Origin of the sequence: Actinacidiphila oryziradicis (assembly GCF_005047355.1) — a bacterium.
Lineage (GTDB): Bacteria > Actinomycetota > Actinomycetes > Streptomycetales > Streptomycetaceae > Actinacidiphila > Actinacidiphila oryziradicis.
In genome coordinates, this window is record NZ_SUMC01000054.1 from 1 (window position 1) to 57028 (window position 57028).

A 57028-nucleotide genomic window follows, 5' to 3' on the forward strand; every position below is an offset into this window, starting at 1 on the left:
CTGGCCGAGGCGCTGCGTCCCTGGCGCGGGAAGTTCCCCAGCGTCGAGGTGACCGAGCAGGCCGTGATCGGCGTGGCCGCCCAACACCTGGTGGAGGCCGCGTCCGATGCCTCGCTGGTAGTCGTCGGTCGCCGCAACCGTCGGGCACCGGTCGGCATGCACATCGGACCCGTCACCCATGCGGTACTGCACCATGCCGCAGCCCCCGTCGCCGTCGTCCCGCACGACTGAAACCCGCACCGAACCCGTACCGGCACCCCGTTAAGGAGACCCCCACCATGAAAGGAGCAGTCGCCGGGGAACCGCCCGGCATGGTCGCCGCCCAGGCCGTCCTCACCAGCCGGGGCGGCAAGACCAGCCATTCGGCCGTCGTCGCCCGGGGCATGGGCAAGGTGTGCGTTTGCGGCGCCGTGGAGCTCACCGTCGACGTGCCGGCCCGGCACTGCACCACCCTCCGTGTGCACCGTGATGTCATCGAGGCTCCGGCGCGGAAGGCGCTCCTGGACACGGCGAGCACCGCGGACCTGCTGGTCCTGGGCGCCCGGCGGACGAACGGCAGGTTCGGCCTCCAGCTCGGCCGGGTGAACCACGCCCTGCTGCACCACGCGCCCTGCCCCGTGGCCATAGTGCCGCAACCGGCATGACCAGGGCCGGAGCCGGCGCGCTCCGCCCCGCGGTCGGCGGCCGTGCCACCCAGCGCGCGGGAGAGCCTTTCGTCGTTGATTTTGCCGGACGGGGATCGGTCAGACGGACTGGCGCGTCTTCCCGCGCCACGGCATGGCCGAGCCGATGCCGGGCAGATCCCGGCCGGAGAGCAGGCTGTTCCAGTACAGCCACTGGAACGCCCGCTTGCCGAAGTGATTGAGGCGGGACTCCCTGAGCAGCGGCAGGCCCACGGGTCCGGGGTAGCGGCCGTGGAGCGGCTCGGTGTCGTAGTTGAAGTCGATGAGCAGTGCTTTGCCGAAGCCGGTCTCGATGAAGCAGCTGGTGTGCCCGTCGAAGGAGGCGTCCAGCGGGGCATCCGCGAGGTACCGGCGGATGTTGTTGACCAGCACCTCACCCTCGAAGTGGGCGACCGATCCGGCCTTGGACGCGGGCAATGCGGTGGCGTCGCCGATGGCGAACACATTGGGCCGGGCTCTGGACTGGAGGGTGTGCTGGTCGACGGGGACGAAGCCGAGGTCGTCGCCCAGGCCTGGGGAGCGGCCGATGTACGGGGCGCCGCCGTGCAGCGGGACGACCACGGCAGGTCGAAGGGCACCTCGCGGCCGTCGTACGCGACGAGCCTGCCGCCCTTGCCGTCGACGGTGCCAGTGCTGAACTCGGTCACCAGTTTGATGCCCTTCTCGTTCAGTAGGCGGCTCAGGGCCCGGGAGGCGGCGGGCTGGGTGAAGGCGCCGTCCAGCGGAGTGACGTAAACCAGTTCGACCCGGTCCCGGATGCCGCGTCGGCGGAAGTACCAGTCGGCGAGGAAACAGAACTCCAGGGGCGCGACCGGGCATGTGACGGGCATGTCGGCGACATTGACCACCAGGCGGCCGCCTTGGAAGCGTCGCAGCGCCCGGCGCAGGGCGGTGGCGCCAGGCAGGTCGTAGAAGGTGAAGACCTTCTCGCCCCATCCCGGGCCGGTCAGGCCCTCGGTCTCCTCCGGCAGCAGCGCCGCGCCGGAGGCCACCACCAGCACCTCGTAGTCGAGGGCGGTCCCGTCAGCCAGGTGCACCTCCTGCGCGTCGAGGTCGACCGCGGTGACCTCCGCGCGGCGGAAGCCGATCCCGTCACGGAGCTGGAGATGGCGGGGACGGACGATGTCGTCCGGGTCGGCGAGGCCGAAGGGGACGAAGAGCAGCCCGGGCTGGTAGACGTGGTCGTCGTCCTTGTCGACCACGATGATCCGGAATTCGCTCTCGTCATACTGACGCCGCAGCCGATTGGCCGTCAGCGTGCCACCGGTACCACTTCCCAGAATCACGATTCGCCTGTCCATGCCCCCACTGTCCGCCGGGCGCCGACCGGGTCGCAGGGGCCAACGGTCCCTGCTCTCCCGGCCGTTCGGGCCATTTTCCATAGGCAGTACGGGATCAGCGGACCTGGATCCGCCGTCCGGTGACCCGTTCCGGGGCGATACGCACCACAGCTCGCGGTCGCCGCCCGCCCATGGCCCGGTGCGGGCCTCGTCAGCGAGGTGCTGGACGGCGGCGGGGTCGGTGACGTGCTCCGCGCGGCCGACGACGAGCACGCTCCAGCCCTGGCTCAGCGCTTCGTCGATGTGGTCCACCTCGAAGGCCGCCTCGGTGCCGGCGGCCAGGGCCGGCGTTGCACCGGGCACCGTCCGGAAGACGACCGCCCCGTCCACGACCGCGTAGTTGACCGGGACGATGGCCGGGCCCTCGGGCGTGGACACCGCGACGCGTCCCACGCCGCGGGTGGACAGCCGGGCCCCGCACTCCTCGGGATCCAGCTCCAGCAGCTCGGAGTGGTAGGCAGCCCGCACCGCTGCCGACCTTGACAACCTCGCCGACGGCCTCGTGGCCGAGGACGGTGCCGGGAGCGACTTCCGGCACATCGCCCTTGAGGATGTGCAGGTCGGTGCCGCAGATCGTGGTGGTGTCGACGCGGACGACCGCATCCGCGGCATCCTCGATGCCGGGGTCGCGGACGTCCTCCCAGGCGGACTGCCCGGGACCGTGGAAGACGAATGCCACGCTAGGGATGCGCCCGGTCGCGCCGTTAGGGCCGACGAGCCCCGAAGCGGGACCATCAGCCCTGTCGGCGCACTGACCGGCGGTGGCGGACAACCGCGCTAAGCGACGAACGTCCGTACGGTGGTCTTCAGGTCGGTCAGTCCCTTCTTCGCGTCCGCGAAGAACATGCCGGTCTTGGGATCGGTGTAGAGCTCGTTGTCGATGCCGGCGTAGCCGTGGCCCATGGAGCGCTTGATCACCACGATGCTCTTGGCCCGGTCGACGTCGAGGATCGGCATGCCCGAGATCGCGTTGCCGGGACGGCGGGCGGCCGGGTTGGTGACGTCGTTGGCGCCGATCACCAGCGCGACGTCGGCCTGCGGGAACTCCGGGTTGACGTCCTCCATCTCCTTGAGCTGCGGGTAGCTGCGCCCGCTGCTCCTCACCGGTCAACTCTCTCGCATAGCCGCCCGCACCAGCACCCGACTCCACCGCGGGCAGGTCCAGGAAGCGGGCGCCGAGCGACTCGACCTCGCCCTTGGACTGCGGGCGCACGTCGTACCCGGTGACCACCGCGCCCAGGCGGCGTGCGGTGGCGATGGCCTGCAGCCCGGCCACCCCGGCGCCCAGGACCAGGACCGCGGCGGGCTTGGAGGTGCCCGCGGCGGTGGTCAGCATCGGGAAGTACCGGTCGTACGAGTAGGCTGCGAGCAGCACCGCCTTGTACTCGGCGACGTTGGCCTGCGAGGTCAGCGCGTCCATGGACTGGGCGCGGCTGAGCGTGCGGGGCAGCAGATCCAGGCTCACCGCCGTGACGCCCCGGGCGGCCCAGTCCCGTACGGGACCGGGGTGTCCCAGCGGCGCGAGCAGGCCGATCAGCGTCTGCCCGGAGCGCAGCATGCCCGAGGTCTCCTCGTCGGGCGGTTCCACGCACAGGACGACGTCGGCGCGCCGGAACAGTTCCTCGGCCGGGACGACGGCCGCGCCCGCCGCTGTGTAGTCGGCGTCGGTGAACCAGGCCCCGGCCCCTGCTCCGGCCTCGACGAGTACGTCGACTCCGGCCGGACGCAGGCGGGTTACGGCTTCGGGGACGAGGGCGACGCGGCGTTCGCCGGGTGCTCGCTCCCGTATGACCCCTACGGTGATGGTTCCCATGATCGGCTGCCTTCCGCTTTCCGTGAGCGCGTGAGTGTCAGAACTCGAACACGAGCCGGGCCTCGGCTTGGCCGCCCAGCACCTCGTCGATGCAGTCGTTGACCTGGTCCAGGCGGCGCGTTTCGGCGATCACCCGGGTGCGGCCGGCGGCGTGCAGGGCGAACACCTCGGCCAGGTCCTGGCGGGTGCCGACGATGGAGCCGATGACCGAGATCCCGCCCAGTACCGTCTCGAAGATCGGCACCTTGATCGCGGCGTCGTCGCCGGGCAGGGCAACGCAGACCAGCCGGCCGCCGCGCCGCAGTGACGTGTACGCCTGCTCGAACACCTCCGGTGAGGCGGCCAGCACCACGGCCACGTCCGCGCCGCCCAGCGCCTGGATCTCGGCGACCGGGTCGTGGGTGCGGGCGTTGACTATGTGGTCCGCGCCCAGCTGATGGGCCAGGCCCAGCTTGTCCGGCTCGACGTCGACAGCGGTGACGAAGGCGCCCACCAGACGCGCGTACTGCACCGCCAGGTGGCCGAGCCCCCCGATACCGAAGACGGCGACCCGCTCGGCCGGCACCACTCGGGCGACCTTGATCGCCTTGTACGTGGTCACCCCCGCGCAGGTCAGCGGCGCCGCGTCCAGCGATGACACGCCGTCCGGCACCTCGACGCAGGACTGCCCGCCGTTCCGGGAGGTGCGTACTTCACGATCGTCCCCTTCTCTGATCCACTTCTGGTCCACTCGTCCACGGAATTCGTGGTGGTATCCGGAACGCTAGAAACGGTGACGCTGCAACACCGCTGCGACCGGGGTGGCCTGCGACGTCGCCGACAGCTCGGCGTCCAGCGCCCGCGCGCGGGCCGCCGCCGCGGCCCGCTGCGGTGAGCCGCCCGGCAGCCGGTCGGCCAGGGCCTGCCACGCGGGGACGTCCTCGGCCCCCCACGCCGCGTCCACCCAATGACGCAGCAGCACCGGGTCGCCGCTCGCCAACACAGCTCCGCGCAGCTGCTGTTCCAGGGCCCGCCGGTGCTCCACCACCGCCGGAGCCTGCGAGCAGGGCAGCAGCGGACCGGTGTAAAGCGCCAGCGCCTCGGCCACCCTGCCCTCGGCGAGCAGGTCACGTACGGTGCCGAAGTCCGACCGCACCGGCCGCAGCAGCGCGTACGGCCGCGAGCCGAGCAGGGCCGCGAGCACCGCCCGCAGCCGGGTCATCTCCACCCGTACGGTGGAGGGGTGCAGCTCCTGCTCGGACAGGTCCACGGCCAGCCGGTCACCGGTCGTCCCGCAGGCCGCCAGTGCCAGCGCCACGACGATCTCGCTGTGCCGGGGGCTCAGCCGGTACACCTGACCGTGCGCCTCCAGCACCGCACTGTTCCGGCTCAGTGCGGTCAGCCGTACGGGATCCTCCTGTCCGCCTCGCGTCCGCACCAGCAATGCCCGCCCGGACCGAGGCGTTCGACAGTGACCGGCCGGCCGTCCCACAGCATCCCAGGACCCGGCGCCAGACCGAGGCCGAGCAGGTCCTCGGCGGCATAATCGGGTGTCGCGTGCAGCACCCGGCCGTCCGCGGCCAGCAGAGCAGCCGACGTCCCCGGGTCCAGTAGGCGGTCCAGGTAAACGCGCAGCGCCTGCCCGTCGGCCGCCTCGGACCGCCGGGCGAACTCCGCCTCGGCCGCCCGCGCCGCCGCCCGCACCGCAGCCAGCGCCAGAGGCCGCTGATCAGATCGCGTACCGGCGCACGACCAGGGCTGCACAACCGTGCTGTAGTGCTCGGCGCCGAGGATCTGCACGGGGTGGCCGACGGCGAGCGCGGTACCGGGGGCGTTCGTCCCGGCCTGCGCCTCCGTCCACACCGCGCCCTCAACAAAGCGCATCCGTTCGGCTCGGTCCAGCGCCGCGGTGTCCCCCTCGACCCACAGCAGCGTCCCGTCGGCGTCGCCGACCGCGAAGATGTGTCTGTCGTCTGTCGCGCCGTCCCCCAGCAGCTCTCGCAGCAGCGGCAGCAGGGCCGCCAGCGGATGGCCGCACCGGTACTCCGCCAACTCTTCGCGGGCCATCCGGACCGGCGGCAGTCGACTGCCGTCCGGGCTCACCCCGGTCGTGGCGGAGCGCCGCCACGAATCGGCCACCAGCCGCCGTACCTCCGACGGCGTCCCCTGCGACGACATCACGAACCGCTCGTGCGCCCCGCGCAACCGCCGCTCGTCATCCTCCGACGCCACGGACACGCAGCCCCGGAGCACCTGTGCGCTCACCCGGCACCGCCGCACGGAAAGGCCGACCGAGCCCGGCTCTCGGCAGCCGTCCTGACCGTTCGCAGGGTCTCGCGCAGCACCAGACCGGCGCCGGCTGAGGTCAGGGCCCAGTAGCGGGCGAAGCGCTCCGTGGTCTCCGCATCGGTGCACGCAGTGCGGGCCTCGTAGGTCAGCAGGCTCCGGTGCTCCCCGTACGGGTGGACCACGAAGGCGGCCGCGATCTTGGCCCAGCCCGGTTCGGCGAAGGCCGGGAAGTCCCCGGGCGTGACGGACAGCCACTCGATCGTTGGCTTCCAGACCTTACCGATGGCGCCGACGGCCAGTTCCCGTCCGGGGTCCTCGCCGAGCCCGACCCACGGCTGCTCGTCCTTGGCCGCGGAGTCGAAGAGGTCGGCCACTCGCATCGTCGGCGGTGGCAGTGGCATACGGTGTCGCGCCCGGTCCGCCAAACCGCGGGCCCACATGAGCGCGTCGAACAGCGGCGAATGGACGCTGAGCAGATCGAGTTCGCGCGCCGCCCCGTACACCGCCCCCGGATCGGCGGCGACGGCGACGCTCTCCAATCGCGTGAAGCGGAACACCGGCAGCATGCTGTCCAGCAGCAGCGGCACGGCGGCTATAGCTGATGTGGTCATGGAACCTCCCGGTGGCCTCACCCACATCGTGGGCTCGCAGCAGCCCCGGCGCCCGGGGCCGAACGGCCCTCGCGAGGGGGCCGCCTTGTACCCTCCTGCGCTCGCAGCCGCGCCGCCCGCGTTCGCGCGACCGCCCGCCGACCGGAAACGGTGCCGTCAGCCCCGTCCGGTCCATCGACGCGGGCCGCAGCCCGGCCATCACGGTGACCAGGCCCGCGACGATCACAACGCCGGATGCCGGCCACGGGTGAGACCACGAAACCCCGAGTCGTCGGCGGGCGTAGCCACGGGGCCGCTCCGCGAGGGGTGCCCATGGCCAGCAGGCGCTGGCCTCCACGCTGATGATGGACGGGACCAACGTCGTCGGACTGCTCAACGAACTGGAGGCCGAGCAGCTGATCGAGCGGCGACGCTCCCCCCAGGACCGCCGCCGCCACGTCGTGGAGCTCACCGCGAACGGCCTCGAATTGCTCGGTAAGGCCGAGCGCGCGCTCGCCGCGGCCGAGAACGAAGTACTTGCCGCACTCGACGAGACACAGCGCGATGCCCTGTACAACCTGCTCCAGCAGGCGGCGAACGGTGAGGCAAGCGCAAGCTGCACCGAGGCCTGGGCGACCAACAGGTCGGCACTGTAAATCGTTGGATGCAACTCCCGCCCATGGCAGATGCGTCGCGATGACCAGCGACAACGGGAGCAAGTGCGAGACCGTCGAGTTGCGGTGATCGGCCGGGCCGCAGCCGGCCAAATCCGTGGACGATCAGCCGATCGACGACTCAGACGTCCGTTGCTGTCGGAATCCCGCGCCGGTACTCAGGGTGTGCGCGATGCGACAGCCAGTGCTCGCGCATAGGGCAGGGCCAACAACAACTGCACACAGTTCTTCCCGCCGTCACTTAGTCGGAGCCAGGATGCCCGCAGCCCTCACCGAATTGCCCTGGACGACATCCCATGATCAAAGCGGGCGAACGCGACTCCCCGGGGCCCTGCCCGGACCCCTCCCCGATCAGTTCGGTGTCACATCGTCTCGTCCATAGCGGTCACCGCCCGAGTCTCTCAAAGGCCCCGTGGCTTCGTCGGCCCTGCCGGGAGTCACGCGGCCTCGGTGCGGGTGCGGCCTGTGCCAGGGGTGTCGTCGCCGGTGGCGGCCGGTGAGGCGGTCGGCTCTTGAGGCGTACGGGTCAGGACGAGGGCTGCGGCCGCGGCAGCGATGACGGAAGCGGCCAGGATGCCGATCTTGGCATGGTCGGTCAGGCCCGCTTCTGTGTAGGCGAGTTCGGTAACGAACAGCGCCACGGTGAAGCCGAGGGCGCCCAGCAGGCCGAGCCCGGCCACATGCCGGCTGGTCACTCCTGATGGGAGGTGGCCGAGGCCGGTCCGCGTGACCAGGGTGATGGTGCCTGTGATGCCCGCGAACTTGCCGAACAGCAGTCCGGCCAGGATCGCCCAGGTGACCCGATCGGCGAACGCGGCCGTAGCGGAATCGGCGGACAGGGGGACCCCGGCATTGGCCAGCGCAAAGACAGGCACCGCGAGGAACGCGCTGACCGGCGCCAGCCTTCGCAGCAGGACCGCGAGGACATCCCGGCCGCCGGTGGATCCGGCCGGGGTGAGCAGGGCGAGGGCGACCCCGGCGAGGGTGGCGTGCGCCCCGGACTGCAGCGTGGCGTACCAGACGGCCGCGCCGACCGGCAGGTACGGCCAGATCGCACTCACCCCGAGCCGTCGCAGCACCACCACCAGCAGGCAGCCGCCCACGGCCGCGGCCAGCCAGGGCCAGGACAGGGCGCCGCTGTAGCCGGCGGCGATCACCAGCACCGCCAGGACGTCATCGACGGTGGCGATGGCCAGCAGCAGCAGCCGCACGCCGGGCGGCACCCGGCGGGCCACCAGCGCCAGCACGCCGACCGCGAACGCCGGGTCGGTGGCCATCGGCACCCCCCAGCCGCGCGCGGCGGGTGTGCCGAAGGTGACCATGAGGAACACGACGGCGGGCACCAGCGCGCCGCCGACCGCGGCCAGCACCGGCAGTGCCGCAGCCCGGGGGTGGGCCAGTTCCCCGTCGACCAGTTCCTGTTTGAGCTCCAGACCGATGACGAAGAAGAACACGGTCATCAGGGCGTCGTTGACCCAGTGCCGCAGATCCAGGTGCATCCCCGCCGACGCGGGGCCCACGGCCGTGTCCCACAGCGTCGTGTACGCGTCGGCGGCCGGGCTGTTGATCCACACCAGCGCCGCGACGGTCGCGGCGACCAGAGCTACTCCTGGTGCGGGGTCCGATGCCAGAAACCGCCTCACGGTCGATCCTGGCCGGACACGCATCTCACCACAAGCTCTCTTCCATCGGTCACAGTGCTGCCGTGCACACTTTTTCGGAAGCCTATCGATGCGCCTAGCTGGGCGATCGCCCAGGCTGGGACGGCCTCGGGAGCTCCGGAGGCCGCGGGGAGGATGGCCGGACGCCTCGGTAGAATGGTGAGCGTGGCCCGGCTGGGCCGCGCGGCGGTGGGGCTCGCCGCACCCGAACCGTGGCTTTAACAGCCGCCAACAGGCAGCCGTCAGTGACGGGTCAGTTGCCGCGGGGGCGTACATGATCACGGCCACCCCAGAAAGGCAGATCGCGGCACCGATGATGTCGAAGCGGTCGGGGCGGTAGCCGTCGGCGACCATGCCCCAGGCGATAAATCCACGATCATGATCAATACACGTAGCACCGTGAACATACCCGGTGCATCCTGGGAGTGGGGCGTCTCCCGCGCCGCGAGCCCCAGGTGTGTCTCGCCCTGTCGAAGGGAGGAGGAGCGATGACCTCACCGGCCGGCTGGGGCCGCCTGACGATCTACCTCGATGAAGCGCGGCAGTGGCGGCATCGGCCGCTGGTCGCGGAGATCGTGGGCCGTGCGTGCCAATCTAAGCTGCGGGGGGCGAGCGTGCGCTGTGGTATCGCGGGGTTCGGCGATGCCGGCACCGTACGCAGGGAGAGTGTGCTCCCGATGGTTCAGCATCTGCCGGCCGAGATCGTCCTCGTCGACGACATGGTCGTCCTGCAGGCGTTCTTGACCCGCCTGGACCGTATGCACGGGGCCTGCTGGCGACCCTCCAACCCGTCGAGGTCGTCGGTATCTGCGCCGGGGCCGGCCGCGATACGCAAGAGTGGTGAGCAGTCGACTGTCCAGCCCCCAGAACGGGCGGGACGGCCGTGGCGCGCGCCAGTCGGCCCCCGCTTGTCGCTCCCGCGGTGACCGCCCGGTGCCCACGTCCGGCGGTCCTTGACTGCTGGCCGCGCACCGGCGTGACGCCTGCAGATTCCGGGGCCGGCGCCGGTGTACTGGCGGGATTTGCGTCGTAGGCTGGGATGTACAAGAGGGCGGTGGGGCTCGCCGAAACCGCGACCGCAACGACTGGGTCGACAACAGTCCCTACCTGATACCTGTCGTGCAGGTGTCTCAACAGGTAGGAGAAGATCATGCCCCGGCAATCCCGCCCCTCTCCGCAGTCGGCCCCTGGTATCCGGAGCCCGCGCGGCCTTGCGGCTACCTGTTGCGGCCGGTGCCCGGCACGAGGGCGGCCCGCCGCGCCGCGCGGGCCACCGTTGGTTGCATAGCCCAGCCCGCACAAGGGAAGTGCCGCATGTCCGGCGGAGAAGGCCCCTGGGGCCGAGAACGCCCGGAGGACCAGCTCCGCGACGACCTGCCCCCAGCTGAGACGCTGCCGGTCGACCCTGACATCGCCGTCAGCGCCGAACCGCAGGCGCCGCCCCAGGAGCCTGCCCCCGACACCGGACGACCCCGGCAATGGGACGTTCTGGCGGTGATCGCCGTGGGTGGCGGACTGGGCAGCATCGCCCGCTACGGCCTCGCCCACGCCTGGCCCACTGCAGACCTGGGGTTTCCCTGGGCGACGTTCGTCACCAACATCTCCGGAAGCTTCGCACTGGGACTGCTCATGGTCTACGTCCTGGAGGTGCGGCCGCCCTCCCGCTACGTGCGCCCGTTCCTGGGCGTCGGCATCCTCGGCGGTTACACCACCTTCTCCACCTACACCGTGGAGATGCGCCACTTGCTCGCCGGCACGCACTGGTCGATGGCCGACGCCTACGCCCTGACCAGCCTCATCGCCGGACTCGTAGCGGTCTGGGCAGGCATCGCGGTGGCCCGCAGGGCCGCCGGGCGACCGGTGCGCCGCGGACCCAGCCGCCGCGACCAGACACCCTCCGCGCCCCCGCCGGCACGGCCACCCGGCCCCCGGCGATCCGCCCCGTAAAGGAAGTTCGCGATGAACCCGCACCTTCCCCGGCACCACCACGGGGACGACGACCTCCCCCCACGCGCGCCCCGCGCGCCCCTCAAAGGCCCGGTCCTGCGCATGACCGTCTACCTCGGCGAGTGGGACCAGTACCACCACAAGCCGGCCTACACCGAGATCGTCCACCGCGCGCACCGCGCCGGGCTCGCCGGCGCCAGCGTCTTCCGCGGCTTCGAGGGCTTCGGTGCCTCCTCGCTCGTGCACACCAGCCGCCTGCTCGACCTCGCCGAAGACCTGCCCCTGACCGTCGTGGTCATCGATGAGGAGGACCGCGTGCGTGCCTTCCTCCCGCAGGTCCGCGACATCGCCCCCCAGGCGCTGGTCACCCTGGACCCGGTCCAGGCGGTCTCCCACCTCACCGGCGTGCCTCACCCTGCCGCCGAGGAGGAGATGCGCTGATGCCCGTTCTCATGGTCTTCCTGGGCGGCATGATCGGCGCCCCGCTGCGGTATCTCACCGACAAGGCCGTCCAGGCCCGCCATGACAGCGTCTTTCCCCTCGGCACGTTCACCGTCAACATCGTCGGCTCGTTCATCCTCGGCGCGCTGGCAGGGGCCGCAGCAGCCCACGGCCTGCCGCCTTCGGTGATGCTCCTGCTCGGCACCGGCCTGTGCGGCGGACTGACCACCTTCAGCACCTTCACCTTCGAGACCGTCCGCCTCCTCGAAGACGGCTCCCTCGCCGAAGCCGGACTCAACGCCCTGGGCAGCCTCCTGCTCGGCCTCGCCGCCGCAGCCGCCGGCTACGCCCTCCTGACGTGGCTGTGACCCGGTCCGGGACGTCGGGCGACCGGGACTCGGGGGCCATCCGCCCAGGGACGCCCGCTGCGGCGTTCCGCTTCCTGACCCGGGCGGGGGAGAGGGAACTTGAAGGCGACCGGCAACCGGTCAGGAGGTCATAGTGGAATTCGACGTCATCGTGGAGATCCCGCAGGGGTCCCGCAACAAGTACGAGATGGACCATGAGGTGGGGCGGATCCGGCTGGACCGGATGCTGTTCACCTCGACCAAGTATCCGGCCGACTACGGCTACATCGACGGCACGCTGGACCGCGACGGCGAGCCGCTGGACGCCCTGGTCATTGTCGGTGAGCCGACCTTCCCCGGCTGCACCATCCTGTGCCGGGCGATCGGCATGTTCGTCATGCGCGACGAGAACGGGCCGGACGAGAAAGTGCTCTGCGTCCCCGCCCACGACCCGCGCCACGCCAACGTCCAGGACATCGGTGCGGACCGCCCTCCCGGGCCTGGCAGTTGACACTCACGGTCGTCCGCCGACCGTCACGGATCGACGTACACCAGCAGCCGCCACAGCCGGGTCTGCGGACCGAACCGGTCCCCTGCGAAGGTCGACGTCGAGCGCAGCTCGCCCTCCCCCGTACCCGTCGCGCACACGGTGACCGTCGCGGTCCCCTCCCCCGCCCCCGCCTCGACCACCATCAACGGTCCTGCGGCGACCTCGACCGGGGCCCACCTATACGCAGGCGAGCCGTGCATGAAGCTCTCGGCGACGCAGATGAGCCTGGGTGTGCTCCACAACACCTGGGCCGCTGCCGCTGCCTCGAGACGCTTGTGGATGCGACGCCCAGCTATAGATAGCGGCTGGAGGACGGGCAAGCAGCGGGTCCTGCCGTATTCCCAGTAGTGGTTGGCGGGAGTGCCCAGGTCTTCTTGGCGGCTCCATACATGATCTTGTATCGGGTGGATCGAGGCAGGCCGGCTGCCCTACTGCGCGCGCCGTCATCGTACTCACCGACTACTCCTGGTGGTCACGGACGAGATCGGGGCTCAGAACGGCGTACAGGCACCTTCGTGGGGCCCGGACAGCAGATGCCCCCGCTGTACAGCGGGGGCAGGGCGCATCTGTGTTTGTGAAAGTCACAACCCGTAGGTGCGGACCTCGTAAGTACGCGCGTTCATAACAATCAACCAGAGTACGTGGTCCCCGGCCCGGGTCACTCTCCCTTTCCCCCGCCCGGCCCGCCTGGCAGGATCCAGGTCCATGGATCTTCCCCGCCTCGGCAGGCACCGCGCCTTGCAGGCCGCCCTCGCGGGAGCCTCTGCGCTGGCACTGTTGCTGTGGTGGCTGCTGCCGTCCGGCGGCCCCTCCTACCCGCGGCAGCCCATCTCCTTCTCCACCGGCGTCCGCGACGGGGTGTACGAGACATATGGGAAGCTGTTGAAGAGCTACCTGGCCACCGATCTGCCGGGGGTGCGCGTCGCTCTCGCCCCCTCCCAGGGATCCGTGGACAACATCAAACGGGTCGCCACCGGCAAGGCCGACTTCGCGATCGCGGCCGCCGACGCCGTTGCGGCCTACCACGGCGCCGGAGCACAGCGGTTGCGCGCCTGCGCCCGGCTCTACGACGACTACATGCAGCTCGTCGTGCCGGCGAACTCCCCGGTGAAGTCCGCCACCGACCTGCGCGGCAAGCGCGTAGGCATCGGCCAGCAGGGCTCCGGGGTCAACTTGGTGGCCACGCGGCTGCTGTCAGCCGCCGGCCTGGACCGGACAAAGGACCTGAAAGCTGAGGCGGTGGGCATAGACAAGGCGCCCGAGATGCTGCGCAACGGCAAGTTGGACGCTTTCTTCTGGTCCGGCGGTCTGCCCACCAAAGCGATCGCCGATCTGGCGAAGGACATGGACATCAAGTTGGTGCAGCTCGGCGACCTCGCCAACAAGCTGCACGACCTGGGCAGGGATACCAGCTACTACCGGCAGGCCGTGATGCCCGCCGACGCGTATCCCAAGGTGCAGAAGGGCCAGGCCGTGAAGACGGTGGCGATCGCCAATCTCCTGATCACCACGGACCAGGCGGACGCCGGGCTGGTGGAGCAGGTCACCCGCACCGTGATCGACAGCCGGGACCAGATCGGCATGGTCGTGCACGCGGCCCAGTTGGTGGACCTCAGGACAGCGATTTTCACCGATCCGCTGGAGCTGCACGAGGGTGCCCGGCGCTACTACCGGTCGGTGAAACCTTGAGCCCGCTCAAGGTAATGATGTTCATTCGAGCAAACCGCCCCTAATCTGTTGCCCGACCACGTTTTTGATGGGGGCACACACATGACGACCGGGGGCATGCCGCACACCCTCATCGACGGCCGCTACGAATTGCAGCGGCAGCTCGGCCGCGGCGGCATGGGCGTGGTCTGGGAGGCCTACGACAACCGGCTCGGCCGCCAGGTGGCGGTGAAGGAGCTGCTGTTCCGGGGCGCGATGGACCCCGAGACGCAGGCCCAGTGGGTGTCCCGGGCCCGCCGTGAGGCGCAGGCGATCGCCAGGATCGGCCATGAGCATGTCGTTGCCGTCCATGACGTCATCGAGGCCGAGGGCCAGGTCTGGATCGTCATGGAGCAGGTCGACCCGCACTCCCTCGCTGACCGGCTCCGCGAGCAGGGGCGGCTGCCAGCCCTGCAGGCAGCGCGGATCGGCCTGGAAGTGCTGCGCGGGCTGCGGGCCGTGCACGCCGCCGGGGTCCTGCACCGGGACGTCAAGCCGCACAACATCCTCTTCCGGCGCGACGGCCGCGCCGTGCTGATGGACTTCGGCATCGCCACGTTCGAGGGCGCCGCCCAGGTCACCCGGCTCCACGAGACCGTCGGCACCCCGCAGTACCTCGCTCCCGAGCTGACGGCTCCCTCCTCCGACCGGACGACGCGCGACGCCACTCCCGCGGCCGACCTCTGGTCGCTCGGTGTCACCCTCTACGAGACCGTCGAGGGCCGCGCGCCCTTCCGCGGACCCACCCCGTACGAGGTCCTGGAGGCCGTCCGCACCCTCGAGGTGCCCCCGATGGGCCACGCCGGCCCGCTGCGCCCACTGATCGAGGGTCTGCTGGTCAAGGAGCCCGCCGCCCGGCTCACCTCCGAGCGCGCCGAACAGCTGCTCCAGCACGTCGCTCAGGAGACCCCCCACCCGCTCGCCCGATATCCCGAGGACGAGGAGACCCAGTCCACCCCGTCCCCTCCTCCTACCGGGCCCGGCTCCAGGACCAGCCCCGCCGCCCCGCCCCGCCCTGCCCGGCCGCTGCGGTTCCGCCGGCCCCGCCGGTCCCGCCGGCTCATCGTCCTGGCCGGGGCAGCGGCGGTGGCCGTGCTGCTGACCGCCGGCTGGTTCGGCCTGGACCGCCTTCGTGACCCCGGCAGGCCCTCGCTCTCGGATTCGGCCACGATCGTGTCGGCCCGGCAGCGCGGCTTCCTGATCGTCGGCGTCAAGAGCGACCAGCCAGGGCTCAGCGAGCGCACCGGACCGGGCACCAACGACTTCAAGGGCTTCGACATCGACCTCGCCCGCGCCATCGCCAAGCGCCTGGGTTTCAAGGAGGTCCACTTCGAGGTCGTCGACACCCCCAGCCGCGAATACCGGCTCAGCAGCGGCCAGGTCGATCTGATAGTGGCCAGCTATTCCATCACCGCGCAGCGCGAGAAATCCGTGGACTTCGCCGGTCCCTACTACACCGCCGGCCAGGACTTCCTGGTCCGCGCCGCCGACAAGAAGTACACCGGCGTCCAGTCCCTCACCGGCCACAAGGTCTGTACGGTCCAGGGCTCCACCTCCGAGACCCGGCTCCGTGACGTGTACCCCGGGATACTGCGCGACTCCAGGGCCTCGTACGGTCTTTGCGTCTCCGACCTGCTGACCGGCGTGGTCGACGCGGTGTCGACGGACGACGTCATCCTTGCCGGCTACCGCGCCCAGTACCCGAAGGCTCTGCGACTGCTCGGCGCCCCCTTCAGCGAGGAGGAGTACGGCGTAGGGCTGCACAAGGACGAACCCGAGCTCAAGCAGGTGGTGTGCGAGGTCATAAAGGAGGAAATCTCCTCCGGCCGCTGGCGGAAGTCCTACGACCGGTACCTGAAGCGGCTGGCCCCCAAGGAGCTGGGCGACCAGCGGCCGCCGGAGCAGACGCAGTGCGGCTAGGCCCGGCTAGGGTTTGTCCGGCCGGTCACGGGGCCGTACGCGGCACTGCGAGGGCGACCCGCAGGCCGTGCGGCTGGTTGGCGTGGTACGAGATCGAGCCGCCGGCCTGGGCAAGCAGCACCCGGGCGATGGACAGCCCGAGGCCGGAGCCGTCGATGTTCTGATGGCGGGTGCTGCGCCAGAAGCGGTCGCCGATGCGGGCAAGCTCGTCGTCGGTCAGACCGGGTCCGTGGTCGGCGACCGTGACCTCGACGCTTTTGCCGCTGCCAACGGTTGAAACCCGCACGCGCTCACCCTCCGGGGTGAACTTGAGGGCGTTGTCGACGACCGCGTCCAGGGCGCTGGACAGCCCCACGGCGTCCGCCCAGCCAGTGGCGGCGGCCACTCCCTCGTAGGACAGGTCCACACCTTTCCGCTCTGCCACCGGCCGCCATGCCTCCACGCGCTCCAGCGCGATCGCGGCGATATCGGTCAGCGCCAGGTCCGCCGCGGTGTGCTCGGCCAGCGCCAGCCCCAGCAGGTCGTCAAGGACGGAGGCGAGACGCTTGCCCTCCTCCTTCACGGAACCGATCTCCTCGTTCCCGTCCGGGAGTTCCAGGCCGAGTAGTTCAATGCGGAGCAGCAGTGCGGAGAGCGGGTTGCGAAGCTGGTGGGAGGCGTCGGCGACGAAGGCGCGCTGCTGCTCCAGGACCTGCTCGACGTTGTCGGCCATCTCGTTGAAGGAGCCGGCGAGCCGGCGCAGTTCGGGCGGGCCGCCGGCCGCCGCGACGCGGGATTTCATCCGGCCCGTGGCGATGTCATGGGTGACCCGGTCCAGGACGCGGACGGGTCGCAGCACCCAGCCGGCGAGCCGGAAGGCGGCCCCCACGGCGACTGCCATGGCGGCCAGTTCGCCGGCCCCCATGACCAGCCAGCCGCGCAGGATGCGGGAGCGGAGGGCGCCGGTGGGCGAGTCGGTGAGGATGACGCCGACGACATCGCCGTCCCGGACGACCGGGGAGGCGACGGCGAGCGTGCGGCGCTGCCAGGGCCAGACCTGTTCGGGGTCGTGGCTGCGGTGGCCGTAGAGAGCTTCGCTGTAGGCGGTGTAGGCCTCGCCCTGGGTCGGGAGCTTCCACGACACTGGGGCGGCGGCCGTCGCGTGCCTGTTGCGGTCGAAGACGCCGGCCCGGATGCCGTACAGCTGCTGATAGCGGAGGAGTTCCGCGCGCAGGGTGCTCAGCCGTTCGTCCTCGGCAGCGGCGCCCGCGGAGACGTACTGGGCGAGCGCCGCGAAGCGGGTGGTGTCGTCGATCCGGTCGACGACGACGCGCTGCTGCTGGGCGGCGGCGATGCTCGCGGCGAGCGGGAAGCCGAGGGCCAGCAGAACACCCGCCATGAGGATGATGAGCAGCGGAAGAAGACGCGAGCGCAATGTACAGGGGCCTTCAGACGGCAGGGACGACGAGGCGGTAGCCGACGCCGCGTACGGTCTCGATCAGCGCGGGAAGACGCAGCTTGGAGCGCAGGGACGCCACATGCACCTCAAGGGTGCGCCCGGTCCCCTCCCAGCTGGTGCGCCACACCTCACTGATGATCTGTTCACGGCGGAAGACCACCCCGGGCCGCTGGGCCAGCAGCGCGAGGAGGTCGAACTCCTTGCGGGTCAGCGCGACGGCTTCACCGTCCACGGTCACCCGCCGGCTGGTCAGCTCCACGGAGACCGGCCCGAGGCGGATGGCGGCGGGCTGTTGCTGCTGGAGCACCGGATCCTGGGCGGCGGGCAGCGCTGCGGCGTCCTCGGCGGTCTTACGGCGGGCGACGGCATGGATCCTGGCGAGCAGTTCCCCGATGTCGTACGGCTTGACCACGTAATCGTCGGCACCGAGGTTGAGGCCGTGGATGCGGGACCGTACGTCGGCGCGAGCGGTGACCATGATGACGGGGGTCGCGGTGCGACGCCGGATGCGGCTGCACACCTCGAAGCCGTCCTGGTCGGGCAGGCCGAGGTCGAGCAGGACGCAGCCGTAGGCCGCGCCCTGGCCGGGCAGCAGGGCGCGCAGCGCCTGCTCGCCGTTCCGGGCGTGGGTGACGGTGAACCCGTGCTTCCCGAGCACGGCGGCGAGCGCGGCGCCGACCCGTTCGTCGTCCTCCACCAGTAGCAGCCGCATCGGCTTCCCCCCCTTCACGCTCCGCGACACATCATCTCCTGGAATACAGGCCGATCACGACCGTGCACGTCAAGAAGCTTCCGGACGCTGCGGCGGACTGTTACGGAGCCGGTACGCGTCACAGAGCGCCGCACACACAGGGTATCCGGACGGTTACTCATTCGTGATGCTCAAGTTCCCCTCAGATGTGATGACTTGGGTCATGGCCTGTTCATAGGCTCTGATCAACCGACGAGGATGGAGCACTTGCCGATGACCGCAGTCCCGGTGACCGAGGACGCCGTACCACCGGCGGGCAACCCCCTGGTCGTGCTGGAAAACGTGAACAAGCACTTCGGTGCGCTGCACGTACTCCAGGACATCGACCTCACCATCGGCCGCGGCGAGGTGGTGGTCGTGATCGGCCCGTCCGGGTCGGGCAAGTCCACGCTGTGCCGCGCGATCAACCGGCTGGAGGCCATCGATTCGGGTCGCATCGCCATCGACGGCAAGCCGCTGCCGGCCGAGGGGCGTGAACTGGCCCGGTTGCGGGCCGACGTGGGCATGGTGTTCCAGTCCTTCAATCTCTTCGCCCACAAAACCGTGCTCCAGAATGTGACGCTCGGCCAGATCAGGGTGCGTAAGAGCGAGAAGAACGCTGCGGAGCAGCGGGCCCGTGACCTTCTCGACCGGGTGGGCGTGGGCAGTCAGGCCGACAAGTACCCGGCGCAGCTCTCGGGCGGACAGCAGCAGCGTGTGGCGATCGCGCGTGCGCTGGCGATGAATCCGAAGGTGATGCTCTTCGACGAGCCCACGTCCGCACTCGACCCCGAGATGATCAATGAGGTGCTGGAGGTCATGCGGCAGCTCGCCCAGGAGGGCATGACGATGGTCGTCGTCACGCACGAAATGGGCTTCGCCCGGTCCGCGGCCAACCGGGTCGTCTTCATGGCGGACGGGCGGATCGTGGAGCAGGCGACGCCTGAGCAGTTCTTCAGCAATCCCCGGAGCGACCGGGCGAAGGACTTCCTGTCGAAGATCCTTCACCACTGACGCAGTGGCGTCCGTTTACATGCTGCCGCGCGGACCGGCTTCGTCCGCCTCTCATCGACTTCGGTCGACTCTTGATCAACCTCAGGCCTGTCCTGATCAGTCCTGACCGGCTCGATCAACAACACTGACCAACAACGAGGGATGTTCACCATGCCGTTCCGCAAGACCGCCGCCGCGGCCATCGCCGTATTCGCGCTCACCACCACCGCCGCGTGCGGCAAGTCCGGCTCGCCTTCGGACGCATCGGGCGACCCGGCGGGAAACACCGCCAACAGCTCCGCGGCAGCGGCGCTGCCGACGTACACGGTGAAGACCGGCGTGAAGCTGAGCGGTTCGAAGACATGGGACCGGATCTCCAAGGCCGGCAAGATCACCATCGGCGTGAAGGCCGACCAGCCGAACCTGGGCTACCTGGACACCACGACCAACAAGCGCTCGGGCTTCGACATCGAGATCGCCAAGATGGTCGCCGCCGATCTCGGGTTCAGCGAGAACAAGATCGAGTTCAAGACCATCCCCTCCGACGGCCGCGAGGACGCCATCAAGGGCGGCCAGGTCGACTACTACGTCGGCACGTACACCATCAATGACAAGCGCAAGAAGGACGTCTCCTTCGCCGGCCCGTACTTCATCGCGGGACAGGACCTGCTGGTGAAGAGCGGCAGCAGCATCAAGAGCAAGGAAAGCCTGAAGGGCAGGAAGGTCTGCTCCGCCAAGGGCTCCACCTCCATCACCCGCCTCCAGGACGGCGGCTACGGCGCGAAGATCGTCGCCTACCAGGACTACTCGCTCTGTGTGGAGAATCTGCTCTCCGGCCAGGTCGACGCGGTGACCACCGACGACGCGATCCTCAAGGGCTACGCCGCGCAGTACCCGGGCCAGATCGAAGTACTGGGCAAGCCTTTCTCCGAGGAGCCGTACGGAGTGGGCCTGCTCAAGGGTGACACCGCCTTCCAGACCGCTGTCACCGCCGCCCTGAAGAACCACGAGGACAGCGGCGACTGGAAGAAGGCGTACGACGCCACGCTCGGCAAGTCCGGCGCCGGCGCCACCATCCCAGCCCTGGCGTCCTGACCCGAGACCTGACCGTGCCCGATGCGCCGACGGCCGCAGAGCCGTCGGCGCGCCGTCTCCCGGAGAAACGATGAATGTACTACTGGACAACTTCGCACTGTTTCGCGAGGGGTTCTGGGGCACCGTCAAACTGACCACGCTGAGCAGCCTCGCAGCCCTGGTCCTCGGAGTGGTGATCGCCGCCTTCCGGGTCTCGCCCGTGCCTCCGCTCCGACACTTCGGCGCCACGTGGGTGCTGTTGTTCCGCAACACCCCACTCACCCTGCTGTTCTGGTTCGCCGTCCTCTGTCTGCCCCGGCTCGGGCTCGCCGGCTGGAGCTTCTTCCAGCTCGCCATTCTCGCACTGAGCACATATACGTCGGCGTTCATCTGCGAGGCCGTGCGCTCCGGCATCAACACCGTGCCGCTCGGCCAGGCCGAGGCCGCCCGCAGCATAGGCATGACCTTCATACAGACGCTGCGGCTGATCGTGCTGCCGCAGGCCACCCGGACAGCGCTGCCCACCATCAGCAGCCTGCTGATCGCGCTCACCAGGAATTCCGCGATCGCGGGCGGCTTCAGCGTCTTCGAGCTGTTCAGCGTGCAGGCGACACTGCACGAACAGGGCTACAACGTCTTCGCGACCTTCATCTGGATCGCCGCGGCCTACATGATCCTCGCCCTGGTGATCGGCACCTTGTTCCGCGTCCTCGAGAACCGACTGGCGGTGGCCCGATGAGTGCGAGCGTCCTGTACGACACGCCCGGGCCGCGCGCCCGCGTCCGCAATAATGTCCTCGGAGCCGTAGCGGTCGCGGGCATCCTCGGACTGCTCTACTTCATCTGGTACCGACTGGACCAGACGGGCCAGTTTCAGTCATATTTGTGGAAGCCGTACGAGTACACCACCGTCCAACAGCGGATCGTCGACGGCATCCTCGCCACTTTGAAGGCCTTCGCGCTGGCCGCGGTCTTCTCCCTGGTGCTCGCCGCGGTGCTCGCCTCCGGCCGGCTGTCCGACCACACGGCGGTGCGGCGGCTCGCCACCACGGTCGTGGAATTCTTCCGCGCCATGCCGCTAGTGGTCATGATCTTCGCGCTGTACGTCGGGGTGTTCACGCAGACCCCGCTGTGGGCCCTGGTCACCGGTCTGAGTCTGTACAACGGCGCCGTGCAGTCGGAGATCTTCCGGGCCGGCATCAACTCCGTGCCGAAGGGACAGAGCGAGGCCGCCTACGCGATCGGCCTGCGCAAATCCCAGGTCATGGTCCTGGTGCTGCTCCCGCAGGCGGTGCGCGCGATGCTCCCGTCGATCATCAGCCAGCTCGTGGTGACCCTCAAGGACACCTCGCTGGGATTCCTCATCACCTACGAGGAGCTGCTCTACCAAGGCAAGCTCATCGCCCAGACCAGCCACGGCTTCCCCTACATCCCGACACTGATGATCATCGCCCCGATCTACATCGCGATGTGCCTCGCCCTCACCGCGCTGGCCCACTGGATCGAACTCCGTAGCCGCCGCAGCCCGAAGGGTGCGCCGCCGGCCGCACCGGAGGCGGCGACAGAGGTGGCAAAAGCGGAGTGACAGGACTACCCGGCGGCCGGTGCACCGCGCCGACCAGCGGACGTCGCTTGACGCGCGCACCCGCAGTGGGTTGCATACGCAATGTGACAGCACTACTTCCCGGGACCCACGCATGGACCCGGTGATCATCGCGGGGGCGGGTCCGACCGGGCTCGCCCTCGCGCTCTCCCTGGCCCGGCAGGGCGTACCGACGGTCGTCTTCGACGAGACCGAAGCCGGACGCACCGGCGACCGGCCCGCCCGGGCCGAACGAACGGCCCTGCTGAGCCCCGGCACCGCCGAGTCGCTGGCACGGCTCGGCTGCAACACGATCCACGAGGACGGAACCACATGGACGGGATGGCGCACGATGCGCCGCCGCCAGGAGGTCGCGAGAGCCGAATTCGGACCGGACTCCGGGACATCCCCGCTGCATATCGCTCAGCACCATGTGGAGCGGCAGCTCCACGAGGCACTGGCCACCGAGGGCCTGGCCCGGATCGTGCCGGGCACCCGCCTGGACCTGCTGGAGCAGGACGGGACCGGAGTCACCGTGCATACCCGCGGCGCGGACGAGACCTGGTGGCGCGGTAGTTACCTCGTCGGCTGCGACGGCTCCCGGTCGACGGTCCGCAAACTGCTCAAGATCCGCTTCCCTGGCCGTACAGCCGTGGACCGGCACGCGGTCACCGCGCTCCGGGTTGAGTTGCCGAACCCCGGCGAAGCACTGCTGCACCGCGATCCGCCGGGCTCCGGGCTCGGCCCCGAGGTAATGGCCCGTCCGCTGCCGGACGGAGTGTGGCGGCTGGACTGGCTGCTGACCCCGCAGAGCGACCTGCTGACCGCCGACGCTGTCGTGGCGCGGATCCGGGGCACCCTGACAGCGTGGTGCGGCCGGGTGCCGCCGTACGAGCTGCTCGGCACGGCGGAGTACCCGGTGCACCAGCGGCTGGCGCTGCGCTGGCGCGTGGGCCGGGCGTTCCTGGCGGGGGACGCGGCGCACCTGACCGGTGCGCTGGGCGCCCAGGGTGTCGAGGAGGGCCTGCGGGACGCGGAGAATCTGTCCTGGAAACTGGGGCTGGCCTGGCACCAGGGGGCGTCGGAGACTCTGCTGGACAGCTACGAGGCAGAGCGGCGCGGCGCGGTGGGCGCACGGCTTCGGGCAACCGACCAAGTGCTGCCGCTGGCGCGGGCGAAGGGACTCTGGCCGGTGCTGCGCCGCTCAGTGCTGTCCGGGTCGCAGCGCCAGTACGCGGAGCTGCTGGCCGACAGCCACCTCGGGCGCGGGCCGATCGGCTCACCCCCGGTGTACACGCGCTCGCCCCTGGCGCTGCCGGCCCCGCGCAATGGCTCGTCGGAGGCATCACCACTCGTCGCGTCCTGTGCGACACCCCCGGGCGCGCCGGTGGTCGACGTAGAGGTGACGGCTTTGGACGGCAGCCGGGCGCGGCTGCGTGACCGGCTCGGCCGCGACCTGCTCGTCGTGCTGATCGCTCCGGGCACCGGGGTGTGGGAGAGCAGGCACTGGCTGACGGCCGGTCTGATGCCACGGCTCGCCAAGGCGGTGGCCGCTCTGCCGACACGCGCGGAACTCCTTGTCGCCGAGTCATATCCGGGCGCCACCGCGCACAGCGTGCTGCTGATCCGCCCGGACGGTCACCTGGTCACGGCGATGACCGGGTGCCGGCCGGCCGAGTTGTACTCCTACGCCGACCTGGCGCGCGGCGGCCCGCCGGCCCAGGTAGAGGACCGGGTCCCGCACTGACCCCTCGCCGGGCGGCCGGCGCAGGCAAAGCCACGCCACACCGGCCCGCCCGGCAAGGGCAGGGCTCAGCGGGCGAACTCCGTGGCGCGGGACTCCCGGACCACTGTGATCCGGATCTGCCCGGGATAGGTCAGCTCCTCCTCGACCTGCTTGGCCACATCGCGGGCGATGACCTGCGCCTGGATGTCGTCCACATCCTCCGGCCGCACCATCACCCGGATCTCGCGGCCGGCCTGCATCGCGAAGACCTTCACCACCCCGGGCTGTCCTGCGGCAATCTGCTCCAGCCGTTCGAGACGACGGACATACGCCTCCAGAGGCTCCCTCCGCGCGCCCGGCCGGCCGCCGGAGATCGCGTCGGCGGCCTGGGTGAGGACGGCCTCGACGGTGCGCGGCGCGATCTCGTTGTGGTGGGCCTCGATGGCGTGGACGATGTCCTCCGCCTCGCCGTGCCGCCGGGCGAGGTCCGCGCCGATCAGGGCGTGGCTGCCCTCGACCTCATGGGTGAGGGCCTTGCCGATGTCGTGCAGCAGGCTGCCGCGTTTTACCGGCGCCGGGTCGACACCCAATTCGGCGGCCATCATGCCGGCGATGTGCGCGGACTCCAGGAGGTGTCCGAGCACGTTCTGCCCGTAGGAGGTGCGGTATCGCAACCGGCCGAGCGCGGCGGTGAGCCGGGGGTGTATGTCGGTGATGCCGACATCGGTGAGGGCGTCCTCGCCGTGTCGTACGCACAGCTGCTGGACCTCGGTGAGGCTTCGCCCGTAGACCTCCTCGATCCGGAGCGGGTGGATTCGACCGTCGCTGACCAGTGCGCCGAGCGTGAGCCGGGCGACTTCACGGCGGACCGGGTCGAAGCACGACAGAAGTACCGCTTCAGGCGTGTCGTCGATAATGAGGTTGACGCCGGTGAGAGCTTCGAACGCGCGGATGTTACGGCCCTCGCGGCCGATGATGCGGCCCTTCATCTCATCGCTGGGCAGTTGGAGCACTGAGACGACCGATTCGGCGGTCTGCTCGCTCGCCACCCGCTGGATGGCCGACGACACGATCCGCCGGGCGCGCTCCTCCCCGCGCTCGCGGGCGGCCCGCTCGATGTCCCGTACGGTCACGGCCGCTTCGCGCTTGGCCTGCTGCTCCACGGAGCGCACGAGGTCGGCGCGGGCCTCGGCTGCGGTGTAGAAGGCCACGCGTTCCAGAATGCCGCGTTGTTCCTCCTCGACACGGCTCAGTTCGGCGCGGCGGCGGTCCAGCGCTTCGCGTTCATCGGCCAACTCGCGGCTGCGTACGAGCAGATGCTCGGACTCGGCGTCGATCCGGGCCTCGCGGTCGGAGAGCCGCTGCTCGCGGCGCTCCAAGTCGCCCCGGATCTCGCGGATCTCGTCCTTGGCGGTGGCCCGGATCTCACGGGCCTCGCGCTCGGCCGCCGTACGAAGCTGCTCGCGCTCGTGGCGGAGCCGGCGCAGCAGGACGGCGGCAGTCATGGCGACAACCACCGTGACTGCGACGCACAGGAGAGAGAACACCGATCCGGTCCCCAGCGCGATGCCCATGGCACCAACTCCCGAATCTCTGAGGACGCGACCCGTCACTCGTTGTGAGGCTAGGTCGGCAGAGAGCCATGGTCAAGGAAGCCGCCCTGGGGTCATGGACGTTGGGACCCCTGGCGGATTACTCGGGGAGGAAGTGTTCGAGTATCGCCGGGTCCTCGCCTTCCTCCTCCAGCGCGCGGCGGACCACCCGGAGAGCGAGGCCCTCCGGATATCCCTTGCGGGCGAGCATCCCGGCAAGTCGTCGGATCCGCTTGTCACGCTCCAGGCCGCGCGTCGAGCGGAGCTTGCGGTCGACGAGGGTGCGTGCGGTCTGCTCCTCCTGCTCGGAGTCGAGCTGCTCGACGGCCCGGCCGATCAGCTCGGCATCCACGCCCCGGGTGCGCAGCTCGCGGGCGAGGGCACCGCGGGCGAGGCCCCGGCCGCGGTGCCGGGACTCCACCCAGGCGTTGGCGAATGCCTGGTCGTCGATGAGCCCGACATCCTGGAACCGCTCCAGCACATGCTCCGCCACCTCGTCGGGGATTTCCCGGCGGCGCATGGCGTCGGCGAGCTGTTTGCGGGTGCGCGGCGTCCCGGTGAGCAGGCGCAGACAGAGCGCCCGCGCCTGCTCCTCGGGATCGAGCGGTGGCCCCTGCCCCTCGGCCCTCGACGAGGAGGAGGGGCCGCCGCGGTCCGTATGGGTGCGCGCCATGGGCTCAGACCTTGGCAGCTGCAGCCGCGGCGGTGGCCTTGGTCGCCTTCACCGCCTTGGGGGCCGGGACTTCAGCCTTGGCGGGCTGGGCCGGACCCGCGGCGTCCACGCCTGGTTCGGCGCCCGGCGCCTCGACCTTCACACCGATCCCGAGCTTGTCCTTGATCTTCTTTTCGATCTCGTCGGAGAGGTCGGGGTTGTCGCACAGGAAGTTCCGCGCGTTCTCCTTGCCCTGCCCGAGCTGGTCGCCCTCGTACGTGTACCAGGCGCCGGCCTTGCGGACGAAGCCGTGCTCGACACCCATGTCGATCAGGCCGCCCTCCTTGCTGATGCCGTGGCCATAGAGGATGTCGAACTCGGCCTGCTTGAAGGGCGGGGCGACCTTGTTCTTGACGACCTTGACACGAGTGCGGTTGCCGACCGCCTCGGTGCCGTCCTTGAGAGTCTCGATGCGGCGGATGTCGAGCCGCACGGAGGCGTAGAACTTCAGCGCGCGGCCACCCGTCGTGGTCTCGGGCGAGCCGAACATGACGCCGATCTTCTCGCGGAGCTGGTTGATGAAGATCGCGGTGGTCTTGGACTGGTTCAGCGCGCTGGTGATCTTGCGCAGTGCCTGGCTCATCAGCCGGGCCTGCAGGCCCACGTGCGAGTCGCCCATCTCGCCCTCGATCTCGGCCCGGGGCACAAGGGCGGCCACCGAGTCGATCACGATGAGGTCGAGCGCACCGGAGCGGATCAGCATGTCCACGATCTCGAGTGCCTGCTCGCCGTTGTCCGGCTGGGAGAGGATCAGGTTGTCGGTGTCGACGCCCAGCTTCTTGGCGTACTCGGGGTCGAGGGCGTGCTCGGCGTCGATGAAGGCCACCTGACCGCCGGCCTTTTGCGCATTGGCCACGGCGTGCAGGGTCAGGGTCGTCTTGCCGGAGGATTCCGGGCCGAAGACCTCCACCACACGGCCGCGCGGCAAGCCGCCGACGCCGAGGGCGACGTCCAGGGCGGTCGACCCGGTGGGGATCACCTCGATGGGCTCATTCGGCCGCTCGCCAAGGCGCATCACCGCGCCCTTGCCGAACTGCCGTTCAATCTGTGCGAGCGCGGCGTCGAGCGCCTTCTCGCGGTCGGTTCCTGCCATGGCTTCCACCCGGGGTGTCTGAGTCGATCGCTTCACGTCCACGACGCTACTGCCTGCCACTGACAATGCGTCCCGATGCCGCCTCCGGGCTGTGGATAACCTGCGTGGAAACCGGCCCGTCGCACCCATGAGAATGGATGTTCGATTTTCGTGTCAAGCGCACCAACCAGCTGGTTCAACCTCGGCGACGGCGGCGGAACCACACCAACGGCCGCCGCTGCGGGCTGTGGGCCCGGGGGTCGGTCACGGCGTACCGCTTCACATACGCCCCCAGGAACCCCTGGAGCGTAGCGGTCGCCGGGATCGCGACCAGCGCGCCGACCGCACCCAGCAGGGCGGTACCGGCGACGACCGACCCGAAGGCGACCGCCGGGTGTATGTCGACCGTCCTCGCGGTGATCCGCGGCTGGAGCACATAGTTCTCGAACTGCTGGTAGACCACGACGAATCCGACCACCCACACCGCATCCCAGGGATCCTCGGTGAACGCGATCAGCGTGGGCAGCGCCCCCGCGATATATGTGCCGACCGTTGGCACGAACTGCGACACCAGCCCCACCCACAGCGCCAGCGCCGGCGCGTACGGCACGCCCAGCACCTGGAGCAGCACATAGTGCGCGATCCCGGATATCAGTGCCATCAGCGCCCGCGAGTACAGATAACCGCCGGTCTTCGCCACCGCGATCTCCCAGGCGCGCAACACCTCCGCCTGGCGGGCCGGCGGCAGCACGGAGCACAGCGCTCGGCGCAGCCGCGGCCCGTCGGCGGCGAAGTAAAACGTGAACAGGGCGACAGTGAAGAGCCGGAAGAGGCCGCCCAGGACAGTGGCAGACAGTCCCCAGACGTTGCCCGCGCTGTTCTGCGCGTACTTGCGCAGCCAGTCCGAGTGCAGAACGTTCTCCTGCAACTTGCCGACATCCAGGCTGGCGTGGAAGGTGCCGTTGATCCAGACGACCACATCGTCCACGTATTTCGGCAGGTTCTGGCCGATGGTGGTCACCTGGTCGACCAGCAGCGAGCCGAGCAGCACCACGAAGGACACGGTAGCGACCATGACCGCCAGGAAGACCAACCCGGTGGCCATCCCCCGGCGCATCCCGCGGGCGGCCATCCAGTCCACGGCGGGCTCGATCGCCAGCGCGCCGAAGAAAGCGATCAGGAGGTCGATCAACAGCCCGATGACCTGGTGAAAGGCCCAGCTCGCCAACTGGTAGCAGGCAAGCAGAGCCAGCGCCATCACCAGGGCGTGGGGCAGCCAGCGTGGCATACCGGAGCGCGCCGACGACTCGGGCGGCCCGGGCTGTCCGGCCTGCGGTCTGGAGGATCCTTCGATGGTGGTCGTACCAGTCTCTGCCACGCGCCAAGTCTCTCAGCGACGCGATGCGGGCACGTCAACAGCCGCGCATACCGCCCGCCACACGTCCTTCGCCTCCCAGCCGTCGTCCAGCGCCTGGCGGACGGTCCGCCCACCGAGCTCGGACATCACATGGTCCCGGGAGAAGGAGTCGGCATACGCCTCGCCGAAGTGCGCCCGCATCCGCTGCCAGAAGACCGTCAACTTCATGCGGACCAGTATCCCGCTCCCGGGGGGCGTACGGGCGCACGACCAGGTGCGCCAGGGTCAGAGCCGTATGCAGACAGTGCCCGGAGCCCTACTCTGCGCACATGCCAGCAACTCCACTAGCGTGCGCCCAGCACTTCGTGTGGCTGACCGCGCGCGTACTCGAGCAGCGCAGGTTCGCCTACCACTTCCTCCATGGCTCCGCCGACGCGGTCGAGGCCGCTCTCACCGCGTACCGCAATGACGACGACGGGTTCGGCCACGCTTTGGAGCCCGATCTGCGAGGGCCGGTGAGCCAGCCCCTGCACGCCGCGCACGCGCTGCGCGTCCTCGACGAGACCGGGCGCTGCGGCGGCCAGCGCGCGGAGCGCGTGTGCCGCTATCTGACGTCCGTCTCCACTCCCGAGGGCGCCCTGCCCGCCGTGCACCCCTCCCTGCGCGGCTATCCGGCAGCGCCCTGGCTTCCGGTCACGGCCACCCCGCCGGGCGACCTGCTGGCCACCGGCCCCGTGGTGGGGCTGCTGCACCGCAATGAGGTCTGGCACGCCTGGCTCTTCCGGGCTACGGACTTCTGCTGGGCAGCGGTCGAGTCGCTCGACAAACCGCACCCGTACGAAGCCATGGCCGCCGTCGCGTTCCTCGACTCCGCCCCCGACCGGCCCCGGGCACGGGCCGCCGCCGAACGGCTGGGGCAGATAGTGCGTGAACAGCAGTTGGTGGTGCTGGAGCCCGACCGCGCCGCCGACCACCCGCTGCCCCCGGGGAACGCGCCGGGCGAGTATCACTTCACGTACGACTACGCCCGCACTCCGGACTCGCTGGCCGCACGCTGGTTCTCGGACGCGGAGACGGAGCTCGCCCTGGACTTCCTCGCTGATGAGCAGGACGAGGACGGCGGCTGGCCGGTCCGCTGGCGTGAGTGGGCGCCGGGCACCCGGCTGGAGTGGCGGCCGATCGTGACCATCGAGGCGCTGCGGACGCTGCGCGCGTACGGGCGCGGGATCTGAACAGCTCCAGCCGGCACGCGGCCGGGGAGTACCCGGCCGCGTGCCGGCGCTCTCAGGCAGGCGCTCAGCCGGTGAGGGCCCGTACGGCTCCGGTGACCATCACCGCGGCAGCGACCACTGCCAGGAAGGGCGCGCGCAGCAGGAGGGCGACGGCGGCGGCCGCCAGACCGGCGGCGCGGGCGTCGAGGACGAGGGTGCGTCCGGTGCCGAAGGTCTGGAGGGCGGTGAGGGCGGCCAGCAAGGCGATGGGTACGAGGGCGGCAAGGCGTTTGACCAGGGGCCGTTCCAGGATTCCGGCCGGTATGGAGAGGCCGAGGAATTTTACGGCGTAACAGCCGAAGGCTGTAGCGGCGATGGCGATCCAGGTGTTCAACGGCCCTCCTCCTTGCCGCCGGTCAGGGCGAGCACAGCGGGGGCGGCGAGGGCCGCGACGAGGACGGGCACGCCGGCCGGGAGCAGCGGCAGGCACGCCAGTGCGAGGAACACGGCCAGCGCGGCCGTCAGCCGCTCGCGCCGGCCGCGCACCATGGGCGCGAGCAGGGCGAGGAATACGGCCGGGCCCGCCACGTCCAGGCCCCAGGCGGCCGGGTTGCCGAGCGCGGAGGCACCGAGGGCGCCCAGGAAGGTGGTGAGGTTCCACAGCACGTAGAGGGTGGCTCCGGTCACGGTGAAGCCCAGGCGCGCGCTGCGCCGGTCCGGCTGGGCGAGCGTGACGGCCGAGGTCTCGTCGATGACCCATTGCGCGGCGAGCGGGCGCACCGCTCGCGGCAGGCCCAGCAGCCCGGAGAGGCGCAGCCCGTAGAAGGCGTTGCGTACGCCAAGGAAGAGCGCCCCGGCGGCGGCCGCGAACGGGCCGCCGCCCGCTCCGAGCGCGCCGACGAGCGCGAACTGCGAGGCACCGGTGAAGACGAGCAGGGAGAGCGCACAGGTCTGCGCGATGGTGAGCCCCGCTCCGGCGGAGGTCACTCCGAAGGCGAAGCCGGAGAGTCCGACCGTGACGCCGACGCCCAGGGCGTCGCGGACCACCGCGGAGGCCGGGCGGGCCGGGACGGCGCCGGGCCGCGTGCCGTGCTGGGGTGTGTGCGCTGTTGGTGTCACAGCGGCACGCTACGAGCGCGGCCGCTCCGGCGTCTTGTACGTTCTTGCGCGCTCACGGGCATAAGCGCCCGGCGGGACGCCGACAATGCGGGTGAAGTGGCGATTGAGGTGCGGCTGGTCGGTGAAGCCGACGGCGGCGGCCACCGAGGCGGGTGCGGTTCCCGCCGCCAGGAGGCGGCAGGCGCGGCGGATCCTCGCGTCGGTGAGCCAGGTATGGGGCGGCATCCCGTAAAGCTCCCGGAAGGCCCGCAACAGCGCGAAGGGGCTGGTGTCGAGGCAGGAGGCGAGCTGTTCCAGGGAAGGCGGCCCGGCCAGCCGCTCCTCCAGCAGGGCACGGGCGCGCTCGGCCTTGCGGGCGCCGGCGGTCCGGGGGGTGCGCGCCGGGAGGGCGCCGCCATGGGCGCGCAGAACGCGGGCGACGGTGTGCCGCATCAGAGTGTCCGCGGCGAGCGGGTTCCGCTCGTCGACGGCTCTGAGCACCTCGGTGACCAGACGCACGGTGTACGGGTCGTCGGCGACCGGGACGGTGAAGCCGACGGTGCCGCGGACGGTGGTCGTCTCGGCGGCGATCCGGGCGACGATGTCCGCGGCCGGGTAGAGCACGCTGTAGGTCCAGCCCTCGGGGACCCCGGCCTGGCCGGTGTGCGCGGTGTCGGGGTTGATCAACGCCAGGGCACCGGGCCCGGCCCGCTCCACGGCTCCGCGGTGGTGGAAGGCCTCGACGCCCTCGGTGATCGCGGCTATGACGAAGCTCTCATGGGTGTGCCGGACAAAGGTCTTGCGGACGTACCGGGCGCGCAGCAGGTCGACGCCGGGCAGGCCGGGATCCTGCCAGTGCCGCGCCTTCTCCTCCGACCCCATGGATCCATTATCCAGGCGGGCCGTACGGATCACACCAACGGCCCGTTGTCAGTGGCACCAGGCATTATGGAGGACATGTCGGTACGAAGCAGCCTGGACGCCTTCTCCCCCGCCACCCGCGCGTGGTTCACGGGGGCGTTCTCCGCGCCCACCGCCGCCCAGGAGGGCGCATGGCAGGCGATCGGCGAGGGCTCGGACGTGCTGGTGGTGGCACCGACCGGCTCCGGGAAGACGCTGGCCGCGTTCCTGGCCGCGTTGGACCAGCTGGCCAGCACCCCGCCGCCCGCCGAGGCCAAGCGGCGCTGCCGGGTGCTGTACGTGTCCCCGTTGAAGGCCCTCGCGGTCGACGTGGAGCGCAATCTGCGCAGCCCGCTGACGGGGCTGCGCCATGAGTCCGTACGCCTGGGCCTGCCCGAGCCCGAGGTGCGGGTCGGGATCCGCTCCGGCGACACTCCGCCCGCCGAGCGCCGTTCGCTGGCCACCCGGCCGCCGGACATCCTGATCACCACACCCGAATCGCTGTTCCTGATGCTCACCTCTGCCGCCCGGGAAGCGCTCAGCGGAGTGGAGACGGTGATCCTGGACGAGGTGCACGCGGTCGCCGGCACCAAGCGGGGCGCCCATCTCGCCCTGTCGTTGGAACGGCTGGACGAGCTCCTGGAGCGGCCGGCCCGGCGGATCGGGCTGTCGGCCACCGTACGGCCGGTGGACGAGGTCGCGCGTTTCCTGTCGCCGCAGCGCAAGGTGACGATCGTGCAGCCGCGCTCCCAGAAGCAGTTCGACCTGTCGGTGGTCGTTCCCGTACCGGACCTGGGAGAGCTGGGCGGCTCACCCGCAACGGACGCGGGGGCCGACGACCAGCGGCCGTCGATCTGGCCGCATGTGGAGGAGCGGATCGCCGACCTGGTACAGGCGCACCGTTCCACGATCGTCTTCGCCAACTCGCGCCGGCTCGCCGAACGGCTGTGCAACCGGCTCAATGAGCTCGCTTACGAGCGCGCCATGGGCGAGCCGCTGCCGGAGGACCACTCGCCCGCCGAGCTGATGGGCGGGTCGGGCGCGGCCGCAGGTGCGCCCCCGGTTCTGGCCCGCGCGCATCACGGGTCGGTGTCCAAGGAACAGCGCGCGCTGGTCGAGGAGGATCTGAAGGCCGGGCGGCTGCCCGCCGTGGTCGCCACTTCCAGCCTGGAGCTGGGCATCGACATGGGTGCGGTGGATCTTGTCGTCCAGGTGGAGTCACCGCCGTCCGTCGCCTCCGGGCTGCAGCGGGTGGGCCGGGCCGGGCACCAGGTCGGGGCGGTGTCCACCGGGGTCGTCTTCCCCAAGTACCGGGGCGATCTCGTGCAGGCGGCGGTGGTCACCGAACGGATGCGCCAAGGCGCGATCGAGTCGCTGCGCGTCCCGGCCAATCCGCTGGACGTACTGGCGCAGCAGCTGGTGGCGATGACCGCCCTCGACACCTGGGATGTCGACGAGCTGCTGGCCGTGGTCCGCCGCGCCGCGCCATTCGCCGCGCTGCCGCATTCGGCGTATACGGCGGTCCTGGACATGCTCGCCGGGCGCTATCCCTCGGATGCCTTCGCGGAGCTTCGGCCCCGCCTGGTCTGGGACCGGGTGGCGAATACGGTCACGGGCCGCCCGGGGGCGCAGCGGCTGGCGGTCACCTCCGGCGGGACGATCCCGGACCGGGGTCTGTTCGGGGTCTTCCTGGCCGGGGCCGACCCCAAGAAGGGCGGTGGCCGGGTCGGAGAGCTGGACGAGGAGATGGTGTACGAGTCCCGGGTGGGCGATGTCTTCACCCTGGGCACGTCGTCCTGGCGGATCGAGGACATCACCCGCGACCGGGTGCTGGTCTCGCCCGCCCCCGGTGTGCCGGGCAGGCTGCCGTTCTGGAAGGGCGATCAGCTCGGCCGGCCGCTCGAGCTGGGCCGGGCGGTCGGGGCGTTCCTGCGCGAGGTCGGCCGGCTCACACCGGAAGAGGCCCGATCAAGGCTGGCCGCCGCCGGCCTCGACCAGTGGGCGGCCGACAATGTGCTGGCGTATCTGGACGAGCAGCGCCGTGCCTGCGGCCATGTGCCCGACGACCGGACGATTGTCGTCGAGCGGTTCCGGGACGAGCTGGGCGACTGGCGCGTGGTGGTGCACTCCCCGTTCGGGGCGCAGGTGCACGCCCCCTGGGCGCTGGCGCTCGGCTCCCGGCTCGCCGAGCGGTATGGCTTCGACGCCCAGGTGATGCACGCGGACGACGGCATCGTGTTGCGGCTGCCCGACGCTGATCTGCTCGGCCTGGATCTGCTGGACGCCGATCCGGCCCGGCATGGCTCGGAGTCGGACAGCGACCAGTCCCCGGTCGGCGCCGCCGATGTGGCCTTCGACAAGGGCGAGGTCGAGCAGTTGGTCACCGACCAGGTGGGCGGCTCGGCGCTGTTCGCCTCCCGCTTCCGGGAGTGCGCGGCCCGTGCCCTGCTGCTGCCGCGCCGCAGTCCCGGCAAGCGCACCCCGTTGTGGCAGCAGCGCCAGCGCGCCGCCCAGCTGCTCCAGGTCGCTTCGGAGTTCGGCTCGTTCCCGATCGTCCTGGAGGCGGTCCGCGAATGCCTCCAGGACGTCTTCGACGTTCCTGGCCTGGTCGAGCTGATGGGCGACATCGAGGCCCGCCGGGTGCGCCTCGTCGAGGTCACCACGCCCGAGCCGTCGCCCTTCGCCCGCTCGCTGCTCTTCGGCTATGTGGCGCAGTTCCTTTACGAGGGCGACTCCCCGCTCGCCGAGCGCCGTGCCGCCGCCCTCTCGCTGGACTCCCGGCTGCTCGCGGAGCTCCTCGGCCAGGCCGAGCTGCGCGAACTGCTTGACGCAGATGTCCTGACAGAGCTGGAGCACGAGCTGCAGTGGCTCACTGAGGACCGCCGGATCAAGGACCCGGAGGGCGTCGCCGACCTGCTGCGGATGCTCGGCCCGCTGAGCAAAGACGAGCTTTCGGCCCGGGGCGGCGAGCCGCAGTGGGCCCGGGACCTGGAGGCGGCACGCCGCGCGATCCGGGTCCGGATCGCCGGGGCGGAGCAGTGGGCGGCGGTCGAGGACGCCGGGCGGCTGCGGGACGCGCTGGGCACCGCGCTGCCGGTCGGCGTACCGGAGGCGTTCACCGAGCCGGTGAAGGACCCGCTCGGAGATCTGCTGGCCCGCTTCGCCCGCACCCATGGCCCGTTCACCTCGGCGGAGGCCGCCCAGCGCTTCGGCCTGGGCACCGCGGTCACGGACGGCACCCTGCACCGGCTCGCCGCGTCCGGCCGGGTCGTCCAGGGTGAGTTCCGGCCGGGCGGTGCGGGCCACGAGTGGTGCGATGCGGCGGTCCTGCGCCGGCTGCGGCGCCGGTCGCTGGCCGCGCTGCGGCATGAGCTGGAGCCGGTGCCGCCGACTGCCCTGGCTACGTTTCTTCCGCAGTGGCAGCACGTCGGCACTCACAGCCTGCGTGGTCTGGACGGTCTGGTGCGGGCCGTGGAGCAGCTCCAGGGGGCATCGGTGCCCGCTTCGGCGCTGGAGAAGCTGGTGCTGCCGTCCCGGGTCTCGGGCTACACACCCGCGATGCTCGATGAGCTGACCGCCTCCGGGGAAGTGCTGTGGTCCGGTGCCGGGGCGCTGCCCGGCAATGACGGCTGGGTGTCGCTCTATCTCTCGGACACCGCGCCCCTGCTGCTGACCGAGCCACGGCCGCTGGAGCTCTCGCCGGTGCACCAGGCGGTGCTGGACACGCTCTCCGGCGGCTACGGACTGTTCTTCCGGCAGATTGCCGAGCAGGTCCGCGCGGCCGGCCACGACACGACCGACCCGGCGCTGGCGGACGCGCTATGGGACCTGGCCTGGTCGGGCCGGCTCACCAATGACACTCTCGCGCCGTTGCGCACCCTGCTCGGCTCCGGCCGCACCGCCGGTTCCACCGCCCACCGGGCGCCCCGCTCGGTGCCACGCGGCCGTTACGGCAGCCTCACCGGCCGCGCCCCGCGTGCCACGGCGTCCCGGGCGGGGCCGCCGACCGCCGCCGGGCGCTGGTCCCTGATACCGCCCCTGGAGCCGGAGCCGACACACCGGGCGCACGCCCTCACACACACCCTTCTTGACCGGCACGGCGTGGTCACCCGGGGCGCGGTGGCCGCCGAAGGGGTCGAGGGCGGCTTCTCGGCCGCGTACCGGGTACTGGCCGCGTTCGAGGAGACCGGCCAGGCCCGCCGGGGATATGTGGTCGAGGGGCTCGGGGCGGCGCAGTTCGCGATGGACGGTGCCGTCGACCGGCTGCGGGCGATAAGCACCGCCCGGGACCGGGAGGAGGAGCGGCACGCCAAGGCCCGTACCGTCGTCCTGGCCGCTGCGGATCCGGCCAACGCCTATGGCGCCGCCCTGCCCTGGCCTGAACAGCCCGCCGGGGTGAGCCACCGGCCCGGCCGCAAGGCAGGGGCCCTGGTTGTCCTGGTCGACGGCGAGCTCGCGCTGTATGTGGAGCGCGGCGGCAAGACCCTGCTGGCATGGCCGGCACCGGAGGACGAGATACGCCTCCAGGCGGCGGCCGACGCCCTGTCGTTGGCGGTCCGCGAGGGGGCGCTGGGCCGGCTCACCGTCGAACGGACGAACGGCGAGCCCGCTCTCTCCTCGGCTCTCGGCCGCGCCCTGGAAGCGGCTGGTTTCCACGCCACGCCGCGCGGTCTGCGGCTGCGGGCATGATGGCCGTATGCCCGAAGGAGACACCGTCTGGCTGACCGCCCACCGCCTGAGCAGGGCCCTCGCGGGGGGAACGCTCGTGCGGGCCGATCTGCGCGTCCCCCGGCTCGCCACCGCCGACCTGACCGGCCGCCGGGTCGAGGGGGTCGTCCCACGCGGCAAGCATCTGCTCACCCGCCTCGGCGGCGGCCTGACACTGCACTCGCACCTCCGCATGGACGGCGCCTGGCACCTCTACGCTCCCGGAGAGCGCTGGGGCGGCGGCCCGCAGTGGCAGGTGCGGGCGATCCTCGCCACCGCCGAGCGGGTGGCCGTCGGGTACCGCCTGCCGGTCCTGGAGCTGCTCCCCACAGCCGAGGAGGACAAGGCCGTCGGCCATCTCGGCCCGGATCTGCTCGGCCCCGGCTGGGACCCGGCCGAAGCCGTCCGCCGCCTGCTCGCCGATCCGGGCCGCCCGGTCGGCGAGGCTCTGCTGGACCAGCGCAATCTCGCCGGCATCGGCAATGTCTACGCGGCCGAGCTGTGTTTTCTGCGCGGCATCACTCCCTGGACCCCGGTCGGTGAGGCCCCCGGTCCCGACCGGCTGGTCGCCCTCGCCCACCGGCTCCTCACAGCCAACAAGGCCAGGCACGGCCACATAACCACCGGCGACACCCGGCGCGGTCGCACCCACTGGGTCTACGGCCGCGCGGACCGCCCCTGCCTGCGCTGCGGCACCCTGGTCCGCACCGCCGAGCACGGCACCCCGCCGGACCGGGCCCGGGTCGCCTACTGGTGCCCGCACTGTCAGCGAGGTCCGGACCCGCCCACTAATTGACGCACCATCAGATCCGCCCGTACCGTCGCACCATGCCCCACAAGGCGTACGACCTCACCGGACGCACCGCCCTGGTCACCGGAGCCGCCAGCGGCATCGGCCGGGCCTCCGCCCGCCTCCTCGCCGACGCCGGGGCCGCCGTCGTCTGCGCGGACCGGGACGAACCCGGCGCCGGGCAGACCGCGAAGCTCATCACCGAAGCGGGTGGCCAGGCCCTCGCACACCCGCTGGACGTCACCGACCGCACCCAGGTGGCCGAGGCCGTGGACCGTACCGTGAGCGCCTTCGGCAGGCTCGACATCCTGGCTGCGATCGCCGGGATCATGCACAGCAGCACCGTCCTGGAGACCGACGACGCCGACCTCGAACGGGTGCTCGACACCAATTTCCGCGGGGTTCTGCACAGCGCCCGAGAGGCCGCCCGCCCGATGACCGCGCAGGGCTCCGGCTCCATCGTCACCATGGCCTCCGGCGCGATAGACACCGGCGCCCGCGGCCTGCTCTGCTACAGCGTGTCCAAGGCCGCGGTCGTCCAGCTCACCAGAACCCTGGCCACCGAACTCGGCCCCTACGGCATCCGCGCCAACGCCGTCGCGCCCGGATTCATCCGCACCCCGATGACCGCCCGCCACAACGAGCAGACCCAGGCCCGCGCCGAGGAGGCGCTGATACGGGCCGCGCCCCTCGGCCGGGTCGGCTCCCCCGAGGACGTGGCGGGCAGTGTGCTCTTCCTCGCCTCCGACGTCTCAGCGTTCACGACCGGCCAGATCCTCCGCCCCAACGGCGGAGTGGCGATGCCCTGGTAGTGATCGCGTCCTCGGCCGCGGCATCCTCAGTGACCGCGACTGGGGCGGTACCCGAAGCCTGTGCGGCGTCCTCGGCCCGCGCACCGGAGCAGCCTTTGACCGGACGGCGGAGTGCAGCGGCACCAGGCTGAGGCTCCACCCCGCCACCGCGCCCTCGACCGGGCCGGCCTGCCCCGGCTGCAAAACCAGCCGAAGCACTGCCCACCACCAGAAGGCCCCTGCGACGAATGCGACCGTCCACCGGACCGGTCGCCGGGCCCACAGTCCCTGCCTTGCCTGGAGAACGCGCATGGCCGCCTCCTTCGGTACCCCGAGGTCGCGGCGGGGAGCCCCGCGAGGCTTCCCGTTCACAGATGCGATGTCCTGATTCCAACACCGCTGGCCGTCTGCGGCCACACCTGCCCCCAGGCTCACCCGAATGGCCCATCAAACCGCGACTACCTGCAATGACTGTTCAACTGAGTGTGACGCCCCCGGCGGGCCAAACGATCGGCTACCGGATCTCCGACCTGCTCAGGCGCTCTCCGCCTGGAACATCCAGTGAAACTTCTCCAGATCGGCGGTGATGCCTATGAGAATGTCCTGGCTGACCGGGTCGGGGTGCTCTGTCGCCTCGATCCGCTGCCGCATCCGGGTGATCACGGACCCGAGGGCCGCCACGAGGATTTCCACGACCTCCGTGTCCTTGACCCAGTTGTCGGTCACGGTGTCGATCCCGCTGGTCTTCGCCACGGTGGCGGCCCGCCCGTCCGGGGACACGCCGATCGCGGCGGCCCGCTCGGCGACCGTGTCTGCGTGCGTCCTGGCGGTGGCGACGACCTCGTCCAGCTGCAGATGGACCGAGCGGAAGCGCGGGCCGATGACATTCCAGTGGGTCTGCTTGGCCACCAGCGAGAGGTCGAGCAGATCCACCAGTGCGCCCTGCAGGGCATCACCGGTGGTCTTGCGGGCGGCCCCCGGAAGCGTGCTTGTCACGACACTCATGCTGTTCCTCCTGGACGCTCGTTCCGTTCTGACGCGCTTTTACGCCTTCCCACTCACGGCTGGGCAAACACAGCAGGCCAGCACGGCAGAAAGACGGGACCCCGGTCAGCGGTGCCGACCGGGGTCCCGTCTTGAAGAGGGTGGAGCGGGGTGGAGCGGGTGAAGCAGAATTCCAGTTGCTCAGGCCGCCACGACATCCACGGCCTCGGCGGGCGCCTTCGGCGCCTTGATGGTGACCCGTTCGCCCGGACCGGACGGTACGGACGTGACCGCGCCCAGCAGCGGCCGCGTCGGCGCGGCAGCGGTCTCGGAAGCCGCCGACTCCGCCAGCTCGGCAAGCGACAGATCGTCGCTGACCTCCCGCATCACCTCGGACATGGGAACATCCAAGGCGTCGCAGATCGCCGAGAGCAGTTCGGAGGACGCCTCCTTCTGCCCCCGTTCGACCTCCGACAGATAGCCCAGCGAAACGCGGGCGGACGAGGAGACCTCACGTAGGGTACGGCCCTGGCGTTGGCGCTGCCGACGCAGCACGTCACCAAGCAGGCGACGGAGCAGGATCATCGGTGGCTCCCTCCTCGGACCGCGAAATCACAACCTTCTCGCCCCACCGTACCGCCTCGGGCCTCGGCCGTGCGGGGAGCGATGACGTGTTCACTCAGGGCTGCAAACATCCCTTCCCCCCGCTCTCTTCCCTGTCCTGCGCCCTCGCGGGTTCGCCGGGCGTTCTCACACTGTCTCCCCCGCTGTCTCTCGCACTCTTTACGAGTGAGCGCTCCAACAGGTTCAGTACGGCTTCCACGGTGGCGGCCCGGATCGCCACGCGGTCGCCGTCCAGCCGGAGCCCGAGCACCTCGGTGCCCCCGGGAAAGGCCACCGCGGCATACACCGTGCCGACCGGCTTCCCGTCCTGCGGGTCCGGACCCGCGACCCCGGTGGTGCCCAGCCCCCAGTCGGCGCCCAGCGCGCGTCGTACGCCCTCTGCCATGCCCCGCGCGACCTCCGGGTCCACGGCTCCGCGTTCGGCCAGGAGGGCCCCGTCCACCCCCAGCACGTCCCGCTTCAGTTCGGTCGCGTACGCCGTGACCGAGCCGCGGAAGGTCCGCGAGGCCCCGGGCACTCCCGTCAGCTCGGCGGCGACCAGGCCGCCCGTCAGCGATTCCGCGACGGCGAGCGTGGCGCCCCGGGACTCCAGCAGCCGGAGCACCCGGGCCGCAGTGCCCTCAAGGACTCCCCCGCCGGCGGCAGCGCCGCTCACGCGTCCGGCTCCCGCGAACGCTCGGCCGCGGGGTCAGCGGCGTCGGGGATGGCCGCGATGGCGGCGATGGCGGCAAGGCCGGCCCGGCGCAGCAGCACGGCCTGCCGGATGTAGTCCAGGCCGGTCACCACCGTCAGGAACACCGCGACACCCATGAGGACCGCCCGCAGCGTCGCCAGCGGACCGGTCAGAGCCAGGATGTACATGCCGACCGCGACGCCCTGGGTGAGCGTCTTGAGCTTTCCGCCACGGCTCGCCGGGATCACCCCGTGCCGGATCACCCAGAACCGCATCAGGGTGATGCCGACCTCACGGAAGAGGATCACGGCGGTCACCCACCACGGCAGGTCGCCCAGCGCGGACAGGCCTATGAGCGCCGCGCCCATGATCGCCTTGTCGGCGATCGGGTCGGCGATCTTGCCGAAGTCGGTGACCAGGCCGTAGCGGCGGGCCAGCTCCCCGTCGTAGAGATCCGTGATCATCGCGACGGCGAACGCCGCCCACGCGAAGGACCGCCACGCCGGGTCGTGCCCGTCACCGTGCACCAGGAGCAGGACGAAGCCGGGCACCAGCACCAGCCGCACCATCGTGAGGATGTTGGCGATGTTCCACAGCCCGACCTTGGGGGCGGGGGCCACCGGGGCGGCCTTGGGGCGGTGGTTGCCGGCGGCGGACGCGGGGACTCCGGTCATCTGCCCGCCTCCTCCGTACAGCCGCCGGTGGCGAGTGGCTCGGCGACGAGGTCGACGCCCTCGGTGTCCACGACCTTCGCCGTGACGAAAGCACCGGGCACCAGGCCCTCCCAAGCGGTCAGGACCGTCTGGCCGTCGGTCTCCGGGGCTTGGTGGGCCGCCCGGCCGACGGCCTCGCCCTCCGCTTCCCCTCCCGAGGGGGACACGGTCTCGACGAGCACCTCGACCGTCGAGCCCAGCCGCTCCAGGGCGCGCTGCGCGGTCAGCTCCTCGGCCAGCCGTGAGACACGCGCCAGACGCTCGGCGACGACGTCCTCGTCGAGCTTGCCGTCGTATGTGGCCGCCTCGGTGCCCTCTTCGTCGGAGTACCCGAAGACGCCGATGGCATCGAGCCGCGCATCGGAGAGGAAGCGTTCGAGCTCGGCCAGGTCGGCCTCGGTCTCGCCCGGGAAGCCGACGATGAAGTTGGAGCGCGCACCCGCCTCGGGCGCCTTGGCGCGGATCGTGTCGAGCAGTTCCAGGAAGCGGTCGGTGTCGCCGAAGCGGCGCATCGCGCGCAGCACGTCGGGAGCGGAGTGCTGGAAGGACAGGTCGAAGTACGGCACGACATTCGGGGTCGAGGTCAGTACGTCGATCAGGCCGGGCCGCATCTCGGCGGGCTGCAGATAGCTGACCCGTACGCGCTCGATGCCGTCGACGGCCGCGAGCTCCGGCAGCAGCGTCTCCAGGAGGCGGATGTCCCCGAGATCCTTGCCGTACGAGGTGTTGTTCTCGCTGACCAGCATGACCTCCTTGACGCCCTGCTCGGCCAGCCAGCGGGTCTCTCCGAGCACGTCGGAGGGGCGGCGGGAGATGAAGGATCCGCGGAAGGACGGGATCGCGCAGAAGGTGCAGCGGCGGTCACAGCCGGAGGCGAGCTTCACCGAGGCGACCGGGCCGGCGTCCAGTCTGCGGCGGAGCGGCGCGCGCGGGCCGGACGCGGGTGCGACGCCTGGCGGCAGGTCCGCGGGTACCTCGGGCGCGTCCTGGGCATGCCCGGGGAGCGCCACCGAGGTCCCCTGCCGCTCGGCCGGACTGACCGGCAGCAGCTTGCGGCGGTCGCGCGGGGTGTGCGGGGCGTGCACGCCGCCGGCGAGAATGGTCTGCAGGCGGTCGGAGATGTCCGCGTAGTCGTCGAAGCCGAGCACGCCGTCGGCTTCGGGGAGCGCCTCGGCGAGTTCCTTGCCGTATCGCTCGGCCATGCAGCCGACCGCCACGACGGCCTGGGTGCGGGCCTGCCCCTTGAGGTCGTTGGCCTCCAGGAGGGCGTCCACGGAGTCCTTCTTCGCGGCGTCGACGAAGCCACAGGTGTTCACTACGGCAACGTCGGCATCGGCGGCGTCTTCGACGAGCCGCCATCCGTCCGCCGCCAGTCGGCCTGCGAGCTCCTCGGAGTCCACCTCGTTGCGGGCACACCCGAGCGTGACAAGGGCGACGGTGCGGGTTTCGGGCATGGCCTCAGCGTCTCTGATTGACCAGGAGGTCCTGGGCGGATCGGGCTTTCCGATGTGCTCAGGATAGTCGCCGGGTTCGGCAGCCGACGTAGGCGGACTTGGGGCGACCTGCACGGCCTCCTCGCAGCGGCCGGACTCCCGGGGCAGGAGCCCCATGTCACTGTTTCGGCAAGGGGTGTGCGCAAGCCTCACCCACGCCGGTCCGTCAGCACAAGTGGAAGGCCCGCCGATCACACGAGCCGACGGGCCTTCGCGAGGATATTCGGTCAGCCCGCCTGCGGGTCGCCCGGGGTGAATTCAAGCCGTACGACCTGGCCGGCGTCGCCCGCCGCGCCGAGGTCCTTGCCATTGACGAAGAGGCTGACCGCGCCGGCGTTGCCGACCACGAGCCGCATCCTCTTCCCGTCGGTGAAGGACTTGGAGGCGCCCTGTGCGAGCACGCCCTGGTAGACCTGCCGGCCGTTGCCGTCGATGGCCTGGATCCAGCTCTTGCCGCCGTCGGCGGTGAGCTTGACGGTGACCTTGTCGCCCGGGGCCGCGGCAATCGCGCTGTCCGACTGGACGGGCGTGGGAGTGGTGGTCTTCGGATGACTGGGTGCGGTGCTCGATGCGCTGGCCGATGGCTTGCCGGCGACCGTCTGGGTGGAGCCGCTGCCGCCGCCGCCGCTGAAGAGTGTGAAGCCTGCGAAGCCGACGACCGCGACGATCGCCGCGATCATGACCCCGGTCCAGTTGGCCCGGCGCGGCTCGGAGCGGATCCTCTCGGCGTCGTAGACGGGCGCCACGAGGTTCTGGGCGGGGCCGCCGCCGTGCTCGGCGACGAACTGCTCGATAAGCGGCTGGGGATCGATGCCGACCGCGCGTGCGAGGTTGCGGATGTGGCCACGGGCGTAGACGTCGCCGCCGCAGCGGGAGAAGTCGTCCTGCTCGATCGCGTGCACGATGGGAGGGCGCACCCGGGTGGCGGTGCTGACTTCCTCAACGGTCAGTCCGGCGTCGAGACGGGCCTGGGAGAGCGCACGGCCAACGGACGGACGGTCGTCCGATGGCGGAGTGGGTGGAGAGGGCGAGTTGCCGATGGACACAGGGGCGCCTTTCGAGCGTGCAGCAACCTGCTGGAGATCCAGTCTAGAGGGGGGAAAAAATCGGGCAAGCGGACGGCCCCTGTTTGTCCGCCATCAGGATTGCCGAACCCCTGGTACATCGCCGGCGTCGCTGACAGTGAAACACGCGCCCTCCTCCTGCAATAACTTGACGTACGAGCAGGAGAAACGGTTGCCCCCGCCCTCTTATGGGTGAGCCTCCCCGCGGATGATGGCAAGCACCCCGTCCATCTCGTCGGGTTTGACCAACACATCGCGGGCTTTCGACCCCTCGCTCGGGCCGACGATCCCCCGCGATTCCATCAGGTCCATCAGCCTTCCCGCTTTCGCGAATCCGACACGCAGTTTGCGCTGCAGCATCGAGGTCGAGCCGAACTGGGTGGAGACCACCAGCTCCGCGGCCTGGCACAACAGGTCCAGATCGTCGCCGATCTCCTCGTCGATCTCCTTCTTGGGGCCGCTGCCGACCGTGACGTCTTCCCGATAGGTCGGCCTGAGCTGGTCCTTGCAGTGCTGGACGACCCTGGCGACCTCTTCCTCGGTGACAAAGGCGCCCTGCATACGGATTGGCTTGTTCGCCCCCATGGGCAGAAACAGCCCGTCACCCTTTCCGATGAGCTTCTCGGCGCCCGCCTGGTCCAGGATGACCCGGCTGTCGGCGAGCGACGAGGTCGCGAAAGAGAGCCGGGACGGCACATTCGCCTTGATCAGACCGGTCACGACATCGACGCTCGGCCGCTGGGTCGCCAGCACCAGATGGATACCGGCGGCGCGGGCCAGCTGGGTGATCCGGACGATCGAGTCCTCGACGTCACGCGGGGCGACCATCATCAGGTCGGCCAGTTCGTCCACGATCACCAGCAGATACGGGTACGGAGTCAGCTCGCGCTCACTGCCCTCGGGCGTCTTCGCCTTGCCGGAGCGCACCGCCGCGTTGAAGTCGTCGATGTGCCGGAAGCCGTAGGCGGCGAGGTCGTCGTAGCGCAGGTCCATCTCACGGACCACCCACTGCAGCGCCTCGGCGGCGCGCTTGGGGTTGGTGATGATCGGCGTGATGAGGTGCGGAATGCCCTCGTACGCGGTCAGCTCGACGCGCTTGGGGTCGACCAGCACCATCCGCACCTCGTCCGGGGTGGAACGGGCCATCACGGATGTGATCAGGCCGTTGATGCAGGAGGACTTCCCGGCACCGGTCGCTCCCGCGACGAGCAGGTGCGGCATCTTGGCGAGGTTGGCCACGACATACCCGCCCTCGACGTCCTTGCCGAAAGCGACGGTCATCGGGTGGTCCTCGCCCGCCGCCGCCGCGGAGCGCAGCACATCGCCGAGCATGACCATCTCGCGGTCACTGTTGGGAATCTCGATGCCGACCGCGGACTTGCCCGGGATCGGACTGATGATCCGGATGTCCGGGCTGGCGACCGCGTACGCGATGTTCTTGGCCAGCGCGGTGATCCGCTCGACCTTCACGGCCTGGCCCAGTTCGACCTCATAGCGGGTGACCGTCGGGCCCCGGGTGAAACCGGTGACGGCGGCGTCCACCTTGAACTGGGAGAAGACAGATTTCAGCGAGTCGACCACCGCGTCGTTCGCGGCGCTGCGGGTGCGGCCGGGGCCGCCGCGCTCCAGAAGGTCCAAGGAGGGCAGCGCGTAGGTGATGTCACCGGAGAGCTGGAGCTGCTCGGCACGCGGCGGCAGTGGCGAGCTGGTGGTCTCGGGGACGGCGGTCTGCTTGGTGAGGTCGGGAACCGCTCCGGCCTTCGGCACCGTTCCGGCCTTGGGGACGGCCCCGGACGGCTCCGCGGCCCCCTTTTCGGCCTCCTCTGCGCGGGCCGCCGGTACCGGCTTGATCAGATCGGCGACGAGCGGCGACGGCTGCACCCCGTAGAGCACCGGGTCCAGCGACGCGGCCGCCGCGGCGGCGAAATCGACGGCGCCCGGACCGCCACTCGGCGTGAGGTCCGGCAGCGGCTTCTCGCCACGGCCGGTCCGGCCACGGCGGCGCGGCTGCGCCCCGTCCTCGGGCACCCTCCGTACGGGCGAGTCCTCGGAACCGGATTCGTAACCCGCCTCGTAATCGGCGTAGTCCTCCTCCAGCAGGTCGGCTATCGGCACGGCGCCATCCGGCTCGGGCTGCGCGTAGACCCCGAGCCTGGTGCCGAGCTGGCGCACCCGCTGCGGGATGGCGTTGACCGGGGTGGCGGTGACCACAAGGAGCCCGAAGACGGTCACGAGCAGCAGCAGCGGCACCGCCAGCGCGGGGCCGACGATGAACTCCAGCGGCGAGGAGACCGCCCAGCCGATCCAGCCGCCCGCGTTGCCGATCGCCTCCGCGCCCTGGCCCCGGCCCGGCGAACCGCAGCCCATGTGGACCAGCCCGAGCACGCCGATGACCAGCGCGCTCAGGCCGATCACGATGCGCCCGTTCGCCTCGGACTGCTGCGGATGCCGCATCAGCCGGGCCGACATCACCGCCAGCGGTATCGGCACCAGCAGGTCCAGCCGGCCGAAAGCACCGGTGACCAGCATCTGGACGAGATCGCCGACCGGGCCCTTGAGATTGGACCAGGTGCCAGCGGCGACGACCAGCGACAGACCCAGCAGCAGCAGCGCCACGCCGTCCTTGCGGTGCGCGGGATCGAGCCCGCGGGCACCGCGCCCCACGCCGCGAAAGAGCGCGCCGGTGGCGTGCGCGAGGCCGAGCCAGAAGGCGCGCACCATGCGGTAGACACCCCCGGTCGGCGAAGGGGCGGGCCTGGGCGTCACTTTCGGGGCCGCCGCCTTCTTGGCGGGGGGCTTCCTGGCTGCGGTCTTCTTCGCCGCGGTTTTCTTGGCCGCAGGCTTGGCGGCAGCCTTCTTGGCGGTGCCGGACGTACGTGAGGCCATGGCTTTGAGATTACCGGGCAAAGGCGGATGGGACACGCGTGCCCACCGATACCCCCGTTCGTGTCGCGCCCCCGGTGAACCAAGGGTGACAAGGCGTCAACGCGACCGCGCGACTCAGTCCCGCGAGGGAATCGCGGATCCGTCCGTCCCGGTGCCCGGCTCCAGCGCGTCCAACGCCCGCCGCAAGCCCGTGAGCTTGCGCTCCAGGTGCGCGGCGGTCGCCACAGCCGCGGCGTCCGCTGACTCGCCCAGCTGTTTGGAGAGCGCCTCCGCCTGCTCCTCGACAGCGGCGAGACGAGCTGACAACTCCGCCAGCAACCCGACCGGCTCCCTGCCACCACCAAGGCTGGGCCCGCCGCCCTGCTCCAGCTGCAACCGCAGCAGAACGGCCTGCTCGCGCAGCTGGCAGTTCTTCATGTAGAGCTCTACGAAAACGGAGACCTTCGCCCGCAGCACCCACGGATCGAACGGCTTGGAGATGTAGTCCACCGCACCGGCCGCATACCCACGGAAGGTGTGGTGCGGGCCGTGGTTGATGGCCGTCAAAAAGATGATCGGGATGTCCCGCGTCCGTTCGCGACGCTTGATGTGCGCCGCGGTCTCGAAACCGTCCATGCCCGGCATCTGGACATCGAGCAGGATCACCGCGAAGTCGTCGGTCAGCAGCGCCTTGAGCGCTTCCTCCCCGGACGATGCCCGCACCAGGGTCTGATCGAGCGCGGAGAGAATGGCCTCCAGCGCCAGCAGATTCTCCGGCCGGTCATCGACCAGGAGGATCTTGGCCTTCTGAATCATGGCCCGCCCTCCTCGTCCCGGCGCTGCACCGGGCGCCGCCCCCAGGGACGACTTCTGTACGCCGCCCGTCCTTGTGCCGGTCATGGTAGCCGCACCCCGCTGTCCGCCACACCCAGTCACCGTCATGTCACTGTGCACGTAGCAGAAACGCGTACAAGGACCAGAAGGTTCCCACGATCGCACACCCTCACACCTCTTTGACGCACCGGGCTACGAACCAAGCGCGAACCGGGTTGCACAGAGCCGCACATGGGGCCGCCCACCGAGCAGTGCGAACGGGGCGCCGGCCGCCGCGGCCACCCCGGTCAACGCGCCGTCATCCACTGCTCCATCACCTGGAGAAGGTGGTCCGTGTCCACCGGCTTGGCGACATAGTCGGACGCCCCGGACTCCAGGCTCTTTTCCCGGTCACCCTTCATTGCCTTCGCGGTGAGCGCGATGATCGGCAGGCCGGCGAACTGAGGCATCCGACGAATCGCGGTAGTTGTGGCATAACCGTCCATCTCGGGCATCATTACGTCCATCAGGACGACTTGCACATCGTCGTGCTGCTCCAGGACCTCGATCCCCTCCCGGCCGTTCTCCGCGTAGAGCACCGTCAAGCCGTGCTGCTCAAGCACACTCGTAAGGGCGAAGACATTACGGATGTCGTCATCGACGATCAGCACCTTCTCGCCGCTGAAACCGCCCGTGAAGCCGGATTGCGTCCCGCTGGACGCCTCCTCCTCCGCCCACTGGTCGCCGGGCAGCGCCGGCGCGTGACGCCCGGGCAGCTCGTGGCGCTCCACGGGCGTGACGGAACGGCGGCGCAGCCGGGCCAGGCTGCTGCCCGCGCTACGGACCCTGGGCGCGGATCCGGCAAGCTCACCGATGCCCTCGACCGCGACCAACTGCGAGTAGCCGGAGAGCGGCAGCTCGCTGTTACTGAGCGGCAGGTACAGAGTGAAGGTCGAACCGCGGCCCGGCTGGCTGTCGGCGTAGATCTCGCCGCCGAGCAGCCGGGCGATCTCCCGGCTGATGGACAGGCCCAGGCCCGTACCGCCGTACTTGCGGCTGGTGGTGCCGTCCGCCTGCTTGAACGCCTCGAAGATCACCCGCATCTTGCTCGCGGCGATGCCGATCCCGGTGTCCGTCACCGAGAACGCGATCAGCGGCTGGTCCGCATCGCGCAGGGAACCCGACTCCAGCAGCTGCTCGCGGATCTCCTGCGGAGCCTCAGGACCGGCCGGTCGGATGACCAGCTCCACAGAGCCGCTGCCGGTGAACTTCACCGCGTTGGAGAGCAGATTGCGCAGCACCTGGAGCAACCGCTGCTCGTCGGTGTGCAGGGTGACCGGGAGCTCCGGGGAGACCCGTACCGAGAAGTCCAGGCCCTTCTCGGCGGTCAGCGGCCGGAAGGTGGCCTCGACATAGTCGACGAGCTGGACCAGCGCGATCCGGGTCGGACTGACATCCATCTTGCCCGCCTCGACCTTCGACAGGTCCAGAATGTCGTTGATCAGCTGGAGCAGGTCGGAACCCGCGCCATGGATCGTCTCGGCGAACTCCACCTGCTTCGGTGACAGATTGGTGTCCGCGTTGTCGGCCAGCAACTTGGCGAGGATGAGCAACGAGTTGAGCGGAGTGCGCAGCTCATGCGACATGTTGGCCAGGAATTCGGACTTGTAGCGCATGGAGACCGCGAGCTGCTCCGCGCGCTCCTCCAGGACCTGCCGGGCATCCTCGATCTCGGTGTTCTTCACCTCGATGTCGCGGTTCTGCTCGGCGAGCAGCTTCGCCTTCTCCTCCAGCTCGGCATTGGACAGCTGGAGCGCCCGCTGCCGGTTCTCCAGCTCCTCCGTCTGCTCTCTGAGCTGCTCGGTCAGCTCCTGGGACTGCTCAAGCAGCCCCTCGGTCTTGGTGTTGACGCTGATGGTGTTGACGCTGATCGCGATCATGTCCGTGATCTGGCTGAGGAAGTCCTTCTGGATCTGGGTGAACGGCAGGAAGGAGGCCAGCTCGATCACCCCGAGCACCCGGTCCTCGAAGAGCACCGGCAGGACGATGACATGCGCCGCCGGCGCCTCACCGAGCCCCGAGGAAATCTTGAGGTAGCCGGACGGGACGTGCTCCATCAGGATCGTGCGCTTCTCCACCGCCGCCTGGCCGATGAGGCCCTCGCCCAGCTCGAAGGAGGTGGGCATGGTGCGTTTGGAGAAGCCGTACGAGCCGATCAGCCGCAGCTCGTCGGCGCCGCTCTCGGCCTCCTCGGAGAGAAAGAACACACCGTGCTGGGCCGAGACGACCGGGGTGAGCTCGCTCATGATGAGCGCGGCCACATCGTTGAGGTCGCGACGGCCCTGCATGAGACCGGAGATACGGGCCAGGTTGCCCTTGAGCCAGTCCTGCTCCTTGTTGGCGAGCGTGGTCTCGCGCAGCCGCACGATCATGGTGTTGATGTAGTCCTGGAGCTCCAGGATCTCTCCGGCCGCGTCGACATCGGTGCGGATGTTGAGATCGCCACGGGTCACCGCGGTGGCGACCTGGGCGATGTTCCGCACCTGCCGGGTGAGGTTATTGGCCATCAGGTTCACCGATTCGGTGAGGTCCTTCCAGATGCCCGACACATCCGGCACGCGGGCCTGCCCACCCAGCTGGCCCTCGGTGCCCACCTCGCGGGCCACCCGGGTGACCTCGTCACCGAAGGCCGACAGCTGGCCGACCATGGTGTTGATAGTGGTCTTGAGTTCCAGGATCTCGCCGCGCGCGTCCACATCGATCTTCTTGGAGAGGTCGCCGCGCGCGACCGCCGTCGTCACCATCGCGATGTTGCGGACCTGGCCGGTCAGGTTGGAGGCCATGCCGTTCACCGACTCGGTGAGGTCCTTCCAGGTGCCCGAGACGCCCGGGACGCGAGCCTGACCGCCCAGGATGCCGTCGGTGCCCACCTCGCGGGCGACGCGGGTCACCTCGTCACCGAAGGCGGAGAGTGTGTCCACCATGGTGTTGATCGTCTCGGCGAGCTGCGCGACCTCGCCCCGCGCCTCGACGGTGATCTTCTTGGTGAGGTCGCCATTGGCCACAGCCGTCGCGACCGAGGAGATGGACCGCACCTGGCCAGTGAGGTTGTTGGCCATCAGATTGACGTTGTCGGTGAGGTCCTTCCAGATACCCGACACATCACGCACCCGGGCCTGGCCGCCCAGCTGGCCCTCGGTGCCCACCTCGCGGGCCACCCGCGTCACCTCGTCGGCGAACGCGGACAGCTGGTCCACCATCGTGTTGACGGTGGTGACCAGGGCGAGGATCTCGCCCTTCGCGTCAACAGTGATCTTCTTGGACAGATCGCCCTGGGCGACCGCCGTGGTGACCTCGGCGATGTTACGGACCTGGCTGGTCAGGTTGTTCGCCATGAAGTTGACGGACTGGGTGAGGTCCTTCCACGTGCCCGAAACGCCCTTGACCTCCGCCTGGCCACCCAGCATGCCCTCGGTGCCCACCTCGCGGGCCACCCGTGTCACCTGCTCGGCGAAGGAGGAGAGCTGGTCCACCATCGTGTTGAGGGTGTTCTTGAGCTCCAGGATCTCGCCACGCGCGTCCACATCGATCTTCTGCGACAGGTCACCGCGCGCCACCGCCGTCGCGACCTGAGCGATATTACGGACCTGAGCGGTCAGATTCCCCGCCATGCCGTTCACCGAATCAGTCAGATCCCGCCACACACCGGCCACACCGGGCACCTGCGCCTGGCCGCCCAGCCGGCCCTCCGTACCCACGTCACGGGCGACCCGCGTCACCTGCTCGGCGAAGCCGGACAGCTGGTCCACCATGGTGTTGATGGTGTTCTTCAGCTCCAGGATCTCGCCACGCGCGTCCACATCGATCTTCTGCGACAGGTCGCCCCGCGCGACCGCCGTCGTCACCTGGGCGATCTGCCGTACCTGGGAGGTAAGGTTCCCCGCCATGAAGTTGACGGAGTCGGTCAGCTCCTTCCAGGTGCCGCTGACCCCCTCCACCCGGGCCTGGCCGCCCAGCCGGCCCTCGGTGCCCACGTCCCGCGCCATCTGGGTCACCTGGGCAGCGAAGGAGGACAACTGGTCCACCATGCGGTTCACGGTGTTCTTCAGCTCCAGCATCTCGCCGGAGACCTCGACCGTGACCTTCTGCGTCAGATCACCATTGGCGACCGCCGTCGTCACCTGCGCGATGTTGCGGACCTGGCCGGTGAGGTTGCGGAACGCCGTGTTGACGGAGTCCGTGAGGTCCTTCCAGGTTCCGGCCGCGCCGGGCACCTGGGCCTGACCGCCGAGTTCACCCTCGACGCCCACTTCCCGGGCGACCCGGGTCACCTCGGCGCCGAACGCCGACAGCTGGTCCACCATCGTGTTCACGGTGTTCTTCAGCTCCAGCATCTCGCCGGAGACGTCCACCGTGACCTTCTGCGACAGATCACCGTTGGCGACCGCCGTCGTCACCTGCGCGATGTCCCGCACTTGGCCGGTGAGATTGCGGAACGCCGTGTTGACGGAGTCCGTGAGCCCCTTCCAGATACCGGCCGCGCCCGGCACCTGCGCCTGACCGCCGAGCAGTCCCTCCGCGCCGACCTCGCTGGCGACCCGGGTCACCTCGTCGGCGAACGTACGCAGCGTCTCCGTCATCGCGTTGATCGTCTCGGCAAGCTGGGCGACCTCGCCACGCGCCCCCACCGTGATCTTCTGCGAAAGATCGCCGTTGGCGACCGCCGTCGTCACCTGCGCGATGTCCCGCACCTGGGCCGTCAGATTGCCGGCCATGATGTTGACCGAGTCCGTAAGATCCTTCCAGACGCCGGCCACGCCCGGCACCTTGGCCTGGCCGCCGAGTTCGCCCTCGGTGCCCACCTCGCGGGCCACCCGGGTCACCTCGGAGGCGAAGGAGGACAGCTGATCCACCATCGTGTTGACGGTGTTCTTCAGCTCCAGCATCTCGCCGGCCACATGAACCGTGACCTTACGGGACAGATCGCCCTTGGCCACCGCCGTCGTCACCAGCGCGATGTCCCGCACCTGCGCCGTCAGCCGGGACGCCATCGTATTGACTGAGTCCGTCAGGTCCTTCCACGAACCCGACATCCCCCGCACCTTGGCCTGTCCGCCAAGCTTTCCCTCGGTGCCCACCTCGCTGGCCACCCGGGTCACCTCGTCGGTGAACGCCGACAACTGGTCCACCAGACCGTTGACCGTGCGGCCCACCTTGAGGAACTCCCCGCGCAACGGGTGCCCCGAGCCGTCGGAACCCTGCGAACGCAGGTCCATCCGCTGCTCCAGGTCGCCCTCGGCAACCGCCGACAGCACCCGCCCGACCTCGGAGACCGGGCGTACCAGATCGTCCAGGAAGTCGTTGGTGCCCTCGACCGCCGCCGCCCAGGAGCCCTCACAGGCGCCCGTCTCCAGCCGCTCCGTGAGCTTGCCCTCCCGGCCGACCGCCCTCCGCACTCTGGCGAGTTCGCCGGTCAGATGCTGATTACGGTCCGCGACCTCGTTGAAGACGACGGCGATCTCCGCCATCACCCCGTCACCCGAAGGAGTCAGCCTCTTGCGGAAATTGCCGTCTCTCATGGAGGACAGCGCTCCCAGCAGTCTGTCCAGGGCAGCCGAGTCCACCTCGACCGTCCCGCTCGTACGGGACCGCGCGTACTTGGCCCGCGTGACTGCGCCCCGCGCGGATGCGCCAGACTCCACCGTGTCCCTCCCGGAGGGTCGACCGACATGCTCTTGCCTCGCTTAAGGCATGCCCAGTGTTTCATCACCTCCCACCATCCCGGCAAATACTGGGCCAGTACGCCCCGAACCCCCTTGTCCTGCACGGATACCGCACACTCGTATCCGGGCGTAATCTTCCGAGGCGTGTCAGTGGACACTGCCGAGTTTGCCGGATGCGGGCTAGGGGCATACGGCACGCCGCGGCAGGGCACGCACTAACCTGGCCTAGCCGTAACGCAAGACTCGGGCCTTGGCGCATTGGCTACACCGCCGGGGGGCACAGGTTCCGGGAGAGCACCAAGACACCCACAGGGAGACCAGTGATCACGGCACGGGCAGCGGCCACTTTTGAGCCGGTCGGACGCTCGGTCGCCACGGCGAGAGCGTTTGTCCGTGACACGCTCCAGGGGTGGGGCTTCACCGATGTAGTAGACGACGCCGTCGTCCTCACCAGCGAACTTGTCACCAATGCCGTCGTCCACGCCGGCACCGCCGCCGATGTCCAGTGCCTGCGTCAAGAGCACGCGGTCCGCGTCGAGGTAACCGACCGCTACCCGGAACGTGACATCCCGATCCAGGATGTCACCCGGCCGACACACAGCCCCGACCACGAAGGTGGCCGGGGCCTGCTGCTCTGCTCCGCCCTTGCCTCGCGCTGGGGCGTGGAGTACACCCCGGCCCACAAACAGGTCTGGTTCCAGCTCGACCTCCCCCAGCGCCCCGCCGGCACCCGCTCCGCAGGCCCCGCCCTGCCGACCGCCGCTCTCCCCCTCGCCGACGAACGGGTCCGGGTCGCCGTCGTCCAGGTCGACCACCACGGCACCATCACCCGCTGGAACGAGGACGCCGCCGAACTCTTCGGCCACACCGCCGGGCAGATCACCGGCAAATCCCTCGCCGACCTCGCAGCCTGGCCCCAGACCCCCGGCACCGGCCACGGCATCGCCGAGGCGTTCCTCCTCTCCCGCTGGGAGGGCAGCTACGGCATCCGCGGCGCCGATGGCCGCGTACTCCCCGTGTACGGCTCCCATCTACGCGTCCGCGACACCTCCGGTGAGCCCTCCACCGTATGTCTACTGGTCCGCGAGGACGAACGGGCCATCCTGCAAAACCCCTCCCGCAACCCCGCCCCCACCGACGGCACCGAGCGCCGCGGCAGGAACACCGACCCGTTCGAGGTCTTCATCGGCTCCCCCGCCCCCGACGACCTCGACGGTCTGCTCCAACGCACCGTAGAACGCGCCCGCGACATGCTCGACGGCGACGCCGCCTACCTGCTGCTCGCCACCGACGACGAGACCGAACTCGAAGTCCGCGCCTCCACCGGCCTGCCCTCCGCCCGGCAACGCTTCGCCCGCGTGCCCGTGGAAGCCGGCACCGGTCGCTACGGCAGCGCCCGGATGCCCGCCGTCCACGAGGACCTCACCGCCGTACCCGGCGCTGTACCCCTGCTCGCCGGCACCGGCATGCGCTCCATCGTCACAGTGCCTCTGAAAGTCGAGGGCCGCCTCACCGGCTCCCTCGGTGTCGCCGCCGAAGCACCCGGCCGCTACTCCAACGAGCAGGCACTAAGGCTCCAGTTCGCCGCCGACCGCATCGCCCTGGCCGTCGAGAGCGCCCGGCTGACCGAACTGGAACGGCTGCGCCGCGGCTCGCTCTCCTTCCTCGTCGAAGCCTCGGACCTGCTCGCCGGGACCCTGGAACGCGACCAGACGCTGGCCCTGATGGCCCAGATGACCGTCCCCACCCTCGCCAGCTGGTGCGCCGTCTACACCATCGCCGAACAGTCCGAACCCGAACTCGCCTTCGTCCTCCACGAGGATGAGGACCGCATCGACGGCATCAAAGCCCTCCTGTCCAAGGTCGCCCCGCCCTCCCCCGACCCGACCCCGGGCGCCCGGATCTGGACCGCCCCGTCGGACGCCGCCCACTCCACCGCTCTGCGCACATCCCTGCGCAGCCTCGGCCTCGGCGACGCCGGCCGCCCGGCCGCCGGCCCCGGCACAACCCTCGTCACAGCAGCGGCGGTCGGCGGAGAGACTGTCGTACTCCCCCTGGTGGCCCGTAACCGCGTCATCGGCATGCTGACCCTCGGCAAACCCTCCGACGAGCGCTTCCGCCAGGAGATCCTCGAACTCGCCGAGGACCTCTCCCGCCGGGCCGCCCTCGCCCTGGACAACGCACGCCTGTACAGCGAGCGCACCGCCATCGCCCAGTCCCTCCAGCGCAGCCTTCTCCCGCCCGGCCTCCCCGAAATCCCCGGCGTCGAGGTCGAGGTCGTCTACCGCGCGGCAGGCGAAGGCAACGAAGTCGGCGGTGACTTCTACGACGTCTTCCCCATTCGCGACGGCTGCTGGGGCTTCGCCATCGGCGACGTCTGCGGCACCGGTCCCGAAGCGGCCGCTGTCACCGGCCTCGCCCGGCACGCCTTGCGTCTGCTCGCCCGCGAGGGCTTCAGCGGCCCCTCGGTCCTGGAGCGGCTCAACGCCGCCATCCTCGACGAGGGCACCCGCAGCCGCTTCCTCACCCTTCTCTACGGCGAGCTCTGGCCCCAGTCCGACGGCAGCGCCATCCTCAAGATCGTCTGCGCCGGACACCCTCTGCCGCTCCGCCTCCGCCCGGACGGGACCGTGGACGCCGCCGCCGAGTCCCAGCCCCTCCTTGGCGTCATGGAAGACCTCGAACTCCACGAGGAGACCTTCGAACTCGACCCGGGCGACGTCCTGCTGTGCGTCACCGACGGCGTCACCGAACGCCGCGAGGGCAGCCGCATGCTCGGCGATGACGGCCTGGCCGATGTCCTCGCCACCTGTACGGGCCTGACGGCCGGCGCGGTCGCCGCCCGGATCCAGCGGGCGGTCGAACGCTTCGCCTCCGATGCCCCCTCCGACGACATGGCCATCCTCGCCATGCGCGTACCGGAACAACCGGAGAACTGAGCGAAAGCAAAGAAAGCCCCCGCCAACTGGCGGGGGCTTTCGCGTACAGAGCCCCAATACGGAATCGAACCGTAGACCTTCTCCTTACCATGGAGACGCTCTACCGACTGAGCTATTGGGGCGTGTCGATGTGAAAGATCTTAACCCACACGAGCCCCCGTGCGGAAATCCGCCGGGCCGGCCCGATGAGCGCCTACGACGATCCCTCAGAGCAGTCCGCCCAGCGTGTTGCACACAGCCGCGATCCGCACCAGCTCCTGCTCGGTAAGCCCCGAACGCACCGGCAACGACAGCGTCTGCCCCGCCACCAGCTCCGTCTGCGGCAGATGCACCCTCGACCGGTACGGGGCCAGCCGGTGCACCGGAGTGGAAATGGTCACTGTGGCCGGGACTCCACGAGCAGCCAGCGCCAACGCGAACGCATCACGGTCAGGACGCCCGTTGCCCGGCACCCGCACGGTGTACTGGTGGTACACGTGGTGCGCCCCCGGCTCCACATACGGGACCAGCACCCCCGTCAACGCCGAGTTCAGGAATCGCGCGTGGGCCCGACGCCGTGCGGTGGCCCCGACGAGTCCTTCCAGCGCTCCCCGCCCCGCCTGGGCCGCAGCGACCGTGAGAGCCGGCCCTGCGTCATGCCCCTGGTCGCGCAACAGCTTCAACGTCACCGCCAGTCGCAGGTCAGCGGTGGTGGCAACAGCGGCTTCCCCGACGTTGAAGATGCTCACCACCCCGTACGTCCCAACCCGCCGGCCTTCGATCTGCGCCAGCGGCGCCTGGGACGCGTCCTCGAGCAAAGCGATCCCGTGCCTGGCGGCGAGTGCCGAGAGCCGGTGCATCGCGGCCGGGTGACCAAAGAGATGGACCGGCACAACGGCGGACGTACGGGGGGTGAGCGCCGCCGCCACAGCCTCGGGGTCAAGACAGAACGTCTGCGGCTCTATGTCCACGAAAACCGGCGTCGCACCGGCCAGCCGCACCGCTGCCGCTGCCGTCTCCGAGGCGTAGGACGGCACGATCACCTCGTCCCCGCACCCGATGCCCAGTGCCAGCAGAGAAAGGTGCAGCCCGGAACTGCCAGGCTCCACCGCGATGCAGTGCCGCTCGTCAGCCAGCGTCGAGAACTCCTTCTCGAACGCAGCCACTTCAGACCCCTGGGTCATGATCCGCTGCACGTCCCACCTCCGCTAGCCGAGAGGGCCAGCATCCCGGCGTCGGATGATGCAGCGCTGAGCGGTACATGAACGAAAGGTTAGGGAAACGCAAATAGCCGTACCTCCGGACCGAAGTCCGGAGGTACGGCTGAATGATTGTTCGGCGGCGTCCTACTCTCCCACAGGGTCCCCCCTGCAGTACCATCGGCGCTGAAAGGCTTAGCTTCCGGGTTCGGAATGTAACCGGGCGTTTCCCTAACGCAATAACCA

44 protein-coding genes, 1 tRNA gene, 1 rRNA gene and 9 pseudogenes are annotated in these 57028 nt (G+C 70.2%); 21 read left to right on the top strand and 34 right to left on the bottom strand.

What is annotated here, in order from left to right; all coding sequences use genetic code 11:
• From FCI23_RS36305 to FCI23_RS36315, 3 genes and pseudogenes are all read left to right on the top strand, one after another.
• Positions 1–231, top strand: a 231-nt coding sequence (locus FCI23_RS36305; protein ID WP_169317087.1) for a universal stress protein, incomplete at its 5' end; no start/stop codon positions are given.
• 74 nt (positions 232–305) lie between these two features.
• A pseudogene (locus FCI23_RS60565) lies at positions 306–452 on the top strand (PEP-utilizing enzyme); the annotation flags it as partial.
• Positions 453–467: 15 nt separating this feature from the next.
• Positions 468–644, top strand: a pseudogene (locus tag FCI23_RS36315) (universal stress protein); the annotation flags it as partial.
• 99 nt (positions 645–743) lie between these two features.
• Here the strand turns inward: FCI23_RS36315 and FCI23_RS60570 are convergent.
• From FCI23_RS60570 to FCI23_RS36360, 9 genes and pseudogenes are all read right to left on the bottom strand, one after another.
• On the bottom strand, positions 744–1244 hold the full coding sequence (locus FCI23_RS60570) for an NAD(P)/FAD-dependent oxidoreductase (protein WP_246144411.1): 501 nt from the start codon (positions 1242–1244) through the stop codon (positions 744–746).
• Between the two features lie 62 nt (positions 1245–1306).
• Positions 1307–2563: pseudogene (locus FCI23_RS63250) on the bottom strand (pyridoxamine 5'-phosphate oxidase family protein); the annotation flags it as partial.
• Positions 2493–2702: pseudogene (locus FCI23_RS36330) on the bottom strand (alcohol dehydrogenase catalytic domain-containing protein); the annotation flags it as partial. The pseudogenes FCI23_RS36330 and FCI23_RS63250, both read right to left, overlap by 71 nt.
• Before the next feature lie 98 nt (positions 2703–2800).
• Complete coding sequence (locus FCI23_RS36335) at positions 2801–3127, bottom strand: NAD(P)(+) transhydrogenase (Re/Si-specific) subunit beta (protein WP_246144413.1); 327 nt, start codon at positions 3125–3127, stop codon at positions 2801–2803.
• 112 nt (positions 3128–3239) lie between these two features.
• Positions 3240–3836: pseudogene (locus tag FCI23_RS36340) on the bottom strand (NAD(P) transhydrogenase subunit alpha); the annotation flags it as partial.
• A 37-nt stretch (positions 3837–3873) separates the two neighbouring features.
• Positions 3874–4497 (bottom strand): annotated as a pseudogene (locus FCI23_RS36345) (alcohol dehydrogenase catalytic domain-containing protein); the annotation flags it as partial.
• A 102-nt stretch (positions 4498–4599) separates the two neighbouring features.
• Positions 4600–5190, bottom strand: coding sequence for a hypothetical protein (locus FCI23_RS36350; protein WP_211265597.1), 591 nt, complete (start codon positions 5188–5190; stop codon positions 4600–4602).
• A 23-nt stretch (positions 5191–5213) separates the two neighbouring features.
• A complete protein-coding gene (locus tag FCI23_RS36355) occupies positions 5214–6053 on the bottom strand; it encodes a sigma-54-dependent transcriptional regulator family protein (protein ID WP_136728445.1) in 840 nt (279 codons plus the stop codon).
• A gap of 23 nt (positions 6054–6076) precedes the next feature.
• Complete coding sequence (locus FCI23_RS36360; RefSeq protein WP_136728446.1) at positions 6077–6715, bottom strand: hypothetical protein; 639 nt, start codon at positions 6713–6715, stop codon at positions 6077–6079.
• Positions 6716–7029: 314 nt separating this feature from the next.
• Between FCI23_RS36360 and FCI23_RS36365 the strand changes: the two are divergent.
• Positions 7030–7350 (top strand): annotated as a pseudogene (locus FCI23_RS36365) (MarR family winged helix-turn-helix transcriptional regulator); the annotation flags it as partial.
• A 455-nt stretch (positions 7351–7805) separates the two neighbouring features.
• On the opposite strand, the gene nhaA reads toward FCI23_RS36365, so the two are convergent.
• Both nhaA and FCI23_RS64060 read right to left on the bottom strand, forming a co-directional pair.
• On the bottom strand, positions 7806–9011 hold the full coding sequence (nhaA, locus tag FCI23_RS36370; RefSeq protein ID WP_211265600.1) for a Na+/H+ antiporter NhaA: 1206 nt from the start codon (positions 9009–9011) through the stop codon (positions 7806–7808).
• A gap of 294 nt (positions 9012–9305) precedes the next feature.
• Positions 9306–9383 (bottom strand): annotated as a pseudogene (locus tag FCI23_RS64060) (YnfA family protein); the annotation flags it as partial.
• Between the two features lie 134 nt (positions 9384–9517).
• On the opposite strand from FCI23_RS64060, the gene FCI23_RS64065 reads away from it, so the two are divergent.
• The 5 genes and pseudogenes from FCI23_RS64065 to FCI23_RS36395 all read left to right on the top strand — a co-directional run.
• Positions 9518–9955: a DUF190 domain-containing protein gene (locus FCI23_RS64065; protein WP_136728449.1), complete on the top strand. Its 438-nt coding sequence runs from the start codon at positions 9518–9520 to the stop codon at positions 9953–9955.
• Positions 9956–10343: 388 nt separating this feature from the next.
• Entirely contained in the window at positions 10344–10976 is a 633-nt protein-coding gene (gene crcB, locus FCI23_RS36380; RefSeq protein WP_136728450.1) for a fluoride efflux transporter CrcB, read from the top strand.
• A gap of 102 nt (positions 10977–11078) precedes the next feature.
• Positions 11079–11417: a DUF190 domain-containing protein gene (locus FCI23_RS36385; RefSeq protein ID WP_246144417.1), complete on the top strand. Its 339-nt coding sequence runs from the start codon at positions 11079–11081 to the stop codon at positions 11415–11417.
• Complete coding sequence (gene crcB / locus FCI23_RS36390; protein ID WP_136728452.1) at positions 11417–11785, top strand: fluoride efflux transporter CrcB; 369 nt, start codon at positions 11417–11419, stop codon at positions 11783–11785. Before FCI23_RS36385 ends, crcB (FCI23_RS36390) begins: the two co-directional genes overlap by 1 nt.
• A gap of 133 nt (positions 11786–11918) precedes the next feature.
• Positions 11919–12245 (top strand): annotated as a pseudogene (locus FCI23_RS36395) (inorganic diphosphatase); the annotation flags it as partial.
• Between the two features lie 53 nt (positions 12246–12298).
• On the opposite strand, the gene FCI23_RS36400 reads toward FCI23_RS36395, so the two are convergent.
• The gene (locus tag FCI23_RS36400; RefSeq protein ID WP_136728454.1) at positions 12299–12556 is read right to left on the bottom strand and encodes a hypothetical protein; all 258 of its coding nucleotides are present in this window, start codon (positions 12554–12556) and stop codon (positions 12299–12301) included.
• A 463-nt stretch (positions 12557–13019) separates the two neighbouring features.
• Between FCI23_RS36400 and FCI23_RS36405 the strand changes: the two genes are divergently transcribed.
• Together FCI23_RS36405 and FCI23_RS36410 are read left to right on the top strand one after the other, a co-directional pair.
• On the top strand, positions 13020–14003 hold the full coding sequence (locus FCI23_RS36405) for a TAXI family TRAP transporter solute-binding subunit (protein ID WP_136728455.1): 984 nt from the start codon (positions 13020–13022) through the stop codon (positions 14001–14003).
• An 81-nt stretch (positions 14004–14084) separates the two neighbouring features.
• Complete coding sequence (locus FCI23_RS36410) at positions 14085–15941, top strand: bifunctional serine/threonine-protein kinase/glutamate ABC transporter substrate-binding protein (protein WP_136728456.1); 1857 nt, start codon at positions 14085–14087, stop codon at positions 15939–15941.
• Positions 15942–15966: 25 nt separating this feature from the next.
• On the opposite strand, the gene FCI23_RS36415 is transcribed toward FCI23_RS36410, so the two are convergent.
• Both FCI23_RS36415 and FCI23_RS36420 read right to left on the bottom strand, forming a co-directional pair.
• Positions 15967–17355 carry a sensor histidine kinase gene (locus FCI23_RS36415; RefSeq protein WP_136728457.1) on the bottom strand — a complete coding sequence of 463 codons (1389 nt, stop codon included), beginning with the start codon at positions 17353–17355 and terminating at the stop codon, positions 15967–15969.
• A gap of 13 nt (positions 17356–17368) precedes the next feature.
• Positions 17369–18091: a response regulator transcription factor gene (locus tag FCI23_RS36420; RefSeq protein ID WP_136728458.1), complete on the bottom strand. Its 723-nt coding sequence runs from the start codon at positions 18089–18091 to the stop codon at positions 17369–17371.
• Between the two features lie 252 nt (positions 18092–18343).
• Here FCI23_RS36420 and FCI23_RS36425 point away from each other — a divergent pair, with 252 nt between their 5' ends.
• The 5 genes from FCI23_RS36425 to FCI23_RS36445 all read left to right on the top strand — a co-directional run bounded on the left by FCI23_RS36425 (position 18344) and on the right by FCI23_RS36445 (position 23504).
• Positions 18344–19123: an amino acid ABC transporter ATP-binding protein gene (locus FCI23_RS36425; protein WP_136728459.1), complete on the top strand. Its 780-nt coding sequence runs from the start codon at positions 18344–18346 to the stop codon at positions 19121–19123.
• Between the two features lie 150 nt (positions 19124–19273).
• Positions 19274–20197: a glutamate ABC transporter substrate-binding protein gene (locus FCI23_RS36430; RefSeq protein WP_136728460.1), complete on the top strand. Its 924-nt coding sequence runs from the start codon at positions 19274–19276 to the stop codon at positions 20195–20197.
• Positions 20198–20267: 70 nt separating this feature from the next.
• A complete protein-coding gene (locus tag FCI23_RS36435; RefSeq protein WP_136728461.1) occupies positions 20268–20915 on the top strand; it encodes an amino acid ABC transporter permease in 648 nt (215 codons plus the stop codon).
• A complete protein-coding gene (locus tag FCI23_RS36440) occupies positions 20912–21760 on the top strand; it encodes an amino acid ABC transporter permease (RefSeq protein WP_136728462.1) in 849 nt (282 codons plus the stop codon). Before FCI23_RS36435 ends, FCI23_RS36440 begins: the two co-directional genes overlap by 4 nt.
• 112 nt (positions 21761–21872) lie before the next feature.
• Positions 21873–23504 carry an FAD-dependent monooxygenase gene (locus FCI23_RS36445; protein WP_136728463.1) on the top strand — a complete coding sequence of 544 codons (1632 nt, stop codon included), beginning with the start codon at positions 21873–21875 and terminating at the stop codon, positions 23502–23504.
• A gap of 65 nt (positions 23505–23569) precedes the next feature.
• Here FCI23_RS36445 and rny read toward each other — a convergent pair whose 3' ends face one another.
• From rny to FCI23_RS36470, 5 genes are all read right to left on the bottom strand, one after another.
• A complete protein-coding gene (gene rny / locus FCI23_RS36450) occupies positions 23570–25057 on the bottom strand; it encodes a ribonuclease Y (RefSeq protein WP_136728464.1) in 1488 nt (495 codons plus the stop codon).
• Between the two features lie 118 nt (positions 25058–25175).
• The gene (recX, locus tag FCI23_RS36455; RefSeq protein WP_136728465.1) at positions 25176–25748 is read right to left on the bottom strand and encodes a recombination regulator RecX; all 573 of its coding nucleotides are present in this window, start codon (positions 25746–25748) and stop codon (positions 25176–25178) included.
• A gap of 4 nt (positions 25749–25752) precedes the next feature.
• Positions 25753–26880, bottom strand: a complete 1128-nt coding sequence (gene recA / locus FCI23_RS36460; RefSeq protein WP_136728483.1) for a recombinase RecA — start codon at positions 26878–26880, stop codon at positions 25753–25755.
• 175 nt (positions 26881–27055) lie between these two features.
• Positions 27056–28147 (bottom strand): AI-2E family transporter, encoded by a 1092-nt coding sequence (locus tag FCI23_RS36465; RefSeq protein ID WP_136728484.1) that lies wholly within the window; start codon positions 28145–28147, stop codon positions 27056–27058.
• Positions 28148–28249: 102 nt separating this feature from the next.
• Complete coding sequence (locus tag FCI23_RS36470; protein ID WP_136728466.1) at positions 28250–28444, bottom strand: DUF3046 domain-containing protein; 195 nt, start codon at positions 28442–28444, stop codon at positions 28250–28252.
• A 101-nt stretch (positions 28445–28545) separates the two neighbouring features.
• Here FCI23_RS36470 and FCI23_RS36475 point away from each other — a divergent pair, with 101 nt between their 5' ends.
• On the top strand, positions 28546–29448 hold the full coding sequence (locus FCI23_RS36475; RefSeq protein WP_136728467.1) for a hypothetical protein: 903 nt from the start codon (positions 28546–28548) through the stop codon (positions 29446–29448).
• Positions 29449–29512: 64 nt separating this feature from the next.
• On the opposite strand, the gene FCI23_RS36480 is transcribed toward FCI23_RS36475, so the two are convergent.
• Genes FCI23_RS36480 through FCI23_RS36490 form a run of 3 tightly spaced genes read right to left on the bottom strand, consistent with a single transcriptional unit; the run spans position 29513 to position 31407 of the window.
• Positions 29513–29821, bottom strand: coding sequence for an AzlD domain-containing protein (locus FCI23_RS36480; RefSeq protein WP_136728468.1), 309 nt, complete (start codon positions 29819–29821; stop codon positions 29513–29515).
• Positions 29818–30546 (bottom strand): AzlC family ABC transporter permease, encoded by a 729-nt coding sequence (locus FCI23_RS36485; protein WP_136728469.1) that lies wholly within the window; start codon positions 30544–30546, stop codon positions 29818–29820. Before FCI23_RS36485 ends, FCI23_RS36480 begins: the two co-directional genes overlap by 4 nt.
• 9 nt (positions 30547–30555) lie before the next feature.
• Complete coding sequence (locus FCI23_RS36490; protein WP_136728470.1) at positions 30556–31407, bottom strand: helix-turn-helix transcriptional regulator; 852 nt, start codon at positions 31405–31407, stop codon at positions 30556–30558.
• A gap of 75 nt (positions 31408–31482) precedes the next feature.
• Between FCI23_RS36490 and FCI23_RS36495 the strand changes: the two genes are divergently transcribed.
• Genes FCI23_RS36495 through FCI23_RS36505 form a run of 3 tightly spaced genes read left to right on the top strand, consistent with a single transcriptional unit; the run spans position 31483 to position 37734 of the window.
• Positions 31483–36114, top strand: a complete 4632-nt coding sequence (locus FCI23_RS36495) for an ATP-dependent helicase (protein WP_407646076.1) — start codon at positions 31483–31485, stop codon at positions 36112–36114.
• Between the two features lie 7 nt (positions 36115–36121).
• Entirely contained in the window at positions 36122–36928 is an 807-nt protein-coding gene (locus FCI23_RS36500; protein WP_136728471.1) for a DNA-formamidopyrimidine glycosylase family protein, read from the top strand.
• A gap of 32 nt (positions 36929–36960) precedes the next feature.
• The gene (locus tag FCI23_RS36505) at positions 36961–37734 is read left to right on the top strand and encodes an SDR family NAD(P)-dependent oxidoreductase (protein ID WP_136728472.1); all 774 of its coding nucleotides are present in this window, start codon (positions 36961–36963) and stop codon (positions 37732–37734) included.
• Between the two features lie 513 nt (positions 37735–38247).
• Here the strand turns inward: FCI23_RS36505 and FCI23_RS36515 are convergent.
• From FCI23_RS36515 to FCI23_RS36555, 9 genes are all read right to left on the bottom strand, one after another.
• Positions 38248–38718 (bottom strand): Dps family protein, encoded by a 471-nt coding sequence (locus FCI23_RS36515; RefSeq protein ID WP_136728474.1) that lies wholly within the window; start codon positions 38716–38718, stop codon positions 38248–38250.
• Between the two features lie 180 nt (positions 38719–38898).
• The gene (locus tag FCI23_RS36520) at positions 38899–39282 is read right to left on the bottom strand and encodes a helix-turn-helix domain-containing protein (RefSeq protein ID WP_136728475.1); all 384 of its coding nucleotides are present in this window, start codon (positions 39280–39282) and stop codon (positions 38899–38901) included.
• Between the two features lie 94 nt (positions 39283–39376).
• Positions 39377–39976 (bottom strand): CinA family protein, encoded by a 600-nt coding sequence (locus FCI23_RS36525; protein WP_246144414.1) that lies wholly within the window; start codon positions 39974–39976, stop codon positions 39377–39379.
• Positions 39973–40668, bottom strand: coding sequence for a CDP-diacylglycerol--glycerol-3-phosphate 3-phosphatidyltransferase (gene pgsA, locus FCI23_RS36530; RefSeq protein ID WP_136728476.1), 696 nt, complete (start codon positions 40666–40668; stop codon positions 39973–39975). Before pgsA ends, FCI23_RS36525 begins: the two co-directional genes overlap by 4 nt.
• Complete coding sequence (gene rimO / locus FCI23_RS36535) at positions 40665–42161, bottom strand: 30S ribosomal protein S12 methylthiotransferase RimO (RefSeq protein WP_136728477.1); 1497 nt, start codon at positions 42159–42161, stop codon at positions 40665–40667. The genes pgsA and rimO overlap by 4 nt, the downstream gene beginning before the upstream one ends.
• Before the next feature lie 266 nt (positions 42162–42427).
• Entirely contained in the window at positions 42428–43246 is an 819-nt protein-coding gene (locus tag FCI23_RS36540) for a helix-turn-helix domain-containing protein (RefSeq protein WP_136728478.1), read from the bottom strand.
• Between the two features lie 204 nt (positions 43247–43450).
• The gene (locus tag FCI23_RS36545) at positions 43451–46150 is read right to left on the bottom strand and encodes a DNA translocase FtsK (protein WP_136728479.1); all 2700 of its coding nucleotides are present in this window, start codon (positions 46148–46150) and stop codon (positions 43451–43453) included.
• A gap of 114 nt (positions 46151–46264) precedes the next feature.
• A complete protein-coding gene (locus FCI23_RS36550) occupies positions 46265–46945 on the bottom strand; it encodes a response regulator (protein ID WP_136728480.1) in 681 nt (226 codons plus the stop codon).
• Between the two features lie 305 nt (positions 46946–47250).
• Complete coding sequence (locus FCI23_RS36555; protein ID WP_211265598.1) at positions 47251–52644, bottom strand: HAMP domain-containing protein; 5394 nt, start codon at positions 52642–52644, stop codon at positions 47251–47253.
• Between the two features lie 341 nt (positions 52645–52985).
• Between FCI23_RS36555 and FCI23_RS36560 the strand changes: the two genes are divergently transcribed.
• On the top strand, positions 52986–55604 hold the full coding sequence (locus FCI23_RS36560) for a SpoIIE family protein phosphatase (RefSeq protein ID WP_136728481.1): 2619 nt from the start codon (positions 52986–52988) through the stop codon (positions 55602–55604).
• 49 nt (positions 55605–55653) lie between these two features.
• Here the strand turns inward: FCI23_RS36560 and FCI23_RS36565 are convergent.
• The 3 genes from FCI23_RS36565 to rrf all read right to left on the bottom strand — a co-directional run.
• Positions 55654–55726 (bottom strand) — tRNA-Thr (locus FCI23_RS36565).
• Positions 55727–55810: 84 nt separating this feature from the next.
• A complete protein-coding gene (locus FCI23_RS36570; protein ID WP_136728482.1) occupies positions 55811–56767 on the bottom strand; it encodes a DegT/DnrJ/EryC1/StrS family aminotransferase in 957 nt (318 codons plus the stop codon).
• Between the two features lie 149 nt (positions 56768–56916).
• Positions 56917–57028 (bottom strand): 5S ribosomal RNA (gene rrf / locus FCI23_RS36575); the annotation flags it as partial.

What these genes read in the sequence shown, in the direction of transcription:
- rny (WP_136728464.1), bottom strand. Translation starts at nt 25,057, where the DNA reads ATGGGCATCGCGCTGGGGACCGGATCGGTGTTCTCTCTCCTGTGCGTC.
- crcB (WP_136728450.1), top strand. Translation starts at nt 10,344, where the DNA reads ATGTCCGGCGGAGAAGGCCCCTGGGGCCGAGAACGCCCGGAGGACCAG.
- recX (WP_136728465.1), bottom strand. Translation starts at nt 25,748, where the DNA reads ATGGCGCGCACCCATACGGACCGCGGCGGCCCCTCCTCCTCGTCGAGG.
- FCI23_RS36545 (WP_136728479.1), bottom strand. Translation starts at nt 46,150, where the DNA reads ATGGCCTCACGTACGTCCGGCACCGCCAAGAAGGCTGCCGCCAAGCCT.
- FCI23_RS36385 (WP_246144417.1), top strand. Translation starts at nt 11,079, where the DNA reads ATGACCGTCTACCTCGGCGAGTGGGACCAGTACCACCACAAGCCGGCC.
- FCI23_RS36410 (WP_136728456.1), top strand. Translation starts at nt 14,085, where the DNA reads ATGACGACCGGGGGCATGCCGCACACCCTCATCGACGGCCGCTACGAA.
- FCI23_RS36550 (WP_136728480.1), bottom strand. Translation starts at nt 46,945, where the DNA reads ATGATTCAGAAGGCCAAGATCCTCCTGGTCGATGACCGGCCGGAGAAT.
- FCI23_RS36490 (WP_136728470.1), bottom strand. Translation starts at nt 31,407, where the DNA reads ATGGGGTCGGAGGAGAAGGCGCGGCACTGGCAGGATCCCGGCCTGCCC.
- FCI23_RS36435 (WP_136728461.1), top strand. Translation starts at nt 20,268, where the DNA reads ATGAATGTACTACTGGACAACTTCGCACTGTTTCGCGAGGGGTTCTGG.
- FCI23_RS36360 (WP_136728446.1), bottom strand. Translation starts at nt 6,715, where the DNA reads ATGACCACATCAGCTATAGCCGCCGTGCCGCTGCTGCTGGACAGCATG.
- rimO (WP_136728477.1), bottom strand. Translation starts at nt 42,161, where the DNA reads ATGCCCGAAACCCGCACCGTCGCCCTTGTCACGCTCGGGTGTGCCCGC.
- FCI23_RS36440 (WP_136728462.1), top strand. Translation starts at nt 20,912, where the DNA reads ATGAGTGCGAGCGTCCTGTACGACACGCCCGGGCCGCGCGCCCGCGTC.
- FCI23_RS36520 (WP_136728475.1), bottom strand. Translation starts at nt 39,282, where the DNA reads ATGATCCTGCTCCGTCGCCTGCTTGGTGACGTGCTGCGTCGGCAGCGC.
- FCI23_RS36465 (WP_136728484.1), bottom strand. Translation starts at nt 28,147, where the DNA reads ATGCCACGCTGGCTGCCCCACGCCCTGGTGATGGCGCTGGCTCTGCTT.
- FCI23_RS36500 (WP_136728471.1), top strand. Translation starts at nt 36,122, where the DNA reads ATGCCCGAAGGAGACACCGTCTGGCTGACCGCCCACCGCCTGAGCAGG.
- FCI23_RS36505 (WP_136728472.1), top strand. Translation starts at nt 36,961, where the DNA reads ATGCCCCACAAGGCGTACGACCTCACCGGACGCACCGCCCTGGTCACC.
- FCI23_RS36470 (WP_136728466.1), bottom strand. Translation starts at nt 28,444, where the DNA reads ATGAAGTTGACGGTCTTCTGGCAGCGGATGCGGGCGCACTTCGGCGAG.
- crcB (WP_136728452.1), top strand. Translation starts at nt 11,417, where the DNA reads ATGCCCGTTCTCATGGTCTTCCTGGGCGGCATGATCGGCGCCCCGCTG.
- FCI23_RS36405 (WP_136728455.1), top strand. Translation starts at nt 13,020, where the DNA reads ATGGATCTTCCCCGCCTCGGCAGGCACCGCGCCTTGCAGGCCGCCCTC.
- pgsA (WP_136728476.1), bottom strand. Translation starts at nt 40,668, where the DNA reads ATGACCGGAGTCCCCGCGTCCGCCGCCGGCAACCACCGCCCCAAGGCC.
- FCI23_RS64065 (WP_136728449.1), top strand. Translation starts at nt 9,518, where the DNA reads ATGACCTCACCGGCCGGCTGGGGCCGCCTGACGATCTACCTCGATGAA.
- FCI23_RS36570 (WP_136728482.1), bottom strand. Translation starts at nt 56,767, where the DNA reads ATGACCCAGGGGTCTGAAGTGGCTGCGTTCGAGAAGGAGTTCTCGACG.
- FCI23_RS36425 (WP_136728459.1), top strand. Translation starts at nt 18,344, where the DNA reads ATGACCGCAGTCCCGGTGACCGAGGACGCCGTACCACCGGCGGGCAAC.
- FCI23_RS36475 (WP_136728467.1), top strand. Translation starts at nt 28,546, where the DNA reads ATGCCAGCAACTCCACTAGCGTGCGCCCAGCACTTCGTGTGGCTGACC.
- FCI23_RS36515 (WP_136728474.1), bottom strand. Translation starts at nt 38,718, where the DNA reads ATGAGTGTCGTGACAAGCACGCTTCCGGGGGCCGCCCGCAAGACCACC.
- FCI23_RS36420 (WP_136728458.1), bottom strand. Translation starts at nt 18,091, where the DNA reads ATGCGGCTGCTACTGGTGGAGGACGACGAACGGGTCGGCGCCGCGCTC.
- FCI23_RS36495 (WP_407646076.1), top strand. Translation starts at nt 31,483, where the DNA reads ATGTCGGTACGAAGCAGCCTGGACGCCTTCTCCCCCGCCACCCGCGCG.
- FCI23_RS36445 (WP_136728463.1), top strand. Translation starts at nt 21,873, where the DNA reads ATGGACCCGGTGATCATCGCGGGGGCGGGTCCGACCGGGCTCGCCCTC.
- recA (WP_136728483.1), bottom strand. Translation starts at nt 26,880, where the DNA reads ATGGCAGGAACCGACCGCGAGAAGGCGCTCGACGCCGCGCTCGCACAG.
- FCI23_RS36430 (WP_136728460.1), top strand. Translation starts at nt 19,274, where the DNA reads ATGCCGTTCCGCAAGACCGCCGCCGCGGCCATCGCCGTATTCGCGCTC.